The sequence below is a fragment of the Psychrobacter sp. NG25 genome (assembly GCF_015234355.1).
Classification (GTDB): Bacteria; Pseudomonadota; Gammaproteobacteria; order Pseudomonadales; family Moraxellaceae; genus Psychrobacter.
Window position 1 is genome coordinate 1 of sequence record NZ_JADGMV010000011.1, and the last position, 57,671, is coordinate 57,671.

The 57,671-nt window shown below is 42.1% G+C and carries 37 protein-coding genes, 3 tRNA genes and 1 pseudogene (1 of these 41 running past the window's edge); 28 read left to right on the plus strand and 13 right to left on the minus strand.

Annotated elements, in window-relative coordinates:
• The first annotated feature begins 401 nt into the window (after nucleotides 1-401).
• From IPZ60_RS13660 to IPZ60_RS13675, 4 genes are all read left to right on the plus strand, one after another.
• Nucleotides 402-2,336, plus strand: a complete 1,935-nt coding sequence (locus IPZ60_RS13660; protein ID WP_194198279.1) for an AAA family ATPase — start codon at nucleotides 402-404, stop codon at nucleotides 2,334-2,336.
• A gap of 182 nt (nucleotides 2,337-2,518) precedes the next feature.
• Nucleotides 2,519-3,685 carry a type I glyceraldehyde-3-phosphate dehydrogenase gene (locus IPZ60_RS13665; RefSeq protein ID WP_227669378.1) on the plus strand — a complete coding sequence of 389 codons (1,167 nt, stop codon included), beginning with the start codon at nucleotides 2,519-2,521 and terminating at the stop codon, nucleotides 3,683-3,685.
• A 182-nt stretch (nucleotides 3,686-3,867) separates the two neighbouring features.
• A tRNA-Ser gene (locus tag IPZ60_RS13670) sits at nucleotides 3,868-3,958 on the plus strand.
• Nucleotides 3,959-4,041: 83 nt separating this feature from the next.
• A tRNA-Ser gene (locus IPZ60_RS13675) sits at nucleotides 4,042-4,132 on the plus strand.
• Nucleotides 4,133-4,420: 288 nt separating this feature from the next.
• On the opposite strand, the gene IPZ60_RS13680 is transcribed toward IPZ60_RS13675, so the two are convergent.
• The 3 genes from IPZ60_RS13680 to IPZ60_RS13690 all read right to left on the minus strand — a co-directional run bounded on the left by IPZ60_RS13680 (nucleotide 4,421) and on the right by IPZ60_RS13690 (nucleotide 6,210).
• On the minus strand, nucleotides 4,421-5,155 hold the full coding sequence (locus IPZ60_RS13680; protein ID WP_227669379.1) for a hypothetical protein: 735 nt from the start codon (nucleotides 5,153-5,155) through the stop codon (nucleotides 4,421-4,423).
• A 435-nt stretch (nucleotides 5,156-5,590) separates the two neighbouring features.
• The gene (locus IPZ60_RS13685; RefSeq protein WP_110924297.1) at nucleotides 5,591-5,944 is read right to left on the minus strand and encodes a CopG family transcriptional regulator; all 354 of its coding nucleotides are present in this window, start codon (nucleotides 5,942-5,944) and stop codon (nucleotides 5,591-5,593) included.
• Nucleotides 5,945-6,134: 190 nt separating this feature from the next.
• Nucleotides 6,135-6,210, minus strand: a tRNA-Asn gene (locus IPZ60_RS13690).
• Nucleotides 6,211-6,750: 540 nt separating this feature from the next.
• On the opposite strand from IPZ60_RS13690, the gene IPZ60_RS13695 reads away from it, so the two are divergent.
• The 13 genes from IPZ60_RS13695 (at nucleotide 6,751) to IPZ60_RS13755 (ending at nucleotide 21,151) form a co-directional block, all read left to right on the plus strand.
• Entirely contained in the window at nucleotides 6,751-7,095 is a 345-nt protein-coding gene (locus IPZ60_RS13695; RefSeq protein WP_194198280.1) for a multidrug efflux SMR transporter, read from the plus strand.
• Between the two features lies 1 nt (nucleotide 7,096).
• Complete coding sequence (locus IPZ60_RS13700) at nucleotides 7,097-7,672, plus strand: TetR/AcrR family transcriptional regulator (protein WP_194198281.1); 576 nt, start codon at nucleotides 7,097-7,099, stop codon at nucleotides 7,670-7,672.
• A gap of 202 nt (nucleotides 7,673-7,874) precedes the next feature.
• The gene (betB, locus tag IPZ60_RS13705; RefSeq protein WP_227669380.1) at nucleotides 7,875-9,389 is read left to right on the plus strand and encodes a betaine-aldehyde dehydrogenase; all 1,515 of its coding nucleotides are present in this window, start codon (nucleotides 7,875-7,877) and stop codon (nucleotides 9,387-9,389) included.
• Between the two features lie 116 nt (nucleotides 9,390-9,505).
• Nucleotides 9,506-11,203 (plus strand): choline dehydrogenase, encoded by a 1,698-nt coding sequence (gene betA / locus IPZ60_RS13710; protein ID WP_194198282.1) that lies wholly within the window; start codon nucleotides 9,506-9,508, stop codon nucleotides 11,201-11,203.
• 349 nt (nucleotides 11,204-11,552) lie between these two features.
• Entirely contained in the window at nucleotides 11,553-13,598 is a 2,046-nt protein-coding gene (gene betT, locus IPZ60_RS13715; protein WP_194198283.1) for a choline BCCT transporter BetT, read from the plus strand.
• 196 nt (nucleotides 13,599-13,794) lie between these two features.
• Nucleotides 13,795-14,283 (plus strand): M48 family metallopeptidase, encoded by a 489-nt coding sequence (locus tag IPZ60_RS13720; RefSeq protein WP_194198284.1) that lies wholly within the window; start codon nucleotides 13,795-13,797, stop codon nucleotides 14,281-14,283.
• A gap of 417 nt (nucleotides 14,284-14,700) precedes the next feature.
• Nucleotides 14,701-15,123: a tetratricopeptide repeat protein gene (locus tag IPZ60_RS13725; protein ID WP_194198285.1), complete on the plus strand. Its 423-nt coding sequence runs from the start codon at nucleotides 14,701-14,703 to the stop codon at nucleotides 15,121-15,123.
• A 68-nt stretch (nucleotides 15,124-15,191) separates the two neighbouring features.
• Nucleotides 15,192-16,325, plus strand: a complete 1,134-nt coding sequence (locus tag IPZ60_RS13730) for an FAD-dependent oxidoreductase (protein ID WP_194198286.1) — start codon at nucleotides 15,192-15,194, stop codon at nucleotides 16,323-16,325.
• An 8-nt stretch (nucleotides 16,326-16,333) separates the two neighbouring features.
• The gene (locus IPZ60_RS13735; RefSeq protein ID WP_194198287.1) at nucleotides 16,334-17,281 is read left to right on the plus strand and encodes a DMT family transporter; all 948 of its coding nucleotides are present in this window, start codon (nucleotides 16,334-16,336) and stop codon (nucleotides 17,279-17,281) included.
• A gap of 182 nt (nucleotides 17,282-17,463) precedes the next feature.
• Nucleotides 17,464-19,224 carry a potassium transporter TrkG gene (locus IPZ60_RS13740; RefSeq protein ID WP_194198288.1) on the plus strand — a complete coding sequence of 587 codons (1,761 nt, stop codon included), beginning with the start codon at nucleotides 17,464-17,466 and terminating at the stop codon, nucleotides 19,222-19,224.
• Between the two features lie 69 nt (nucleotides 19,225-19,293).
• The gene (locus IPZ60_RS13745) at nucleotides 19,294-19,998 is read left to right on the plus strand and encodes a TrkA family potassium uptake protein (protein WP_194198289.1); all 705 of its coding nucleotides are present in this window, start codon (nucleotides 19,294-19,296) and stop codon (nucleotides 19,996-19,998) included.
• A gap of 54 nt (nucleotides 19,999-20,052) precedes the next feature.
• Nucleotides 20,053-20,595, plus strand: coding sequence for a DUF3124 domain-containing protein (locus IPZ60_RS13750; protein WP_194198290.1), 543 nt, complete (start codon nucleotides 20,053-20,055; stop codon nucleotides 20,593-20,595).
• A 142-nt stretch (nucleotides 20,596-20,737) separates the two neighbouring features.
• A complete protein-coding gene (locus IPZ60_RS13755; RefSeq protein WP_194198291.1) occupies nucleotides 20,738-21,151 on the plus strand; it encodes a PaaI family thioesterase in 414 nt (137 codons plus the stop codon).
• Nucleotides 21,152-21,227: 76 nt separating this feature from the next.
• Here IPZ60_RS13755 and IPZ60_RS13760 read toward each other — a convergent pair whose 3' ends face one another.
• Together IPZ60_RS13760 and IPZ60_RS13765 are read right to left on the minus strand one after the other, a co-directional pair.
• Complete coding sequence (locus IPZ60_RS13760; RefSeq protein ID WP_194198292.1) at nucleotides 21,228-21,545, minus strand: hypothetical protein; 318 nt, start codon at nucleotides 21,543-21,545, stop codon at nucleotides 21,228-21,230.
• A gap of 129 nt (nucleotides 21,546-21,674) precedes the next feature.
• The gene (locus tag IPZ60_RS13765; protein WP_194198293.1) at nucleotides 21,675-22,031 is read right to left on the minus strand and encodes a hypothetical protein; all 357 of its coding nucleotides are present in this window, start codon (nucleotides 22,029-22,031) and stop codon (nucleotides 21,675-21,677) included.
• Nucleotides 22,032-22,361: 330 nt separating this feature from the next.
• Here IPZ60_RS13765 and IPZ60_RS13770 point away from each other — a divergent pair, with 330 nt between their 5' ends.
• From IPZ60_RS13770 to IPZ60_RS13790, 5 genes are all read left to right on the plus strand, one after another.
• Nucleotides 22,362-23,579 (plus strand): acetamidase/formamidase family protein, encoded by a 1,218-nt coding sequence (locus tag IPZ60_RS13770; protein WP_194198294.1) that lies wholly within the window; start codon nucleotides 22,362-22,364, stop codon nucleotides 23,577-23,579.
• 430 nt (nucleotides 23,580-24,009) lie between these two features.
• The gene (locus tag IPZ60_RS13775; RefSeq protein ID WP_265087470.1) at nucleotides 24,010-25,185 is read left to right on the plus strand and encodes a M20 aminoacylase family protein; all 1,176 of its coding nucleotides are present in this window, start codon (nucleotides 24,010-24,012) and stop codon (nucleotides 25,183-25,185) included.
• Between the two features lie 133 nt (nucleotides 25,186-25,318).
• Complete coding sequence (locus IPZ60_RS13780) at nucleotides 25,319-26,632, plus strand: DUF3100 domain-containing protein (protein ID WP_194198295.1); 1,314 nt, start codon at nucleotides 25,319-25,321, stop codon at nucleotides 26,630-26,632.
• 1,401 nt (nucleotides 26,633-28,033) lie between these two features.
• Complete coding sequence (locus IPZ60_RS13785; RefSeq protein ID WP_194198296.1) at nucleotides 28,034-29,005, plus strand: OmpA family protein; 972 nt, start codon at nucleotides 28,034-28,036, stop codon at nucleotides 29,003-29,005.
• A gap of 93 nt (nucleotides 29,006-29,098) precedes the next feature.
• The gene (locus tag IPZ60_RS13790; protein WP_194198297.1) at nucleotides 29,099-39,442 is read left to right on the plus strand and encodes a VCBS domain-containing protein; all 10,344 of its coding nucleotides are present in this window, start codon (nucleotides 29,099-29,101) and stop codon (nucleotides 39,440-39,442) included.
• A 300-nt stretch (nucleotides 39,443-39,742) separates the two neighbouring features.
• Here the strand turns inward: IPZ60_RS13790 and IPZ60_RS13795 are convergent, their stop codons facing one another.
• Nucleotides 39,743-40,453 carry a hypothetical protein gene (locus tag IPZ60_RS13795; RefSeq protein ID WP_194198298.1) on the minus strand — a complete coding sequence of 237 codons (711 nt, stop codon included), beginning with the start codon at nucleotides 40,451-40,453 and terminating at the stop codon, nucleotides 39,743-39,745.
• Between the two features lie 265 nt (nucleotides 40,454-40,718).
• Here IPZ60_RS13795 and IPZ60_RS13800 point away from each other — a divergent pair, with 265 nt between their 5' ends.
• The 3 genes from IPZ60_RS13800 to IPZ60_RS13810 all read left to right on the plus strand — a co-directional run bounded on the left by IPZ60_RS13800 (nucleotide 40,719) and on the right by IPZ60_RS13810 (nucleotide 45,802).
• Complete coding sequence (locus IPZ60_RS13800) at nucleotides 40,719-42,257, plus strand: TolC family protein (RefSeq protein WP_227669381.1); 1,539 nt, start codon at nucleotides 40,719-40,721, stop codon at nucleotides 42,255-42,257.
• 67 nt (nucleotides 42,258-42,324) lie between these two features.
• Entirely contained in the window at nucleotides 42,325-44,640 is a 2,316-nt protein-coding gene (locus IPZ60_RS13805) for a type I secretion system permease/ATPase (protein WP_194198299.1), read from the plus strand.
• The gene (locus IPZ60_RS13810; RefSeq protein WP_194198300.1) at nucleotides 44,633-45,802 is read left to right on the plus strand and encodes an HlyD family efflux transporter periplasmic adaptor subunit; all 1,170 of its coding nucleotides are present in this window, start codon (nucleotides 44,633-44,635) and stop codon (nucleotides 45,800-45,802) included. The genes IPZ60_RS13805 and IPZ60_RS13810 overlap by 8 nt, the downstream gene beginning before the upstream one ends.
• A 193-nt stretch (nucleotides 45,803-45,995) precedes the next feature.
• On the opposite strand, the pseudogene IPZ60_RS13815 reads toward IPZ60_RS13810, so the two are convergent.
• The 6 genes and pseudogenes from IPZ60_RS13815 to IPZ60_RS13840 form a co-directional block, all read right to left on the minus strand.
• Nucleotides 45,996-46,178 (minus strand): annotated as a pseudogene (locus IPZ60_RS13815) (histidinol dehydrogenase); the annotation flags it as partial.
• 299 nt (nucleotides 46,179-46,477) lie between these two features.
• Complete coding sequence (locus IPZ60_RS13820; RefSeq protein WP_194198301.1) at nucleotides 46,478-47,251, minus strand: sulfite exporter TauE/SafE family protein; 774 nt, start codon at nucleotides 47,249-47,251, stop codon at nucleotides 46,478-46,480.
• Between the two features lie 284 nt (nucleotides 47,252-47,535).
• Complete coding sequence (locus IPZ60_RS13825; RefSeq protein ID WP_194198302.1) at nucleotides 47,536-49,041, minus strand: tripartite tricarboxylate transporter permease; 1,506 nt, start codon at nucleotides 49,039-49,041, stop codon at nucleotides 47,536-47,538.
• Nucleotides 49,042-49,046: 5 nt separating this feature from the next.
• Complete coding sequence (locus IPZ60_RS13830; RefSeq protein WP_194198303.1) at nucleotides 49,047-49,502, minus strand: tripartite tricarboxylate transporter TctB family protein; 456 nt, start codon at nucleotides 49,500-49,502, stop codon at nucleotides 49,047-49,049.
• A 116-nt stretch (nucleotides 49,503-49,618) separates the two neighbouring features.
• Nucleotides 49,619-50,632 (minus strand): tripartite tricarboxylate transporter substrate binding protein, encoded by a 1,014-nt coding sequence (locus IPZ60_RS13835; RefSeq protein ID WP_194198304.1) that lies wholly within the window; start codon nucleotides 50,630-50,632, stop codon nucleotides 49,619-49,621.
• A 575-nt stretch (nucleotides 50,633-51,207) separates the two neighbouring features.
• On the minus strand, nucleotides 51,208-52,515 hold the full coding sequence (locus tag IPZ60_RS13840; RefSeq protein WP_369074418.1) for an SLC13 family permease: 1,308 nt from the start codon (nucleotides 52,513-52,515) through the stop codon (nucleotides 51,208-51,210).
• Nucleotides 52,516-52,834: 319 nt separating this feature from the next.
• Between IPZ60_RS13840 and IPZ60_RS13845 the strand changes: the two genes are divergently transcribed.
• Complete coding sequence (locus IPZ60_RS13845; RefSeq protein WP_194198306.1) at nucleotides 52,835-53,560, plus strand: GntR family transcriptional regulator; 726 nt, start codon at nucleotides 52,835-52,837, stop codon at nucleotides 53,558-53,560.
• 190 nt (nucleotides 53,561-53,750) lie between these two features.
• On the opposite strand, the gene IPZ60_RS13850 is transcribed toward IPZ60_RS13845, so the two are convergent.
• Nucleotides 53,751-54,701 (minus strand): EamA family transporter, encoded by a 951-nt coding sequence (locus tag IPZ60_RS13850; RefSeq protein WP_194198307.1) that lies wholly within the window; start codon nucleotides 54,699-54,701, stop codon nucleotides 53,751-53,753.
• A gap of 556 nt (nucleotides 54,702-55,257) precedes the next feature.
• On the opposite strand from IPZ60_RS13850, the gene IPZ60_RS13855 reads away from it, so the two are divergent.
• Nucleotides 55,258-56,340, plus strand: a complete 1,083-nt coding sequence (locus IPZ60_RS13855) for a helix-turn-helix transcriptional regulator (RefSeq protein WP_194198308.1) — start codon at nucleotides 55,258-55,260, stop codon at nucleotides 56,338-56,340.
• Between the two features lie 507 nt (nucleotides 56,341-56,847).
• Nucleotides 56,848-57,671 carry the 5' portion of an Ig-like domain-containing protein gene (locus IPZ60_RS13860; RefSeq protein ID WP_194198309.1) on the plus strand. The gene runs 253 nt beyond the window's last position, so 824 of the gene's 1,077 nt are visible here — the first part of the coding sequence; it begins with the start codon at nucleotides 56,848-56,850; the stop codon falls past the right edge of the window.

The following is a 57,671-nucleotide window of genomic DNA, read 5'->3' on the forward strand; positions in this document are numbered from 1 at the left end:
GTCGTATTTTTCGCGGAATTGGACTTGGCTTTTTTCGGTATTTGGATAGGGATATAACATTAACTGCTCCTTGTTGTTTTATGTATGAGGCAAGTCATATATAAGCAATTATTTATTACATCATCGTGTAAAATAACTGCTTATCTCATCGCCACCGAATCTTCCTGATCAAGTTCTCACTTCATACTACTCAACTTTTGAGCAGAGTTATACTCACTTTTAATAATAACTAATGAATAGACTCATAAAATTTAGTTATGGAAAATGTGTCAGTTAAAAGGGTTCGTAAAGTGGATGTAGCTGTTATAATTATTGCCAATATTTTAGGCTACGGCATTTATAAATTTGCTGATGTCTGCTCTCTTTTCTTTTTCTTCTAAGTTATTGGTTGGTTTGAATATATGCGTCAATCTTCTGCTCTTGATATCCTAAAAACAGGTCAAAATGTCTTTTTGACTGGCTCAGCAGGTTCAGGTAAGACCTATACACTCAATCAATACATCGATTATCTACGTGCACGCCGTGTGCCTGTTGCGGTCACGGCCAGTACGGGGATTGCGGCCACGCATATGAATGGCACGACGATTCATAGCTGGTCAGGTATTGGTATCAAAGATGAGCTAAGCGACCGCGACTTGACCACGTTGTCACGCAAACAGTTTTTAGCAGATAGATTAAAGGACACGGCAGTACTCATCATTGATGAGATATCGATGCTGCATGCCAAGCAGATTAATTTGGTGAGTCAGGTACTCAAACATATTCGCAAAAATGATAAAGCATTTGGCGGTATTCAGGTCGTGGTGGCAGGGGACTTTTTTCAGTTACCACCGATAGGTAGCAAAGGCGAGAGCAACCGTGAGAAGTTTGCTTTTATGTCTGAGGCGTGGCTCGATGCCAAGTTTCATATTTGTTACTTGTCTGAGCAGCATCGACAAGTGAGTGAGGCGGCCAACGGTGGTCTTGATTTGGACGATATTTTGAACCAAATTCGTCGTCAAGAAGTCACCTTTGACGCGATTGCTGCGCTAGAAGCTACCTTTGACCAAAACGTCGATATCAAGCGCACCCGTCTGTATACGCATAATCTCAACGTCAATAAAATCAATGATAAAGAATTGGCGGCATTATCTGGTGAGATGATGCGCTTTGAGGCAACGTCTACGGGTGATAGTAAGCTGGTTGAAACACTCAAAAAGACAGTACGCACCCAAGATGATTTAGTGCTCAAAGTTGGCTCAAAGGTGATGTTTATCAAAAACAACACCGAGCTTGGTGTCTCTAACGGTACGATGGGTGAGCTGATAGGTTTTGCTGCGGTGAAAGTCGACGATAGCAAAGATACCAGTGATGCTTTGATTGAAGATGACGATGTCGACAGCACTGCCGACAGTGAGGAAGCGTCTGCCAAAAGTACAAAGAGTAAAACCAAAAAAGACAAAGAAAAACCAAAAGCCAAAAAACCAACGACACAGAGAATGCCTGTCGTTAGGCTCAATTCAGGGCGTGAAGTTATCGCTGAGCCTGAAGAGTGGATCATCGAAGATGAAACAGGTGAAGTACTAGCAAGCTATGAGCAAGTACCGCTTTGTCTGGCATGGGCGATTACTATTCACAAGTCACAAGGTATGACACTGGACGCTGCTGAGATAGATTTGTCGCGTACCTTTGAGTTAGGACAAGGCTATGTAGCCTTATCAAGGCTCAAGTCGCTAGCAGGTTTGCAGTTGCTGGGCATGAACGACATGAGCCTGCAGCTAGATCCATTAGCTCGTGGTGCAGACAAGCGGTTTCTAGTGTTATCTGAGGAAGCTGATGCCAATTATGCGATGCTCGATGAAGAGAGTATGACGCAGGCACATGAGAAGTTCGTTCTAAAATCAGGTGGCACCCTGAGTAAGACAGTGATTGATGGTTATGCCAATCTACAAAAGAAACGCCGCGAGCAACAGCAGGCGCAGCTAGATAAAAAGCAAAAAATGGGCAATCAAGTATCTGATAAGTCAGACAGTACATTGCTAGCGACCAGAATACTATTAGAAGAGAGTCTGTCTATTGCAGAAATCTCTCAAGCCCGTCAGCTGTCACAATCCACCATCATGCGCCATATTGGCGAGTTAAAATCTCAAGACCCAAGCTTGGCTTGTGATCATCTGCGTCCAGAAGATGAGGTGATGACAGCCGTTGGTAATGCCTATGTGGTGATTAAAGTTGCCAATAATCCGAACGATTTTAATGATGATGGTAGTATTAAGCTACGTCCGATATTTGACCATCTTAAACAAAGCATTGACTACAATACCATTCGATTGGCACTTATCTTTATAACACCTTAGCGCTTGTTAAACATTCGACTATGGTAATCATCAGTGACTAATTGCGTGCCTCTTGTGAATGGGCAACATGCCCTAATATTGAACCTATTGTTAAAACCATTAAAGCGCATGGTTTTTGTTCCATTGTAGTGCTGAAATTGCAGTGCTCAATTTTATATCTCTCTTTATAGCGATAACTTGTTATGCCTGATTTTTCTAGCGCCACCTATCAATTGACGTCTGACCCTGTCGTAGCAGCGCTTTATGCCACTGGTGAGCACATACAGCCATTGAGAGTGGCTATTAATGGTTTTGGGCGTATAGGACGCAATGTATTGCGCGCATTGCTAGAGCGCTTTGAAGTGTTAGGTCGGGCGATTCATGTGGTGGCGATTAATGATTTAGCGCCAGCGGATATCTTGCTGCATTTATTAAAGTTTGATAGTACACATGGGCGCTTGAGTCGACTGGGCGTGAGTGCCGAGATTGTAGAGAGTGGTGCCGACGATACTAGCAAGACTCAGCTCTGTCTGACGAAGAGTAATCTAACCTACTGTATCAATATGCTGTCGGAGGCAGATCCGAAAAATCTGCCTTGGGAAGCGTTAGGTGTTGATGTGGTATTAGAGTGTACAGGTCATTTCCGCTCTTATGAGCAATCTCAGCTGCATAGAGCGGCTGGCGCGCAGCAAGTGATTATTGGTGCAGCGCCCTTTGACGATGTGGATGCTTGTATCGTTATGGGTGTCAATACGGACGAGTTAACGCGTGAGCTTCCGATTATTTCAAGTGTTTCTTGTACCACGCAGGCATTGGTGCCCTTGATTGCGACCCTCGATACTGCATTTGGTGTCAAATCAGCCATGATGACCGAGATTCACGCGGTCACGGCCGACCAAACGGTACTCGATCAGGCGCATCGAGATCCGAGACGCGCAAGGGCTTCTGGTTATAATATTATTCCGACCACGTCTAGCAGTATCGCAGCGACAGAGCGGGTGCTGCCGTCGATGATAGGCAAAATAAATGGGCACTCAATACGTGTACCAACCATCGATGTTGCCGCCATTGACGTGACTTTTGTGTTTGATGCGCCTAACGTGAGTGTCGATGATATTCGTGACGTGCTGAAGTTGGCTAGCCAAGGTAATTTGATTGATATTATGGCTTATACCGAGGAACCATTGGTCTCAAGTGATTTTATCCATCAAACAGAGTCGCTTATCATCGATGGGCAGCAGTTGATGCAAGTGGGCGAGCAATATAAGGTTTTTGCTTGGTATGATAATGAATGGGGTTATGCCAACAGACTGCTAGATATGTGCCTACATCTGGCATCTAATAAAAAACCTATAGTTAACCCCCTATAAATATAGTCAATTTTTTATAAAATAGTGACAGCGTTAATCTCGCTTGAATTATGATATATACATCTGCACTCAGTGGCCTTGACTCTCTTTTAAACGGAATCAACGATAGCATCAAAATAATTTAAATTCGTTAAATTAATTGCTTGCATTCTCAGGTTATATCGCTATAATAGTCCACCAATGGAGACGTGGCAGAGTGGTTGAATGCACCGGTCTTGAAAACCGACAAGGGTTCGTAGCCCTTCGAGAGTTCGAATCTCTCCGTCTCCTCCAAATTCGAAAGCCGCAATCATTAATAATGATTGCGGCTTTTTTTGTTGCATTTTTATTTTATATCGTTATAATGATGCACCTATGGAGACGTGGCAGAGTGGTTGAATGCACCGGTCTTGAAAACCGACAAGGGTTTGTAGCCCTTCGAGAGTTCGAATCTCTCCGTCTCCTCCAAATTCGAAAAAGCCCCAATCAGCAATGATCGGGGCTTTTTTTTATGTTCTTTTCCAATGGCTTTTTTCAATAATGTGGCAATGAACTAACTTGTAATTAACTAGGGCGTGTCATCAATTAGATTGTGAGGCTTAAAATGAGAAAAATTGTAGATAAACAAGGAAGGAATTGCCGTTAATATGAACATATTGACAAAATTACTGACGATGTTTAGCAAAATTTAGCCATTTTAAGGCCACTAAATGTATTAATGTGCTAATTGATAACACGCCCTAGCAATGACATCATTTATTTCATTAGCGACTCATCAAACTCCACGGTTTGTCCATCCTCTAACGTTAAAACACCTTCGCTAATCATGATAGTCATATCCTTGGTGTTTTTTATGGCACGCATGACGTTGATGTCTTCTATACTGCTCTCAATGATGATTTTGCCAGACTGCTCTGGTTGAATGGGCGGATCAAACGGTGTCGAGGGCACGTTGAATCTTTTGCCTTTCGTCAGCTGCGCGTCTTGCATGATTAGCGTCCCTCTAAAGCTTTGAATAGCGACCTGACCGTGGTTTGATAGCATGAACTGTAGTTTTACTTGGTTTAAGCTATCGTCGTCGCTGGTCTTGACTGGCAGCAAGGCAATAGGATAGTTCTGTGCGTTAGCGGTTGCTGCTTGCTGACCCTTGATAATAGGGCTTTTCTTACCGGTAGGATTGTTTGGATGTAAGCGCTCGTATTCACGCTGCTGTATGAGGGCTTGTTTGATAGTGGTACGTGGCATCGCGCCTGACTCATAAGCACCGCTTAGCTTCATTCGTAACATATAGCGGCTAAGGACTTGTTGATCAGCCTTGGGTAGTTGCTCAAAGGTAGTACCGAGCTCTTTTTGCCACTGGTCTGAATTGGTCGGTATTGTTTTTTTGTTTGGATCGGTTTGTGGCTGTGAGCACGCAGAAACGACTGGCAGCACTGCCAAAGCAACCGCTAGTAACAATGCTTTGTCTAAACGCTGATATAAACCCATCATCGTACACCTCCTTGTAAATCCCTATGAAAAATAAAGAGCGATAATATAGTCACGTTTATATAAATCTGCTACATCGTCATCTTCGCTTGGTTTTTTGATATCGACATTATATTGAACCGACTATAGTGGTCTTTTTATTAATATACCTCGTTTGAAGATTGCTTGTGTTTAGTTATCGCTAAAGGCTGTATGGAAATAAAATAGGTATGTTATTACGTTCGTGACAGAAGCAAAGGGTAGGAGTAGTGTTGGTCAAAGCGAATGATAGTAAGAAATCGCAAAGGATATGGTTATGATGCCCATAAAAAAGACTGAGTGCGATTAGGCGGACTCAGTCTTTTTTTATTAAAAGCCGTAAAAGCTGACGGTTAATAATGGTTTTGAATGATTGTTGTTATTCAATACCCATTGGCATGTTGCTTTTAATGCAGCTGGCTAATTATTCGTTTGGTCATTAGCTTGGTCGTTTTCTTGTAGCTCAGACAATGAGTGAGTAATATTATTATTATGCGTCACAACAATAGCCTCATCAATAATATGCTGGCTAACACCGCGCTTACGTAGTGTTTCGATAAAAACTTCATCATGGGCTAACGTATAATCCTGATGATCACGATCAAGGCCCTGACGAATATATAGGCGGATAAGACCTTGGATACGTTTAAAACCTAAATCCGACGACGTCGCTTCTAGTAGCGAAATCATTTCTTCAGACAGGCGAATGCTGACTGGGCGCATGATTTTTTGTGGATGATCAGAAAATCTATTTTTTACACGTACAGGTATCATAATAAACCATTACTTTTAGTGAGTAGGAGTAAAGCGCTCAGACAAAAATTAACCCAATCAATACTTCACTTACCATACAACAAAAATGCACAAAAGAACACAGTAGCCATGCGAATATTGTGACCATCACATATATAAATGGCGACCATAAAAAAACCTTCATCAAGTAATGATGAAGGTTTTCAGTATATGGCTCTCCAACCTGGGCTCGAACCAGGGACACACGGATTAACAGTCCGTTGCTCTACCAACTGAGCTATTGGAGAATAGATGGTCATAACAGTAAGTTTAGTAAGCATTATATAAGAACAATTGCTTATCTTGTTTGCGTTATGTGGGGCGTATTTTAGCCAAGTCATCATAGGCTGTCAACCTTATTACGCCATTAATTATCAATATTGTTGTAATTAATTCAAAATAGCTCGTTATCGCCTGTTAAATGGGCAGTTCTGGTAGATAGGTGAGTCTCAAGTTGTTATTTATTGGCTCGGCCGTCGATAATTTTATTAAGTGCATCGACCAAAGAGAAAAGTGGTTCTGATAAGTAGTCGAAGTAACCTTGCATCCGTCTTTGCGCTTAGGTTTCAAGCCTATATTTGATTAGACAAATCGCCTATCTTTTTGAATATTAACGCAATACATACATCACTTGAAACAAAAAACTTATGAGTTAGCCCTTCACATTGCTAGAATATGTCTATAGAATACCGACCGTACGGTATCTTTAATACATGCTCAAACAATTTATTATGACCAATTGATATTGAATCGAGGAATATGCTTGATTCGAAAAAGGTATGTTAAATATGAGTCCTACCACTATTGCTTATGGTTATTTAGCCATTGCCATCATTTGTGAAGTGATCGGCACTACTTTTTTGATGAAGTCAGAGCAGTTCACGCGTTTGGTGCCGACGCTCATTATGGGTTTGCTTTATGTCATCTCATTTTATTTGTTGGCGCAGACCCTTAAGACCATACCGCTTGGTATTGCCTACGCGCTGTGGGGCGGACTCGGAATCGTACTGACATCGCTCGTTGGCTTGATATTTTTTAAGCAAAGCCTTGATACAGCGGCAGTGGTTGGTATTGCTATGATTGTAGGCGGTGTGATGGTGATGAATTTACTCTCTAATTCTGTGGTGCACTGATATGGAAATTGAAAACGCTCATAAACGTAAAAAACAACCAGAAGTTATTCGTCGCGCGCTGCTCGATCAGGCCGCACGAATAACGCTAGAGCAAGGGTTGTCGAAAGTCACTTTCCAAGCCGTGGCAGATGCAGTTGGGGTGACTAAAGGCGGCATCATGCATCATTTCGCTACTAAAAATGCGCTCATTCTTGAAGTGTTTCATGATGCGATGGCGAAGTTTGAGGCAGAGGTAGATAGCGCAATGGCAAAAGATCCAGTGCGTTATGGCTCTTTTACCCGTGCTTATATAGATGCCACCATCAGTCTAGGCGAAAAAGGGCAGGAAGAGTTTGACAGTCAAGCGACGCTATATGTATTGATGCTAGGCGATAGTGAGCTGCGTGAATTGTGGGCCAAGTGGGCAAATGAGCAATTACAAAAGCATGAAGCAACCGATAATACCGAGACATTGTGTATGGTGCGGTTGGTCGCTGATGGGATTTGGCTTTCTGACTTCTCAGGTATCAATATCTCGGATAAGAAATCGCTACGTGAGCGTCTAATAAAAATGACGCAACGTGGCTTTGATTCATAAGCATGATATAGCACGTTAATTAAAGTGCCGCACCCAAAGATTTATTAAAGAACAATTGATAATCGCATAACGACTTTTAACCACATAACGACTTGTCATCATATAACGATGCAACTTTTATTTTTAAAACTGAAACCATGACGAAATTATTCGGTAGGCGTGATTTTATAGCGCTTGTACCAGTCGTCGTAAGGAGCACTCCATGACAGCTACTCATACAAACTCAAATAATTTAACAGACATTATCGACTTAGAACAAATACAAACTGCTTATATCAATGGTCGTTATCTGGCTGTCGATGAGTCTTTGGCTACTTTTGAAGACATCAATCCAGCGACAGGTGAGTTGTTGGCTACCGTTCAACAAACGACCAATGAGCAAATCGACGAGGCTGTGAAAGCCGCACAAAAAGGTCAAAAAGTTTGGGCAGCATTGACAGCAGTTGAGCGTGGTCGAATCTTATCAAAGGCCGTTGAGATATTGCGCGAACGCAACGATGTATTGGCATTGCTCGAAACGAAAGACACAGGTAAAGCGTATTCTGAAACCAAGTATGTCGATATCGTTACAGGTGCTGATGTGGTTGAATATTATGCGGGTCTTGCACCAATGATTGAGGGTCGTCAGATTCCATTGCGTGATACCAGCTTTGTCTATACTCGCCGTGAGCCACTTGGCGTGGTCGCTGGTATTGGTGCATGGAACTATCCGATTCAAATCGCGATGTGGAAAGCAGCACCAGCATTGGCTGCGGGTAACGCGATGATCTTTAAGCCGTCAGAAGTGACACCGTTAACTGCATTGAAACTGGCAGAAATTTTGACAGAAGCAGGTTTACCAGATGGCGTGTTCAACGTCGTGCAAGGCAATTATAAAGTGGGTGAGGCCTTAACTCAGCATCCTGATATTGCCAAAGTCTCATTTACCGGTGGCGTACCGACGGGTAAAAAAGTCATGTCTAGCGCGGCATCATCGTCTCTGAAAGACGTGACGCTAGAGCTGGGTGGTAAGTCACCATTGATTATATTTGATGATGCAGATATCGATACGGCTGCTGACATCGCGATGATGGCGAACTTCTATAGTAGTGGTCAGGTATGTACCAATGGTACGCGCGTGTTCATTCCTAAAGCCATGCAAGCTAAGTTTGAGCAAGCGATTTTGACGCGTGTCGAGCGTATTAAACTGGGTGATCCGATGGATGAAAACATCAACATGGGCCCACTAGTCAGCTTCCCGCATATGGAAAGAGTACTTGGCTATATTGAGCAAGGTAAAGCCAGTGGTGCACGACTGCTAACAGGTGGTGACCGTGTGACAACAGGCGAATTGGCAAATGGCGCATTCGTCGCACCGACGGTATTCACTGATTGCACCGATGAGATGACTATCGTACGTGAAGAAATCTTTGGCCCAGTGATGTCGATATTGACTTATGAGACCGAAGAAGAAGTCATCCGCCGTGCCAATGATACCGAATATGGATTGGCAGCTGGGGTCGTGACTGCTGACTTGACCCGAGCACATCGAGTTATCGCTCAAATTGAAGCGGGTATCTGCTGGTTAAATACATGGGGCGAGTCAGCCGCTCAAATGCCAGTCGGCGGTTATAAGCATTCAGGTGTTGGCCGAGAAAACGGCATTGAAGCCCTTGAACACTATACGCAGACCAAATCTATCCAAGTAGAGTTGGGTAAGTTTGAATCAGTCTTTTAATTACTTTTATTGAGAAAAACGAAGCCAGTAAGGGTTATTCATTAGGTCTTATCTTTCCTTTTTAATTGGCCTTACTGATAGTAAATGATTTATTTTTCAATATTATGGAGCGTTTTATGACATCAACCACACCTGAGTATGATTACATCATCGTCGGCGCAGGCTCAGCAGGCAATGTGCTGGCCACGCGTTTGACCGAAGATGCCAACATTAAGGTGCTGCTACTAGAAGCGGGTCGTCCAGACCATCGCTTAGATTTTCGTACGCAGATGCCAGCAGCGCTCGCCATGCCGTTGCAAGGAACGACCTATAACTGGGGCTACAAGACAGATCCTGAACCGAATATGAATAACCGCGTCATGGACTGCGGTCGCGGTAAAGGACTTGGCGGCTCGTCACTGATTAACGGTATGTGTTATATCCGTGGTAACGCACTAGATTTTGATGATTGGTCTAAGATTAAAGGCCTAGAAGATTGGACGTATCTGGATTGCCTGCCTTATTTTAAAAAGTTAGAAAACCGCGATGCTGGCGAGAATGACTATCATGGTGTAGGTGGTCCTGTTGAGATGACGACCTCAAAACCAGGGGTCAATCCACTGTTTCAAGCGATGATTGAAGCGGGCGTGCAAGCTGGCTATCCAAGTACCGACGATTTAAACGGTTATCAGCAAGAAGGCTTTGGGCCAATGGATCGTTTCGTGACGCCTAATGGTCGCCGCGCTTCAACGGCTCGTGGTTATCTGGACCGTGCTAAGCCGCGCAGCAATATCACGATTTTGACGGGTGCATTGACCGATGTGATTTTGTTTGATGGTAAGCGTGCTATCGGTGTCAAAGTCGAGCATCAAGGTCAAACCAAGAACTTTCATGCCTCTCGTGAAGTGATTGTCTCATCTGGTGCGATTGCCTCACCACAATTATTGCAGCGCTCTGGTATTGGCCCTGGTCAGTGGCTAAAAGATTTAGGTGTCAATGAGATTCTGGATTTGCCAGGTGTGGGTAATAATCTGCAAGATCATTTAGAGCTGTATATGCAGTATGAATGTAAGCTGCCAGTGTCGATTGCGCCTTCCAATAAATGGTGGAATAAGCCCGCCATCGGTGCAGAGTGGTTATTCAATGGTACTGGACTGGGCGCGTCAAATCAGTTCGAAGGTGGCGGTTTTATTCGTACCGATGAAAAATTCACGCATCCTAATATTCAGTACCATTTCTTACCACTCGCGGTACGCTACGATGGCCGCAGTGCGGTTAAATCGCATAGTTTCCAAGCACATGTGGGCTCATTACGCTCGCCCAGTCGTGGCCGTGTCAAGCTGACTTCAAAAGATCCAAGCGCTCATCCAAGTATCTTGTTCAACTATATGTCTCATGATCAAGACTGGCAAGAGTTCCGTGCTGCTATGCGTATTACTCGTGAGATCATGCATCAGCCAGCGCTTGATCCGTATCGTGGTCGCTCGATCGCACCAACCGATGATCTAGTGACCGATGCGCAGTTGGATGAGTATGTCCGTAATCATAGCGAGACGGCTTATCATCCATCTTGTACTTGTGCGATGGGCGAAGGCAATGATTCGGTCGTCAATGGCGAAGGGCTAGTACATGGTATCGATGGCTTGCGTGTCGTTGATGCATCGATTATGCCAAATATCATCAGTGGCAATCTCAACGCAACGACCATTATGTTGGCAGAAAAAATCGTTGATAAGATGCGCGGCGTACGGCTACCACGTTCGACGGTAGATTATTTTACTGCTAATGGTGCGCCATTGAGAGCTGAGCCGATGCGGGCTTATGGTTCTGTTTAAATTCAATGCTAATAAATGGCTGTCTACATAGCGATATAAAACAGCTATATGACATAGCGTTTATGAAGAGTGTTAATAAATGATGTTGATAAGAAGGCCTTTTATATAAAGGTCTTTTTTATCCCCGCTACTGTTTTAGAAAATGAATGCCATTAAGATTGATTTTTAATGACTTGCCTTGTTGCTTAAATAATTACTGAAGTAGCCATTACTTGAGCAACAAATCTTTATTTATTGGTACTGCTTTGTGCGTCATGCGGTGATTTATATCTTGTATGACTATCAGTCATAAGATTATGACGGACAAAGCAATATCAGACCCTGTTTAATTTACCTATTGAGGTCTTTTATGTACAGCTCGCCATCAAATGATGCGGCAAAACCCCTGACTCTAAATAAGACGGTTTTTTTAGGCTCAGCTATTATTTCTATTTTATTGATAATTTGGACGATTGCGTTTCCAACTTATAGTGAGACATTGTTAAGTTCGAGCATGGCATGGATATCAGAGAGCTTTGGCTGGTATTACATGCTAGTGGTTGCCGCTTATAGTATATTTGCCTTGTTTGTTGGTTTTTCAAAGTACGGTGATATCAAGCTTGGGCAAGACCACGAAAAAGCACAATTTCCTTTCCTAGCGTGGGCGGCGATGCTGTTCTCCGCTGGTATCGGTATTGACTTATTATTCTTTGGTGCCTCTGAGCCTTTGATGCATTATTTGACACCGCATACTGGTTTAGAACCTGCCAGTGCGGAGGCTATGCGTGAGGCACTTGCGCAGACCTTTTTACATTGGGGACTACATGGCTGGGGTATTTACGCCCTAATCGGTATGGCATTGGCATACTTCGCTTATCGTAAAAACATGCCATTGGCACTACGTTCGCCATTGACGCCTATTTTTGGTGAGCGCTTAATCAAAGGCTGGTTGGGCGATGGTATTGATACCTTTGGTGTTGTTTGTACCTTGATGGGGATCGCCACCAGTTTGGGTATTGGGGTATTGCAGGCCAATGCTGGACTGACCCATGTGTTTGGTATTGAATCGAGCAAAACGGTTCAAACGATCATTATCATAGGTGTTGTCGCGGCGGCAGCGGTATCTGCGATGACAGGTGTGGAAAAAGGCGTACGTCGCCTCTCTGAATTCAACATGCTATCGTCGATATTGCTATTGATTGCCATATTAGTAATGGGTAATACGGTCTATCTGCTGAATACCTTTACTCAAAATATCGGACAGTATTTCCAAACCATTATTTTTAAAACCTTTGATGTTTATGCTTATGATGGTCAAGCTGGCGCTGACTGGAAATCAGGTTGGACGATATTTTTCTGGGCATGGTGGGTTGCTTGGGCACCGTTTGTAGGCCTGTTTATTGCACGTATTAGCCGTGGTCGCACGCTGCGTGAGTTTGTCTTTGGTGTGATGTTTATCCCGCTTGGCTTTATCTTTGCTTGGTTCTCTATCTTTGGTAATTCAGCGATAGATTTGGTTGCCAATGGTGCCACTGAGCTGGGTGAAATCGCGGTTAATGACGCAGCAATGGGCATGTTTGCCTTATTTGAATACTTTCCTTACAGCGATATTTTGTCATTCGCTGGTGTGATCATTGGACTTATCTTTTTTGTGACCTCAGCAGATTCAGGCGCGTTAGTACTCGCGAACTTGAGCTCACGTGGCATGACCAACGACACAGATGCCCCTGTTTGGTTGCGCTTGTTTTGGGCAGCGGCAACAGGCTTTATCACCTTAGGACTATTATTTGCAGGTGGCTTTGCCTCATTACAGTCAGTATCTGTGATTGCAGGTTTGCCGTTCTCGCTCATTCTCGTGCTCTATATGGTGTCGATGTGGAGGTCATTAAAAGAAGAAGGCAATAAGCGTAAAGCCAGTACAATCGGCACGGCTAATGTGTTGGACAGCGGGAAGAGCTGGAAAGCACGCTTGCAACGTATTGTCAGTTTCCCTAAACATGCACAAGTGGAACAGTTTTTACAAAATGTGGTCAGACCTGCCATGACGGAAGTTGAAAAAGAGTTTGCCGCAGGCGGTCTAAAAACGTCTTTGGATATCCGTAACCCTGCACATATCGGACAAGATATAGATGAAGGTATGGATGAGAGTAGCGGTCAAATAGATGGTCTAAAATTGCGAGTTGGACATGGCGATGAAGATGACTTTATTTATGAAGTTAACTTGATTAAAGCGGAGCGTCCTAACTTTACACTGAGCACCTCAACTAAGAATGCAGAGTACTATTATCGTGCAGAAGTGTTCTTAAGCGAAGGCTCGCAAGAGTATGACTTGGTTGGCTATTCCAAAGAGCAGGTATTGGTCGATATCTTAAATCAGTACGAGCGTCATTTACAGTATCTACATTTAGAGCGTTAATTCACTCATTAATATGCTCCAAATAGTTCAGTAAAAATCTTGTAAGAAACAACCCCATAAGTTGGATTCAACTTATGGGGTTTGTTTATGCCTCACAACCTAAATGATGACACGCTCTAATAAAGCGCACCAATATAAGGTAAAATTCATTTAGACCGCGTCGATACGTGGTAACGCATCAGTAAAGGATAGGTTCGTGACTACATTAAAGTACATCGCTCATTATTCTGAGCAAGTTCAAACCCAAGCCGCGCTACTTATTAGCGATGGTAACTTGGGCGCGTATCTAGAAAAAAAGTATCCTACTCAGCACCAAATAAAAAGTGATAAAGCTCTTTATCAGTATATCAATGATATTAAAAACCAGTATATGCGCAAAGTGGGACAGCTATCGAATGTCAGCTATAGCAGCAAGTTAAAAGTTCTTAAACATGCGCTAGGTATTCATACCACCCAGTCTCGCATACAAGGTAGTAAGCTCAAATCGCACAACAGCATCACGGTAGCCAGCTTGTTTCAAGAAGCGCCGCCTGAGTTTTTACGCATGATTGTCGTGCATGAGTTGGCGCATTTCAAAGAGCATGAGCATAACAAAGCGTTTTATCAATTATGCTGCCATATGGAGCCAGATTACCATCAGTTTGAGCTAGATACGCGGCTTTGGTTGCACTGGCGAGAGTTGTAACCTTAATATAGTCATTCCACTATAAAAGTATTACAGCGTTAACCTCGCTTGAAGTATCACATATACATCTACACTTGGTTGTCTTGTACTACTTTTAAATTGAATCGACTATAGTATGAATAGCAACCTTAATAACAGCCATATAAATATCGTGTCCTTTTCTGTGGCAATCATCTGAGCCGCTAGGGCGTGTCCGCAATTCAATTGATCATATCTAAACGGGCTAAAAATGGCTAAATTTTGCCAAACATCGTTAAATAGCTGGTTAATATCCCGATATTATCTACGCTATTTTCCTTGTTTGACTGCAATTTATCTCATTTTTATCACCATTTTTAAAATGAGGACACGCCCTAGAATTACGTTATAATCCTAACCAAATAATCTATACCCCAAGTCAATAAAAGGTTGTAAGCAATGATTAATACCAAAATATATAAATCTATTTATAAATTGGCAGAAGAGTTACTAGAGGCTGACCGTATTGGTAATCAAGAAGCATTTGATGCGTTTTATGCTGAGCTAAAAGCTATCTGTACGGATAACGAAAACACAGACAAAGATCATCCAGAGCAGTGGGAAACGCTTGCTGACTTTACAGAAGATTTGGACGAAGCACTGGTCATTTATGACAAAGCACTGGTCAAAGCCACGGCGATCAATTCAAAAGATCATCTGTCGTCGATTGCTTTTTCTATGGCGGTGTTACAGTTTGAGACAGGTAATAAAGAAGCGGCTATTCAAAGTCTACAAAACGCCAAAATTACGGCAAATAAGATTGAAGATAAAGAGTTTAAAGTTGAGATAGATGAGATGCTGACTAAGTTGTTGGGTGAGTAGTTTCACTTGAACAATTTTGATCGAGTAGTCCTGATTAAATGTACTTGATGAGATAGGACGTATTTGATATGCAAAACGTACCAGTGGTGATCGTCGGTGGCGGATTAAGCGGATTGTATGCTGCCTTCCTATTAGAACAAAAAGGCATTGACTATATACTGATAGAGGCTCGTGATAGATTGGGCGGGCGTATCACTGTTGCCAAATCATCAGTAGCTCAGAATGCTAGCAGTCAAAGTATTAATCGTGAGAAATCAAACGACAGTTTTGATTTAGGGCCGTCGTGGTTTTGGCCAGAGTATCAGCTGCAGTTGAGCAGTCTTATCGAGGCATTAGGTTTACCACGTTTCGCTCAGTTCGAAGAGGGGGATATGATGGTAGAACGTGGTGCTAGTGAGTTGCCTATTCGTGCACAAGGTTATCAGAGCTCGCCACCATCTATGCGCCTCGTGGGTGGAATGACGGCGCTAACTGATGCTTTATACGCTCGCTTGGATGCCAAGCGTATCGTAACGGGACAGATAGTAAGGCGCTTAACCAAGACTGGTCAGCATATTAAAATAGACAGTGAGTATGGCTCTGAACATATCAATGCTGGTCAAATAATCACTTATCAAGCGCAGCATTTATTACTTGCGCTACCACCAAGGTTGGCGGTTAGTAATATCGTATTTGAACCTGCTTTACCGCAAGATTTATCGATAGAGTGGCAAGAAACAGCCACTTGGATGGCACCACATGCCAAGTATGTGGCAGTTTATGATTCGCCCTTTTGGCGAGATAACGGTCTTTCGGGTGCAGCAAGAAGTGCGATAGGGCCGCTTACTGAGATTCACGATGCTTCATTGGTAGAGGGAGAAGGTGCCGTGTTTGGTTTCTTTGGTATTCCTACGCACGTGCGCCAAAGCGTTTCAGAGATGGAACTGAAATCACAGTGCCGCGCGCAGATGGTACGTCTATTTGGTGTACAAGCAAACAAACCAAAGGCTGAATATATCAAAGACTGGTCTCAAGATGTATTTACCGCGACGGCTGCCGATGTCACTGGTACGGGTCAGCATGCTGTAGCCCCGCCATCAAAACCAAAGACAGGCGAGTGGCAGGACTTTCTAACAGGTTGCGGTAGTGAGTGGTCAGAGGCGTTCCCTGGTTATATCGCTGGTGCTATTGACGCGGCAAGCAAAGCGGTACAAAGCTTATAGGATCGTTGATGAGTGAGCCTACGGAACAGCAAATATCTCGCAACAGAAACACATGGCTGATTCCTTTCGCTTGCTTGTTGACTGGCGGTGCACTCACTGGTATCTCGACCAATTTGGCGAAATATGCAGGCGACATAGGTCTGACGCCATTAGCCTTTCTGTTTTGGTCCATCGCTGGTGCGGCCTTTATTTTATCAATTGTTGCACTAGCAAGGCATGAGTCAATGCCTTTGAGCACGCGTAGCTTTGAGTATTACTTTATCGCTGCACTGGTCAGCGTTGCAGGTTCCAACTTGCTGCTGTTTTCCGCTATTCCTCATGTCGGGGCAGGTTTCGTTGCGCTGACTATCTCGCTACCACCACTTCTTACCTACCTTGGGGCATTAACCTTACGCATAGAAAAATTCAACATCATCCGTGCTACTGGCGTGGCTACCGCACTAATTGGGGCTGGAGTATTGGCTGTGCATAAATTCTCTGCACCAGATGCCAGTACTTTTTGGATATTAATAGCGCTTTGTGGTCCTGTCTTACTCGCCATTGGCAATATATATCGCACACTACGTTGGCCTGATAAGGCATCTCCTAGCGCACTTGCTCCAGGTATGCTGATTGCGGCGGCATTCCTGCTAGGCTTATTCAGTATGATGTCTGATTTTTCTATCGATATACCACGAGAAGGGCTGTTGCCATTAGGTTTAATAGCTATCCAATCTTGTGTGTTTGCTGGTCAGTTTTTGTTGTTATTTCTGCTACAAAAAACAGGCGGACCAGTGTTATTGAGTTTGTTAGGCTCGGTAGGGGCCATTGTCGGTGTACCTGTCGCTATATTTTTGCAAGGAGAGCAGCCACCAGAAGGCCTGTTCTTAGGTGCTTCTTTAATTGCTATTGGTGTAGCATTGGTGACATGGGGCGGTGTGAAAATGGCGACCGTAACAGAAAATAAAATTCAATAAATGCGTATTAAGCGACAGAGCTATTAGCGCCTCTATGTCCTTGCGAGCCTTCCTTCACCTGCTTTGATTATCAGTACCTGCGATGACTCAATAATTGGTTACGATTAACTTAAATCACTTTTTGTAGATACGATAAAAAAGGAGTATAAGTATCGTGGTTATCGTTGTCATGGACTCAGGCTATGAATGCAGCCACGCGTTATCGCTTATTAAACAATTTTACGATTCTCATTAGTGTCATCGGGGTAGCGATTGCCTTGTTAGATAGTGGTTTTACACTACCGACGTGGCTACAACAAGTTTTCCATCTTTTTTATCTAGTGATTATCTTTTTAAGTTTTATAGTGACTGCTGGTCGCTATATCTACACAAAAAAGCCGCTAACTTTTAACAAAGTCGCCGTCTTCGACACACTGACCAGCATCGCAATTATCATTCTATTAACCGCGCATTTCACAGACCTAGTGCGCTCGGGATTGTCCGCTGCGGTTGATGGATTTGTTGCAATCAAAATAGCCGTGTTTGTCACATTTATCCGTGAAATCTCCGATCATAATTTTAATCTCAATCGTACCTTTCTGCACCCCGCACAGTTTTTCATTTTGAGCTTTCTCGTAGTGATATTGGTAGGGGCGCTACTACTGATGATGCCCAATGCGACGACGCAGCCGCTGTCTTTTATTGACGCGTTATTTACCGCGACCAGTGCAGTTTGCGTGACAGGGCTTATCGTCGTGGATACGGCGACCTATTTTACGACTTTCGGTCAAGTTATCATCATGGGGCTGATACAAATCGGTGGCTTGGGTATTTTGACCTTTGTGACCTATTTTAGTTACTTTTTTAAAGGCGGTGTCAGTTATGAGACGCAAGCAAGCATCAGCGAGATGTCTTACATGCGCGGTATGGGTAATGTGGTGTCGACACTCAAGTCTATCTTGTATATCACATTTGCCGTCGAGGCAGTAGCGGCTACTCTGATTTATATCAGTATTTATGACATACCCGATATGGATTGGCCTGAGCAGCTATTCTTTTCTGTCTTTCACGCGATTTCTGCTTTTTGTAATGCTGGGTTTTCGACATTTAGTGCTGGCTTGTATGATGACTCGCTTCGCTTTAATTATCCGCTACAGCTGATCCTTGCGATGACATTTATCTTCGGTGGTATGGGCTTTACCATCGTGGTCAATGTCCTACGGTATTTGCGTCATCGTGCTCAGCGGCTGATATATCCTCATGACCAACGCTACATTTATCAGCCTTGGCTACTCAATATTAATAGCCGCATTACTTTGATTACCACAGGTGCGTTATTACTGGTCGGTCTGATCGGCGTGATGATATTTGAATACAATAACGTGCTCGCTGAGCATACCAGTTTTTTTGGGAAGCTAGTAACAGGGTTCTTTACTGCTGCTACCCCGCGTACCGCAGGATTCAACGTCGTTGATATGGGTGATCTCACGTTTCCGACCGTGATGCTGACGATATTTCTGATGTGGATTGGTGCCTCGCCAAACTCGACAGGTGGTGGTATTAAGACCAGTACCTTTGCGATTGCGCTATTAAATACATTGAGTCTGGCACGTGGGCAGACCAAGATAGAGGTATTCAAACGGGAGATTGCTGAGATTTCTGTACGCCGCGCATTTTCTATTATGTGGCTGTCGCTACTCGTCATCGGTACGGGTGTGACACTCATCAGTTATGATCAGCCAGAGCTTGATTTGATTAAAGTAGTGTTTGAGTGTTTTTCAGCTTATAGCACGGTGGGGCTGAGTTTGAACTTGACGGCAGACTTATCAGATTTTAGTAAAGTGGTGGTTTCGGCCATTATGTTTGTTGGGCGTGTCAGTATGCTAACGATATTTATTGCGCTGCTCAAAAATATGCGCCAACGCAATTATCGCTATCCCACTGAAGAGATTACGATTAACTAATTCATAAAGAACAGACGGGTTCGCTTTTAAAAAATAGCAAAAAAATACTAGAAGAAGGTCATTAAGATTATGAGATATATCATCGTAGGGCTAGGAAATTTTGGCGCATCGCTGGGTTCGGCGTTGACCAGTCAAGGCCATGAAGTGATTGCCATTGATAGTAGCATGCAAAGGGTAGAAGCCTATAAAGAAGTCATCTCACATACCCTCTGTATGGATGCCACCGACGAGTATGCCGTTAGCGGATTACCAATCGTTGATACCGATATCGTCATTGTGGCGATTGGGGAAGACCAAGGCGCAAATGTCATGGCAACAGCGCTATTTAAAACGTTAAAAGCCAAACGTCTGATAAGCCGTAGTATTAATCCGTTGCACGAAAAAGTCCTACAAGCTATTGGTGTTGATGATTTGATTCATCCTGAAAAAGAAGCGGCGAACCGCTGGGCCAAAAGACTGTCGCTACGCTACTTTGTCGATTCGTTTGAGTTGAGCGATAATTTCAGCATGGTAGAGATTAAGATTCCAAACGTTCTAATAGGTAGTACCGTTGATGAGTTACAGTTGGAGCAAAGGTTTAATATCCGATTGCTTAGTACCATGCGCTATGAGTATTATGAAGACAGCTTTGGTCGTACGCAGAGTAAGCCTAGTATTAAAGGGTTGGCGACGCCTGAGCAAGTATTGCAAGACCACGATGTATTGGTCATTTATGGCGCCAACAAACACATCAACCAGTTCTTACGTAGTGTGGGTGTAAAAATAAAGGTATAAAATCAAATAGTGGTTTGCCAATCGCAGTGATACTGAGGCCACAAGGAAATTATTATGAATAAGCGCAGAATATCTGTTCTATTGATCGCCGTAATGGCACTGCTATCAGGTTGTGATCAGTCCGCACAAGACCCGAATGTTCTTCTGTCCGAGCATCAACAAGACCCGATTGAACAGTTAGAAATTACATCAGACGTAGATCGCAGTCAGTTTGGTTATAAACAAACCTTTTATGTGCCGATTTATTCTGATATTTATACCGATAGAGATGCTCGTAAAGTACTACTGTCGGCGACGTTGAGCGTGCGTAATACGACGTTCAAAAAATCACTGTATATCAATAAAATTGATTATTACGATACGGACGGTGCGCTGGTAAAATCATATCTCAACAAACCTATTGAGCTACCAGCGATGGCCACGCTCAATTATATCGTCGAAAAAGAAGAGGATAAAGGCGGCTCAGGTGCCAACTTTATTATCGAAGTCGAAGGAATAGATGAAACGGTTAAACCAGTTATCGAAGCCGTTATGATTGGTAACTTTAGCAATAAAGGATTTGCGTTTAGTACGGAAGGCACGCCAGTGACAAATTGATATATGTATAAGTAGTGCGGGATTTGAATCACTAAAAGAGCGAAGTAGCATATGCTGAAGACTCTTTCACCTTGTCGCCTAGCAACAACTACATAAACATATCAGGCAAAACAAAAAGGACCGTTCAATTCAAGGAAGAATTATGTCTGCAACTAAAGAAGAAATCAGTGCCTTTCTGGCATTAGAGTTTCCACAAACTAAATGTGTCGTCGAGGCAGTTAGTGAAAAAGGCGCGATCTTATCGCATGATATTGGTATAAATGAGCTGCGCCCTGGTGGCACAGTCTCTGGCCCCGTTATGATGGCCGTTGCTGATGTCGCCATCTATGTCGCGATACTCGGAAGAATAGGCATCGTCCCACTTACCGTGACGACGAGTTTGACCATTAACTTTTTGCGTAAACCATCTGCGGATGCCCGTATTATCGCCGAGTGTACTTTAATGAAAGTAGGGCGCACGCTGATAGTAGGCGAGGTGTCTCTTTATTCAGAAGGCTCTGATGATGTCGTAGCCCACGTAGTCGGCACCTATTCGGTACCGCCCAAACGTACTTAGCCATTTTTAACCCATTTAGATTACTATCGATTGAATTGAGGATACGCCCTAATCACTTATGACTTCTAAGAGGTTTTTAGTCATGTAGTATATCGGTGTTGTGTTTTTCAAGATCTCTAAATTGCTTGCTTTCTCTAATCAACGTTGAAAATTTCGATTTATTACTAAAAGCAGTGAGATGTTCGTTCTCTCTCTTCAAACTGCCTTCTTTGGATAACGCTTTTTTAATCAATGCTGTTTCAGTGCTAGACGTGGTTTCAGATAACTCTGTCTGAAAAAACTCTGAGCCCATTGGCATGATAGCAACCGCAGAAGTCACAGGCATTATGGTCGACCCAAATACGGCTAAGCCCAGTAGTAACTGCTGATTGGTACGAGTCAGTTTGTATTTCATGATAAAACTCCTTTTACACAGAAAATAGGCTACTACGATGCTAGCAGGATATAGCGTAACCAGTATTAGAGCGTGATATCGGATGTCTGTTAAAGACATTTGATAGCACAGTCGAGATTTTTTTCTTAATTAAGACTTATGGTTTTTGTCGTATTCACTGTCTTTCGATTTATGGTCAGATGTTACGTTTTTAGACTTGCTAGGTTGTTGTTGTGCTGTAGATTTTTTTGGCGTGACAGCTTTAGTTTTTACCGTCTGCTTTTTATTATTAGCCTGCTTGGTGTTTTTAGTCTCTTTGGTAATTTTTTCTTGTTGTTTAACAGTTTTTGGGTTTGAGGTTTTATTTTTTTGTTCATGCGTGTCATCTTTATGGTTCTGCTTATGAACAGTCTGCTTTGATGAGTCGTTTAAAGCAGCACTGGCTGGCGCTATCATGGCAAAGCAAGTAGAGGCGGCTAACATTAAACTGATTACTGTTTTTTTCATTGTTGTTATTTCCTATTGAGATAAAAAAAGTGGCAACGCGTTACACGTTCGATAGAGGAGATGATAACCGATTGCAATGTTACGTATATTTATGAAACTTGAAGAAAGGTAACGATTTGCTTTAGAAGACCTAATAGTGGTGCAGATATTTATGCACTAAAACCATTCTTTTTATAAAGGAGAGCACCTCACTGGAGCAGTAAATTGTATCAAAACGGTGCTTTTTCTACTCAAATTAAGCGATAAGACTGATTTTTTTATGGCATGGAACTTGCGCTACCTTAGATGCAAAACATTGTTGTTATGTTTCATTTATCAAGGGTAGATTCTATGTTTAAAAATACAGTTCTTTCATTATTCGTTCTCAGTGCACTTGGCGTATCATCCGCTCAGGCAGAAGACTTCACTGTGCTTAAGCAGATATCAGATAAACCCACGCAGCTAACAAATGGCGAATATAAAGGGAATTACTACGTACCTTCGACTCTAGATACGATAACGTGGGGATATTTGCCGAATAAAGATGCCAAACCTATTATGTCCGTGGCCTCTGGTAGCGTGGTAACGTTTGATACAGTCTCGCATGAAGGCTTGCTCGAAGATCAGGGACGTGATGCTGCCAAATACTTTAAGTCCAAAGGGGTCAAAGATGACTTTATCTTGGATGAAGCAAAGAAAATCACCCAGTCCAACTTAGACCATGATTTTGATAAAGATGGTCCGCATATTGTGACAGGACCGATTGAAATTAAAGGTGCACAACCGGGCGATATTCTAAAAGTAGAAGTCATCAAAGTTGAGCCGCGAGTACCTTATGGCGTCATCTCTAATCGTCATGGTAAAGGTGCTTTAGCAGGAGAGTTTCCAAAAATCCCAAAACAAGCCAATGCTTCCGCTGCTCATCCTGAGCGTTATGGCAATGTGTCCGTGTTTACACCGATAGAAAAAAATGCCAAAGGCGACTATGAGGGTGTGCTAAAGACTGACTCTGGCAAATCTATCCGTTTTCCACTTGAGCCGTTTATGGGTCTGATGGGTGTCGCAGCCAATACCTCAGAAAAAGTACACTCTGTACCACCTGCTATGTATGGCGGCAATATCGATATCAACGAATTGGGTGCAGGTTCAACCGTTTACTATCCTGTACAAGTCGCTGGTGCATTGTTTTACACAGGTGACAGTCACTTTGCACAAGGCGATGGTGAGGTTGCGTTAACAGCACTTGAAGCCTCTGCGCGTGCCACGTTCAAATTTACCTTATTAAAAGCTGGCAAGGATAAAATCCCTGGTAAAGAAATTATTCAACCTTTGGCAGAGAATGCGGAGTTTTGGATCACGCCAGGGCTAGATGAAGATCTAGATGAAGCAATGAAAAAATCTACCCGTGAAGCCATTCGCTTTTTAAACCAAGAGTACGATATTGATGAAGCGACCGCTTATGCTTACCTCAGTGCGGCTACAGATTTTGAAGTATCACAGGTCGTGGATAAAACCAAAGGCATCCACGCTAAAATTCGTAAAGCAGATTTTAAAGAGTTCGATAAGTAATTTGATAAATGACAGTAAGGTTATCATCAGCTAGTTAGAACCTTTTTAGTTAGAGCCCTTGAAGACATAACGATCGCTCTCAAGGGTTTCTAAATGAGTGATTAACAGGCAGTACAACGTCCAAGTTACTGGTTATTTGTTGACTATAAATCAGGCTAATACATTCACAGACGGGCATTTCGTCCAAAGTTTTGACAGTTAGGTTTCTCAATACGTGTAGATAGGCTAATATACTGTCTTTAGAAAAATCACAAAGCCACATCTATATCTGGTTATACAAAATAAGCCACTTTAAGTGGCTTATTTGTTTTTCTAAAAACGACTGCTAGGTCGCGTATGTTAGCAGTGGCTACTGCGATGTGAGAACAACAATAGCCTGCATCCGTTTTACATGGTTTTTATCAATAAATAATCTCGAAGGAGAGAGTCAATGTCAGTTTCAATGTCGGTTAATGACGCATTGCTGGACGAAGTCAAACAATGGCGTAAACAGATTCATAGTCAGCCTGAGCTCGGGTTTAAAGAATTCAAAACCTCGTCATTTATCGTTGATAAGTTACAGTCTTTTGGGATTGAGGTTCACCAAGGATTGGGTGGTACTGGCGTTGTCGGTACATTAAAAAATGGCACAGGACCTACCATTGGTATAAGAGCTGATATCGACGCTTTGCCCATCGAAGAGCAAAACGACGTTGAGCATAAGTCTACGCATGCAAACTGTATGCATGCCTGTGGTCATGATGGCCACACTTCAGTTCTACTAGGCACGGCTAAGTATCTGAGTGAGAGTAAGAATTTTAGCGGTACTATTCACTTAATTTTCCAACCTGCCGAAGAAGTCTTGGGCGGTGCCAAAGCCATGATTGATGATGGCTTATTTGATAAGTTCCCAATGGATGCTGTTTATGGGCTACATAACTGGCCGGGTCTGCCTGTGGGTCAAATCGCCGTGAATGACGGACCAATGATGGCGTCTTTTGATACGTTTGAAATTACACTAACCGGTAAAGGCACGCATGCTGCCATGCCGCATTTAGGCGCTGATCCTATTGCAGCGGGTGCCGCGCTCATTACGAATATTCAGTCGATTATATCGCGCCGCATATCACCATTACAGTCAGGCGTTATCAGTGTCACGCAGATGAATAGTGGGGACACCACCAATGTCATTCCTGATGTTGCGATTTTGAAAGGTACGGTACGTAGTTTTGATATGGATGTACGCCAGTCGCTACAGAGTTTGCTCACAGAAATGGTGATGACGTTGCCACCGTTATATGGCGTTACAGGCGAGATGGATTACCATATCCGCTATCCAGTGACTACCAATGACAGTCAGGCTTATCTTGAAATAAAAGAAGCTGCTACTAAAGCATTGGGTGCTGAGAATGTAAACACGGACGTAGAGCCTTCAATGGCTTCTGAAGATTTCTCATTCATGAGTCAAGTCGTAAAAGGCGCTTATTTTTGGTTGGGTGTTGATGGCAGTACGCCGTCCAAACCTCTGCATAATGCAGCCTATGATTTTAATGACGATGCTATTGAAACCGGTATAAAAGTTTGGGTGTCGCTAGTTGAGTCTGAATTACCGAAAACATCTGCATAAGAAAAACTTTATAAAAACTCTTGATGGACAGTTGCTTCATAAAAAGCGTCTTCGTAAAAAGCTTCTTCATAAAAAATCGCTTCAAAATTTGGACGATTAAAATATACAGTAATCATATACAAAGAGAATTGATATGAATAATAATAGCGTGTTGTCACCGACAATGACAAAGCACCTACTCGATTGGAAGCTACATTTATTGGTCATTGCTGTGTCATTACTGGCAGAATGGATCGGTATTATTAAGATTCCTATCGGCATTGGTATTTTGGTATTACTGCCTCTACTTTATGCTTTTATCTTTGCAATTCTACTCAACCCAAACGTCATTCCTTCTATGAAGGCGGTCATAACCAAAAAACGCGCCAAGTTTGCCAGTTATGCCATTCTTTTAAGTATCATGCCTTTTATTGCAAAGTTCGGTGTGGGTGTTGGTCCTAATATCAAAGAAATCATCGCAGCAGGTCCGGCATTACTATTACAGGAGCTGGGTAATGTAGCGACTGTACTGATTGCACTACCGGTTGCGGTATTGGTCTTTGGTATGGGAAGAGAGGCTATCGGTGCAACACACTCGGTCGCTCGTGAGCCTAACGTGGCATTGATTGCTGATAAATATGGTCTTCAAAGCGCCGAAGGTATCGGTGTGATGGGCGTCTATGTGATGGGTACTTTGTTTGGTGCCATTTACTTTTCATTGATGGCGGGCATCATTGCCTCTATGGACATCATGGATGTTCGAGCGCTCGCTATGGCTTGTGGTATTGGTAGTGGCAGTATGATGGGTGCGTGTTCTGCTGCGTTGGCAGAGACAGTGCCAGATCAAGCTGAGACCATTACAGCATTTGCCGCGACATCTAACTTATTGACCTATGCTACCGGACTATTCGTTAGTTTATTTGTCGCGCTACCTTTTACAGAGTTTTTATATAAGGTCGTTAGCAAATTCAAAAAGAACACTGCAGACGCTACTACCGATACAGATTTCGGTGCGGTTATGGAAGAGCCAGCAGTATTGTCGATGGGACAGACATTTATCTTGCTAGCCGTGATATGTGTGGTGCTGCTACTCAGTAACTGGGTAGGGCAAGGCGTTGATCCAATCGATGGGTTGCCTGCCATGCTGATTCTGTTTGCCTGCTGTGTGGTCGGCATATTACTCAAACGAGTCATCCCTTTCAACGTGCCTGCTATCGCATGGATATCGATTGTGGCTATCCTGATATCCTTGCCACAGTTTCCGTTTAACGCCTATGTGTTGGAAGAGACTGCAAAAATGGGTGTATTGCAATTACTGACACCAGTGCTTGCGTATGCTGGTTTTGCTATCTCACAAATGGAAGTGGATCTATTCAAAAAATCTGGATTTAAGATTGCAGTGGTTGCAATATTGACCTTTACAGGTACGTTCATCGGTTCGGCTATGATTGCACAAGTGATGCTGTAGTAAGTGCTCACTTTGAGGTCTGATATTGAGCCGACTATAGAGTAATCGTTTAAACTAAAAAAACCCGAGGATTTAATGAACTTAAATCTTCGGGTTTTTATTGAGTGGATAGTGAGTGTTCTTTAGTAGGCTAAATGAATATTACGATAGTATTCATGTATCTGACAATGTTATTCAGCAGTATTGGAAAGTTTGATTTATTATAATGACATAGGGTACTCACACTTATCGCATCATTGCTTTTTCACCACCTGAGTTTTTTCAGTAATTATGTGGTATTTCGAGTCAATATGATATGGCTTTATTCGCTTACGAGTTAATCTTGATTTAAGAGATTATCAATTAGTTACGTGCCTTATATAATAGGCCCTTTGCAACAGTACTACTTTATGCCTTCCGCTAACAAAATCATAAAAGTTAGTGATAATTTGATGCAAAAAACCAATACTAGATAGAATTTGAATGTAGTCGCTAGTAATCTAGGAGCTAAACTCCCATGAGTTTTCAGCGTTAAAATCGTAGCGTCTCTGTGAAGCGTTTGGTAAAATTTTAGGCTGAGATCTCAGTTCGTATAGTTATCAATATTAGTATGTATGTCAACCAAACTGTAGAGAAATAAGCATTCATTGTGCCTTAAAAAATTAAATATTAGCCCAAAAAACCTTTAATGCATATAACATCCTGTCCTATAAAAAGAACCGTATATCAGAGTAGCCTTACTTTTTATAAGTAGAAAGGGTATCTTATTAAGTATATAAACGAAAAAAATGGGCTTTAAAAATCGAACTATTCGATCTTATGACTATATTTTTATTCATGGACTTTGTCTCAATAAAGATTACTGGTAAAGAGGATGCTCTACATAAAAAAGGGCTATTTTCGCTTGATTACTTTGAGAAGGTTATTAATGATCACATGTTCTATGGTGGGTACAAGTACAAACTAAGCCTACACCTTAATAACAAATGTACACTCGTAATGAGTAACACAAGCTTCCACGAATGGATACAAAAGCTATCTCATAGACACGGATACAGTCTATTATTTCTACAATATTATCATCCTAAGCAAAACGCTTTTTCCTTGAGCAACACAAGAAGTTTATGCCTGAGCAAGAAAGAATATGCGCTATCGAAGCTTTTAAGCTAAAAATAATCTACCTAAGTAGTATTTTTGCTTATATTATTTTTACCTTAAGTTAACTATATTGTCCACAGGTGTGGATGCATAGAACAATAGTTTATTTAATCTATACTAGATGAAGTGTCTTTAGTCCCAGTCTATATTTTATTACTGTTACTGATATTTTTAATGTAGTATTTAAATAACTTTCACTTTAGGTTTTACTAAAAAATCTTTAATTATCAGATATTAAACAATATTACACGTTAGGAGTTTACCGTGAAAAAGGTACTGAGAAAAAACATTATTGCTATTGTCTTACCTATAACTTTATTTGGGGTATCTTCTTGCGCGATGATGGGCGGTATCGATAACGAAGGAGATACACGTCGTGTCGATGGTGTTATGTGGAGCAATCAAATAGATACAGATATTGATGACGTATTAGAAAAAGAAGTGGCTAACGATAAAACTCGTTTGGTATTCATCCGAAAAAATGATAATTACTCTGAACAAACCAGCGCCAATGTTTCAGTGAATAATAGATTTCAAGTCAGTTTACATGCAGACAACTATACGGTGGTTAATTCATGTGTTGGTATGAATCAGCTAAGTGCTCATGCAACGGGTTTCAAAAATAATAATTTATTAGCAGATAAGCAAGACTATGAGTTAACAGGTGGTCAAACTTACTTTTTTCATATTAGTATGAATGAGCAAGGGCAAAGTACGTTAGAGCAGATAACGCCTGAAAGTGCATTGCCACTCCTAGCGAACAAGCGTTATCAAAGTCATCAGATCAGTCGTGTTGTACCCAACTGCCCACTACCTGTAGCAGTGATACAACCTATCACTCCGCCGCCAGTTGTAGAGGTGCAAACGCCCGCTTTGATGGAGAAAATGACGATTGATCTTGAGGTGCTGTTCGAAACTGACAAGGCTGTTGTACGACCAGATTATTATTCAAAAATAACTGAAGTAGCCGAGTTCATGAAGCAGTATCCAAATACAGTGGTAACCATCGAAGGCCATACCGATAGTCGCGGTAAAGATGCTTATAACCAAGCCCTGTCTCAACGCCGAGTAAATGCAGTAAAAGAGGTGTTAATGACTGAATTTGGTGTGGCAGCTGATCGCCTCAGTGCGATCGGTTATGGAGAGTCACAACCACGAGCAAGCAATGATACCGTAGACGGTCGTCAACTTAATCGCCGGGTTGTTGCTGTGGTTGAAGAGCGCGTACGTAACTAATAATGGTATTACCCTTTGGCAACCAAACCTGCCTAATATGAATATATATCAATCTGTATTATTTGAATTAAAAAATCGAAGGTAAAAAAGCATATGAATACTATTATTGTTAAAACTAACGATGCGACTCAGACCATAGATCAAGTGCAAGTAGTGACTCAAGATGGTAAACCCACCATCATTACCGCTATGGATAAAGTAAATTACGAGTTTCATGATACTGCTATAGGCCGTGCGCCAAACCATATTATTACTAAGCGTCTAAAAAATGATTTACACGTCTCCTTTGAAGAAGATGGCGAAGAAAGCGATCTTATCATAGAAGGTTTCTATGATAACGAAGACAGCGCATTGCTTGGAATCGCTGAAGATGGAGAGTATTACTACTATATACCAGATACTGGTGAAACCTATGACTACGTGACGCAGTTAGAGGACGGTGCAGTCGAAGGACAGGCTTTGGGTGGCCAAGAGTATGCCGCTATCATACCGTGGTGGATACCTGCTGTTGCGGGTCTTGGGCTGGTAGGTTTAATCGCTGGTGGCAGTAGCAGTAGTAACGCTTCTGAGGACAATCCTCCAGTTGCTGAAGATGATACTGCCCAAGGTGAAACAGGTCAATCCGTTACCATTGATGTCGTAGCAAATGACAGCGATTCTGAAAATGATTTAGATCCAACCACTGTCAAGCTGATCGACCCTGTCACAGGCGACGAAGTTACCAATTTGGTGATTGATGGCGAAGGTGAGTGGAGCGTTGATGCTACTACTGGTGAAGTTACCTTCACACCAGAAACAGGTTTTACTGCTGATCCTACTCCTGTGAACTACATAGTCTCTGACCAAAGCGGTGAAAAATCAAACGAAGCAAGCATCACTGTTGACTACCCACAAAATCCTCCAGTTGCTGAAGATGATACTGCCCAAGGTGAAACAGGTCAACCCGTTACCATTGACGTTGTAGCAAATGACAGCGACTCTGAAAATGATTTAGATCCAACCAGCGTCAAACTGATTGACCCTGTCACAGGCGACGAAGTCACCAACTTAGTGATTGATGGCGAAGGTGAGTGGAGCGTTGATGCTACTACTGGTAAAGTTACGTTTACGCCGGAAAGTGGTTTCATAAATGATCCTACTCCTGTGAACTACGTGGTCTCTGACAAAAATGGTGAACAATCAGACGAAGCAAGTATCACTGTTGACTACCCGTTGATAGTAAGTATTACGGGCACAGAAAATTTGAACGAAACTGCTATTAATGGTAGTCCGAATGAAGCGATATATACGATCAACCTTAGTAAACCAAGCAGTGAAGACACTGTAGTTACAGTTACTATTGGCGGCGGTAGCACCGAAGGTAGCGAAGACTATACTGCTCCAGTGACTAAGACAGTAACTATTCCAGCTGGTCAGACCTCAGTAGATTTCACAGTTCCAATTGTTGATGATAGTATTTTTGAAGGACCTGAAGACTTCGATGTAACTGTAAGTGCTGTGACCTCAGGTACAGCGACCATCGGTCCAACAAATAATGTGAATACTACCATTTATGATGATGGTACTACTGACGGCACGACGCCTGTTGATCCTAATAACCCGATAGTGGGTGGTGATAAGCCTGTGGTCGGTATTGTAGCAACGAAACCGGAAGCTGTTGAAGGCGAGACTGATAACGACACCTTGGAATTCACCGTCTCTCAAAATAACCTGAGTGACTTTGATACTACTGTCGACGTCACCTTGAACACAGGTAACAGTAAAATAGATGCCGCTGACATCGACAGCATTGTTTATATTGATACAGATGGTACTGAAATCACTTTGAGCAGCCAAGCTGACATTCAAGATTTCTTAGACAATGGCGTTAGCGTCAAGATACCAGCAGGTAGTACTGCAGCCCCAGTCATCACTATTAACGTGGCTGATGATGCTATTTACGAGCAGTCAGAAGACCTTACACTTAATATCAGTAATCCAACCAACGCCACTGTCGGACCTGTCAATAGTGCCACTGGTACGATTTCGGATGAAGACAATGGTGATACAACTGACGGCAGCATCACCGATGGTGACAAGCCAGTGGTCAGCATTGTCGCCACCACACCTGAAGCCACCGAAGGCGCAGCCGACAACACTTTAGCGTTCACCATCTCTCAAGACAACGTCAGCAACTTTGACACCGAGGTTAGTGTCTCTCTTGGCACGAACAATGCCATAGTAGCCGCCGACATTGATCAAATCTCTTACACCGTTGATGGTGGTGTTGATGTGGTCATCACANACCCTGCAGAGATTGCCGACTTCTTAGCCAGTGGCACCGTGACCATACCAGCGGGCAGCACCTTTACTCCTGTGATCACTGTCACCGCGAAAGATGATGACATCTTCGAGAACAGCGAAGACCTAGTATTAGACATCAGTACCGATGCCAACGTTGCCAGCGTCAGCCCGACAGAGGGTAGTGCCACTGGTACGATTTCGGATGAAGACAATGGTGATACAACTGACGGCAGCATCACCGATGGTGATAAGCCGACGGTTACGGTATATAGTGCCTCCGTTACAGAAGGCGATGATTTGGTTCATACCGTCACCGTGAATGGCGTGACCGAGACTCCTGTTACCTATCCCTTTAGCTTAACAAACGGCAGCACCAATCCTGCTGAAGCGGGAACTGACTACAGCACCAATCCTGCTGACATCGTCTTTAGTAAGGGCGTCACTTATGACTCATCAACTGGCACCATCACTGTACCAGCAGGGGTCACCGACTTTACCGTCACTTATCCAACGTCAGATGACAATATCCTTGAGAATGATGAAACCACTACCTTGACCATTGGTAATGACAGTGGCACTGGCACCATCTTAAATGATGACGTTGCGCCAACTATTGAAATCGTAAACGAAGATGCAGCAGTGACACCAGCCGATAACAGCGTAACCGAAGGTACAGTCACTCCAATCACTGGCACCATTAACATCACCAACCCACAAAGCGTCACAACACTGACAGTGGATGGTTTTGATGTAACAAATGCGACGTCAACTACGCCCGTTATTATACCTAATGGTATCTATGGCGCATTAGTCATCACTAATTACGATGCCACAACAGGTGAACTGACTTATTCTTATACAGAAAATAATGATCCAAAAAATCATAACTCTGCTGGCGATAATATAGTAGATACGTTCACAGTAGCGCTAACGGATACCATTGGCGGCACAAAAAACGAGACACTCGATATTCAAATTATCGATACCGCACCGACTGCCAAGGCAGACACCAACGCCATCACTGAAGATGTAGGTGTAGACCCTATATCGGGCAAAATCACGGCAACAGGTAACGTACTGACTGCTAATAATGCAGCTGCCACAGATGTTGCCGACACACTAGGCGCAGATGCAACCACCGTAACCGCAGTAACAGGCACAGCTGCGGGTATAATAGGCGGCGATACAACAGGCGATTATGGCACACTAAAGCTAAATGAAGATGGCACCTATACTTACGAGGTTGATAATACTGCGCCGGATGTACAGTCTCTCGCTAAAGGTCAGCCCGTTAATGATGTCTTTACTTACACCATTACCGATGCTGATGGCGATATCAGTAGCACCACGCTCACCATCACTATTACGGGCACCAATGACCAACCAACTATCACCAACGTTGCTGGCGTCATCGAAACAGTGGCCATAACAGAGCAGACTGATAAAACTGATATTACGCAAACGGGTAATATCAGTTTTGCTGATACGGATAGTACTGATGTTTTAACATTGAGCTATGTTGAAGATTCAAATACATATGACTTCACAGGTAATAGCGCTTTAACCTCTTTAACAGATCCTCAGCAAACAGCATTAGAGGATCTATTCTCAATCAACCAAACTGATAATACTGGCACTTGGAAAATCACAGCCGCGTCCAATGCGATTGATTTTATCCCTGCTGGCGAAACCATCACTATTCGTTATGCCGTACAAGTTGACGATAATGAAGGAGTAACTGCAGCTGCTGATGGTAACGAGCTTAGTGCTAGTGAAATCCGTTATGTTGAAGTGACCATCACCGGTACTGATGATGGTATCGCGCTTGTAGATGATATTAATAGTACCGATGAAGACAACACATTATCAGTGTCGATCGCCGATGGGGTTTTTGCAAACGATGCAGACCCTGATGTCGGAGAAACCTTAACCGTAGAGAGTTATATTATTGATGGTATGACAGGTACCTTTAACGCAGGTGATGTTACTAACGTTACTATAGACGGCGTGATTATTGGTAAGCTGACCATAAATACGAAAGGCAGCTATACCTTTGAGCCTGCGGCAAACTTTAGTGGCACAGTGCCAGAGATTACCATTACGGTAAATAATGGCAATAATCCGACAACGCCACAGAAAGGTACTGAAAAGTTAACCATCACCGTCAATCCCGTATCTGACGCTCCTGGCTTAATCGCTGCCAATACTATCAGTACAAATGAAGACACCACAGTAGCATTAGGTTCACAAGCGCGTATAAACGCGGGCCTAACAGGCGGTCTATCAGCGCCCACCATAACTGATAAGACGGACCTTGATACTTCTAATACGAGTAATGATACTCCTGAGCGTATCGGATTGGTCAGCCTGACTGGTTTCCGTACTGGTACAGTCCTAGATTATGGTGGTGCAAGTCCTATTACTATCACTAGTAATAACCAAACAGTTCTAATCGAACTTAGCAATGTACCTACCATTAATAGTATAGGCTCTGCTACCGCCACCATGACCAAAGAGCAGTTTGAGTCGATGACGCTTACCCCGCGTGCAGATGATGCCACTAACATGAGTATCAAGATGTCGGTGACAGAATATGAGGTGGATAGTACAGGTACTATTGTGTCAGGAGTGGCTGGGGCAGAAAGTACCGTCACTGTTGATATTGACGTGCAAGCCGTGACAGATACCAGTGATAACAACCAAAGTGGCGATAATTTCAGTGAGTTTGGCTATCAGTCGGGTGCAGCAAACGTAGCTGGAGATACCTTAACTGTCACCGTCAATGAAGGTGAGTTTATAGATTTACCAATCACTACCACCTTTGGTGATTTAGCAGGGAGTGCTGCTAATGGCAGTAGAGAAACCTATGGTTTTGTGATTAACGGCCTTATTAAGGGTACCGTGATTGAATTTACCGCGGCAGATGGCACGGTATCAGAACATACCGCTGATGATTCTGGTAACGTACTCATCGGTATTGATGCTGGATTGACAGACGCTGATTTATTGGTTAATGGTGGCTCAGAACCCAAGATTCGTATTCAAACCAACGAGTTCAACTCACAAGATATGAATGGCATTACCGTATCGTTATATACCCAAGACAATGATGCTGACTCTACTGGTACTATTTTGCCAGTAGAGATCGATACCGTTAATGTTAATCTGACCGTTGATGCAGTTGCGGGTCAAGTGACTGCTAATAATGTTAGCACTACTGAAGATAATGCCATTACACTTGATGAGTTTGGCTTTACCGTATTGGATACTCAAGATGGTGCTGGTGCAGAAACTATCACTCAAATTCAGTTTGAACTGCCAGCAGGTTGGACATTTACAGATAATACTGGTGCAGCAACAGAAGCTGGTGGTATCGTAACTATTGATATGACTGGTTCACCTAACTTAAGTCAGATTACGCTCACGCCGCCTGCTCAGTCTTCAACCGACGCTAACTTTACCTTTACTGTGACCACATCAGATCCTGATGATAATACTGGTACAGCAGTTACAGGTACAGCGGAATTAACCCAAAAAGTAACCGTTACACCAGTTGCTGAAACGACTGATACTGGTGTTACTATCAATCCAGACTATACGTACACAACAGATGCGGCAGAAGACACCGCCTTTAATTTGGGTACTGATGGTACGTTGTTTAATCTAATAGATGGCTGGATTAACCCAGATGACACATCTGATTTCGGCGAAGAAAGCCATACCGATGCCTTTAATGATTCTGAAGAAACCTATGCGCATTTAACCTTTGGTAGCAGAGACAGTAATGATGTGTTTACCGCGACTGAAGGTGCAGTCTTTACCTATAACGATGGTACACAGGATATTAGTCTGACTGATAGTGGTAGCGGTGTGGATATTCCAGCAGCTTATCTTGATACAGTCACTGTCACTCCGCCAGCAGACTATAGTGACTTTAATCTTGATGCTGGCTCAAGCACGGTCGTCAAGGTAGAAGCCAAAACCATCGATTATGATGAAGATGGTGGTGCTAGTGTGACGGCAACCAGTGGTGAGAGTTATCTAACCTTTGCGGTTAAAGGGGTTGCTGACCCAGTCACATTGGGTGTTGACCCAGCATATGGTAATGAAGATCAAGCATTAGCTGACAACGGTAATGGTGGTAATGGTAATAACCGTGATGGATCGTCAGATGCAGTAATTAATCCTGCTCTTGGCATTGAGCTAAACATCCGTCCAAGTTCACGTGATAATGAGGGTTCTGAGAAATACGAGGTTAAAATATCTGATATTCCAGTAGGAGCAAAGCTTTATATATATGATGAGCTTAGTGATACTTACGCTTTACATTATGAAAATACAGGTTCAACTCTCGGCAGTACAACCATACCTGACTATAAGGACGTAGATGGCTTGTACTTTGTTCCTACTGAAAACTTTAGCGGTACGATACCGCTTATAGTTCAGGCAAAAAGCATTGAAAACGATGGTAGTGAAACCGCATTTACTCCGGATCCAGGACTAACATTACCCGTTAAAATTGCTGGCAAAGCCGATCTTATCTTAAATGATGATCTGGAAACTGAAGAGGCAACGATAGTTGATAGCGATGGGGATTCTATTACTAAGGACTACACTTATGTGGGCGTCGAGGATGCTAATGATAACAATATAGCGTTAGTAGAGTTTTTCGCTAACCCTACCAGTATTGCTGCTTATGATGGCGATGCTCCGGCTGCTGAGCAGGTCACTTATAAAGTAACAGGGCTACCTGCAGGGTTCGATATTACAGGAGCCGTGTTCTTAGGTGGTAGTGGTGAGACGCGTAGCTGGTCTGTGTCTTTAGAGTCACTTCAAAATGGTGCTGCAAAATTGGTAACGCCTGATAATTTCTCTGGTGAAGTTGGTTTTACTATTACAGGAACGACTACTGAAACAGTATCAGGTAATAGTGTTACCCATACTCCTAAAGACGTATCTATTCTAATCACGCCTGATGCTGCTGATGGAGTCGTCAATAATCCGCAAGTGGTAGCGGTCGAAGATGAGTGGACGACGATAGACTTTAACGCTGCTTTTAAAACTACGGATGCATCTACAGGCGATGAAGTACTTGATACAATTACTTTAAACCCTGCTGACTTAGGGAACGTGTTATTACTTGTTAATGGTACTGCCTATACATCTGGCGACTACACCTTTAATGCCAGCGATATAATCGAAGTAAAATACAATAGCGCTAACGAACATAGTGATGTTCCTTTTGATATTGGGTTTAATTATACGTATCTCGACACCGTGTCATTAGCCGATAATGCCACGATTAGCGAGTCTAAGACCGGCAATGCAACCGTAAATGTGACTTTCAAAGCAGTGACTGATCAACCGACCATAGAATTAATAGATGAAGCCACTGCGGACAATACTATTAATAACAATGGCTTAGACGATACAGCTTCTGTCACTGTTTCTATATCCTCACCAGATAAAGACGGCTCAGAGAGCTTTACGCGTCTAGAAGTTAGTAATGTTCCTAATGGTATCATCGTACAAGGTGGCATCTTATCAGGTGGCGTCTGGTATATCGATGTGCCACCTGAAGCCATTACTACAGGTGATAACCCTACCTATGAGCTGGTCTTAGAGCGTGATGGGTCAACGATTAATATTCCAACAGGTCCTTTTGGTATTAAGGTGACAGTCGTAACCCAAGATATCAATAACCCTCAAAGTATCAACGGCGCCGAAGCAACAGCCAGTGATATTTTTGAAGTTGTCTTAACGCGTAGTAATACTGAAGGTGAAGACCCTGAACTAGTAAAGCTTGTCAATACGTTGACGGTCAATACATTGATAGCAGACGAAGGAATACCATTTAACTTGGGAGCACTGTTAGATGCCACACTTGATGATACCAATGCAGCCAGCGTCGTTTCTTATAGTTTCTCGCTGACTGATGTACCAGAGGGTACTACTATCACTAGTGATAATAGTAATGTGAGCGTGCAACAAATTGCTGGGCAATATATTATCAGTGTCAGCGACGCTAGTAACCTCACACCTGAAGCAGCACTTAATGCGATAACGGTGACACCGCCAGTAGACTTCAGTACCAATGTGTCTGGTGGCAGTCAAGACTTTGGCTTTGATGTGACCTTTACTGCTTTGGACAATGCAAACCGTGAAGACGCTTTGCCAGCAACTAGCGTCAGTATAGTAGTGGCACCAGAGACTGACGCGTTTGATAATAATGGTCAGACTTCAGTCGTTTCAACCGATGAAGATATAGCAGTGGATATTGTCATTGATCTTACCAACAGTGCGGATGGTGACTATGTGTCTCTGGTCAATGGCAAGCTCTACATTGAAGTAGTTGAGTCTAACCTATTCACAGGTACTGGGCCTGCTGGAATGTTGACTGATGCCAATGGTAACTCTCTAAATGAGGTCACATTAGGTGATAATGAGGTTGGTACTATTCCTGCTGGAACTTATTATGAGCTAGAGGTTGGTACTAATCCTCCCGATAGCATCACTGTCAAATACACTCCCGCTAAAAACGCCGATGGTAGCGCGAGCATTATTGTAAATGCTGCTCATAAAGAAGTGACTAATGTTTCTGGAGTTAATGATGGTGACATCTTAACTTATCAGCACAGCTATGATATTACTGTCATTGCGCAGTCAGATGCACTAGCTATTGTGGATAGAGATGATGGTGATTTAACTGTAACAGCAACTGGTGAGGAAGATACCTTAATTGCCATACCTTATCAGATAGATTATATAGATAATATAGGTGAAGGGGACTATCCAGCTGCTATCAGCCTAGATAATGTACCTGATGGTTATTTAGTTTCGTATATTAGTGGCAAAGATGGAGATGACAACCCTATATATACATTGGCTAGCAACAATGGTGGTGGCTTAAACGGTAATTTATGGACAATCGATGCAACTAACATTGACACATCTTTTGAAGACAATATCTTTATCCAAGCGCCTGAGAACGTCAGTGGTACTGTTGCAGGTATTGAGGTGAAAGTCGTTAGTGATAGCGGCTTAGTTAGTGCCCCACTTAAAGTGACGCTTGATGTGACACCTATCGCGGATGAAGTTGTATTTAATCCATCGACTTTATTAGGCTCACAAGGTAAATGGGCCTCACTGAATCTGAATGCTGCCATGGTAGATGTGGATGGTAGTGAAACGGTCAGTATTATCGTATCTGGTGATGAATTGTATGGTGATGTACTAGAACTCACGACCAGCGATGGCACTGCGCTTGATGTAAAATGGACGGCGCCTAGTGGAACAGAGCCAGGATTTTATGTCATATCAGGTGTTCCAGTTGAAAGTTTAAATAGCTTGCGTGTGAAATCAGCGACCTCTTATATTGGGGATTTGGATATCAAATTGCAAACAGTCGAAACTGCGAATGAAAATAGTACCTTTACTACAGAAGTAGGCAAGATCAGTATTGATGTAAAACCGACCTTGGTGTTCAATGGTACTGATGCTGATGATGAACTGATTTCAGTGAACCAAACCTCTGCGCTTAAATACTCTGGTGGTGCTGGTAATGATACCTTTATAGGTGGTAGTGGTAATGACACCTTTAATGGCGATGCTGGAAATGATACTTTGATCGGTAATGCAGGTAAGGATATTATCAACGGTGGAGCAGGCAACGATACGATTAGTGGTGGAGCGGGTAACGACACGATCAATGGTGGCGCCGATGACGATACGATAGATGGCGGTACTGGTGCCGATACGATAAATGGTGGAACTGGTAACGACACGATAGTGTTTGATGCTGCTGACTTAGTTATTAATGGTGGCGACGGCAATGATACACTCTTGATTACTGATACCAGTATAGATTTTGGTAGCTTTAACTCATCAGTGCTTGATAACTTTGAAGTTTTTGATATGACAGACGGTAGTGCTCAGTCGTTAACCAATTTGAGCACTAGTGATGTCATTAACGTAACCGATAGCAATAATAAATTGTTTATTAATGGTGATGATAATGGTGATCAAGTATCACTAACATCGGAATTTGCGAAGCAGCAAACATCGGATCAAACGGGATATGATCTCTATCAAAGTACGACAGATTCAAGTGTGGTGCTATATATTGATACAGATATCACTACGACGGTAATCTAGTTGCGCTGATTAATGGGCAATTGTTTTAATACCTATCCGTTAAATAGTTGTAAAAAAGCCATAATTTATTATGGCTTTTTTATTAGGAGGTATTGAACTTTTGCTTATGGTGTTAGGACATGTCTCCGGTTTTAACATGATGATAAGATTTTGGTCATTTTTAGCCCATTTAGATGACTAACTATTGAACTGAAGAAATAGCCTAATAGAGTCTGTTTTTTAGGCGATCCACAATGTAAGTAGGAAGTTCAGTTATCTAAGCGGCTGCCTTTGAAATAGACACTGGCTCATTAGATCTTATTATTCATTATTGAGTGATTTGATAGGCGTAATAGGGTAGTCGTTATTAGTTGATAAAGGTGCTTCTTCTTTTGGTACAGATGAGATGGGTGCCGTTTTTTCGACAGATCTAAGTGTAGATTGCGTATCTGATAGAGTTGTTTGCTGCTGTTCAATCTGCTGCTGATTGCGCTTTTTAACCTCATCAATGAGTTTTGAAAGTTGTTCACTATCCTTGTCGATATCCTCGTCTAACTGTTCGTATTCTTTGGTTTTTTTGAGCCTATATTCAGGTAGTGATGAGTTATCATTGATGGACAAATCTGTGTGTATTGCTTTATCGTCGTTGGAAGGCTTTGCTGTAGTGCTGTCTAGCGCTGCTGTATTTTTCGACGGTGACTTTTGATTTATAATAGGTGTCTGACTGACCGTTTTTAATTGGTTAGTCTGTGTACTATCATTAGTTGGTACTTCTGCTTTGGTCGTTAGTCCTGTTACATCGCTAGGTGTTTTTGGCTTGGTTTCTGTTATGATAACAGCAGGTAATGGTTGCTCGTCATTTCTAGACAATTGCTCTGACTGTGGACTTTCTTCGTTACGAAAGACCGAAAAATAAATAATGGCTACTACCAAAACATGTAGCAATATCGCTAAGAAAATAGCAATTATTGACTGGTTGTTGGTTCTTGTCGGCTTTTTTATAGGCGGACTGGGTGGTAGAGGTTGAGCCATGTGATTGATCCCTCAGTTCGTTTTGATTTTGTAATGACAACCAGCCATTACGAAAAGCCAGCATCTGTTAATGTAGCCATGACTTTACCTATCACTATATCTATTATAAGCAGGCTTGCCTATATAAGAATATCTATAAAACAGTGTTAAGATAATGGTACCAACGCATCTGTCGCATCTGTATTTGTTGTGCGCTTAGAGTATGATTTAGTATAACCGAATGATTGTTTGTCAACATGATTTACCAATGAGATGGCTCCCTGCTATGATGAAAGTGATAAAGTTTACAGAAAAGTCAAAGCCTAAGTTGCAGCGTATAGTGGTTAGTATGCTATCTGTATTGCTCTCAGGAGCTGCGTTTGCGAGCGCCGATACGCATATGAATCAGCTAATCAATCAAGCGATACAAACCCACCCTTTAGTTGGGTCAGCGCGCGCAGAGCAACAAGCCACTACAGAAAGTATTCGTGCCGCCAAGCTCAATATGTTGCCAAACCCAACAGTCTCGTCAGGTTATGACCGTACCGATGGTATGGTCTCACAGCTACAGATTAGACAATCTCTATGGACAGGGGGTAAGCTGACAGCCAATGTCAATCAAGCCATATTTGATGATAAAGCGGCTGTCGAATATGTGTATGAGCAGCAGAATCAAATTGCAAAAACAACGATTGAAGCATGGCAAAGTTATATGACAGCGCTGACAAAGCAGCAGGTGTATTATGACAGTTTGCAATTGCTTTCTGAGTTTGAGGAAATGATGCAGCGCCGTGTGTCCCAAGGCGTATCAGCCCGTATCGAGCTTGATTTGGTGACCAATCGCATTCTACAGGAACAAAATTCTTATCAGTCGGCGGTTGAGCAGCAACGTATTGCGATTGCACGTTTAGAACAAATAACAGGCCGCCGGTTATCGGCTGCGGATTTGCCAACACCCAATATGGCGGAGTTGGTCAATCACGCAAAAGGCTATTCACAAACTTTTGAGAAAATGGCATTTGATGATGCCAGTTTTTATAATCCTACGGTGGTGAAAGAGCACTACCAAGTAGAAGCTGCCAAACAGAATTTTAAATCGTTACAATCGGCACGCTATCCCACCGTCTATGCGCAATACGAATATGACTATTATCATGATAACGATAATGATGACAACGATAATGGTGGTGAGTTTTCCGTAGGGCTAAGTTATGACCCTGGAGCAGGATTATCAAGTTTATCCTTAGCAAAAGCATCAGAGTCTCGAGTACAAAGCTTGGTGCAGTCTAAAGAGGCCTCAAGACGACAGGTACTTGAAACCATTCAAACGCAATATCAGCAATTTGCTAGTGCAAAAGACCAAGAGCGATCATTGGTTGCTGCCGTTGCTGGTGCACAAATCGTTGTGAGCTCGTACCGCCGTCAATTTATTGCCGGTCGCAAGTCTTGGCTCGAAGTATTGAATGCAGTGCGTGAACACTCTCAGTATCAAATACAATTGGTCGAAATTCGTTCTTCTATTATTGCGACTTATTATAAGCTACAAGTCGATTTTGGTATGATGTCATGGCAAAACTTTAACCAGAGCCGTCAACCAGAACCGTTGTTTCACCCGCTAGATCCTGTCAAAAAATGGCTTAATAGTCAGAATGATACGCAGCAGACATCTGATAGAGTAGCGGTTCAGCCTGTGGGGATGAGAACTCAAGAAACAATAATCTATCCTAATAATCAGACGTTTAATTCGCTGTCCAGTAATATTACAAATACAGGCTTGTCGGCAGATAGTGAGCCCTTAAGCCCGTCACAAAGCGTCTATGAATAAACAAGCTGCCTTTTGTTTTCTCGACTTGTTTGTCTAACTACCCGTTAATCAGTAGGATGTACTTATCATGAATAACCCTGTTCCAGCTTCGAGTGACCACACACCTGACAATGAGCTGGTAGCAACCTCATCTTCGCCGTTGTTGGCACCTGAAACTGATGAGCAACTGCATGAGCAAATCAGTCATGATGCCGAGCAGCTAGCAGTAGCACTGCATACTGTGCTTACTCAGCAAGGCTATCCTATTGATAAAATGCGTCTGTATGGAGTGCTTCATCAGCAGCCAGAGTTAATGACGCTGGCTAGTATTGTCAAGGTATTAGAGCAGTTAGGAGTGGATCAGTTACCAGAATCATTACCGATACCAGATGCTGCCTTTTTGCCTTTATTGGCATTGCACCCGACAGAAGGTTGGGGGATTATAGAGCAGCAGAACCCACAGGGGTTATGGCAATTTAAGCAAACAGCACAAAGTGACGCGTACCCAAGTACGATATTTACCCAATTGCTACGTATCCGTTTAGACAGAGAGCCGAGTAAACGTAAGCAGCTGTCTTTTGATCAAATACTAAAAAAAGACCTAAAAAATTATCGTGGTATTGTCATTGAAGCTGTGGTCGCTTCATTTTTGATTAATATGCTAGCGTTAGCTGTATCACTATTTTCGATGCAAGTCTATGACCGTGTGATTCCGACTCGTAGTGAATACACCTTAATTATTCTAGCAAGTGGTGTCGGTCTAGTTATTCTGTTTGAAACTTTTATGAAGTTTGCCCGTTCTAAGATTATGGACAAAGTGGTGGTCAATCTTGATCAACACCTTTCACGAGAAGTATTCCAGCGGTTGTTGAGCGTTCGTATTGACCAAATGCCAGGATCTGTAGGCTCAATGGCAGCACAGTTACGTGGTTATGAGCAAGTCCGTGGGTTTTATACTGCCAGTACTTTGTTTGGTTTGGTTGATATTCCGATGGCCATTATCTTTGTGTCGCTGATCGTCGTGATCGGTAATCCATTGGTGGCGCTAGTACCTATTATAGCGGCGATTGTTGCTATTGTATTAGGATGGAGCGCGCGCAAAAAGATTGACAGTATCGCCGCCGTTGGTGCCTCAGCTTCTTATCGTAAAACTGGTATCTTGGTTGAAACGGTAGAGGGTATTGAGACCATCAAGGCGGGTGCTGGTAACTGGAAGTTTTTGTCACGTTGGCTTGATGTGATGAACATTACGACCAAAAACGATCTCGACATGAAACATGCTAACGACAATTTGAGTTATCTGTCGCAAATGATACAGCAGACCAGCTATGTCGGCATTGTGATTGTCGGCTCGTTCGTGGTGATGTCTGGTGACATGACTATGGGTGGTTTGATTGCCTGTTCTATTTTAGGGGGGCGTATCTTAGCACCAGTAATGAGTATTCCCAGTTTGTTGGTGCAGCATTCACATGCAAAAGCCGCTAAGCTCAATATTGAGCAACTGTTTTCATTACAGCAAGACAATCATGGCGTCGCGCATCCTTTATCGCCTAGTCGTATTATTGGTAACTTTGATTTGGAAAAAGTGACTTTCAATTATCAAAACAATGACCAGCCAGCATTGGCTATCAATAAATTAGAGATTAAAGCGGGCGAGCGTATTGCTGTTTTGGGTGCTATTGGTTCAGGGAAGTCCACTTTATTAAAGGTATTGTCGGGGTTATATGCTCCAACGCAAGGTCGAATATTACTAGATGGCTTGGATATTCAACAGATTAGTCGCGAGTCGCTCAGTGAGCAGATTGGCTATTTACAACAGGATCATCGCTTATTTGAAGGCACGCTCCGAGAGAACTTATTGATTGGACTACCTGCGCCAAGTGATGATGTGATGCGTGATGCACTGGTAAAAACAGGACTCATTAAGCTAGTGGCTAGTCATTCTAGTGGCTTGGATCTACCCATTAGTGAAGGTGGCAAAGGGTTGTCTGGTGGTCAAAAACAACTGGTTGCCTTTACGCGCTTACTACTGACTAAGCCATCAATTTTATTAATGGATGAGCCGACCGCCTCGATGGATAATCGTCAAGAATTACAATGTATTAATGTCCTTAGTAAAGCATTTGGGTCAGGCTCGACTATCATTGTGGCCACCCATAAGATGCCGTTATTACAACTGGTGGATCGCATTATTATCATGGACAATCAGCAAGTCGTGATGGATGGTCCAAAAGCGCAAGTACTTGAGCAGCTAAAAGGCAATGAGAATAAAGCAAATGCGAACAAGACTTCAATTAAGGTAAGCAAGCCTAAAGTGAAAGTCATTAGTAATGAGGCTTCTAGCGCCTCATCAGCCACCGATAACCGTAATAACCCAGACAATTTAGGGCAGGAAAATGGATAACTATCAGCACAAATCTCATGACCCTAAAGTTGGACGTACCCGTATTATTATTTGGGGCGCGCTGATAGGCATAATCGTTTTAATAGTTTGGGCTTATTTTGCCCAAATTGACCAAGTAACGCGTGCTACCGCAACAGTTATCGCTAGTGCTCGAACGCAGGATATCCAAGCAGTAGAAGGTGGTGTACTGACCGAAGTATTAGTGCGAGAAGGAGAAGAGGTTGTCAAAGGCCAGTTGATTGTGACTTTAGAAGAAGAACGTGCCCAGGCAGCAGTCGCTAATTCAAGTTCGAAAATCGCTGCATTAAAGGCTAAGTTATCTCGCCTTGAAGCAGAGATATTTGAAAAGCCACTCAAGTTTCCAGATGGTATCAAAAACTATAGTGAGTATGTAGAAAACCAAACACAACTATATAATCGCCGTCGGCAAGCAATTGATCAAGATGTCAGCTCACTACAGAAAATGATGGTACTGGCTCAGCAAGAGCTTAGTATGAATGAACCGTTGCTCGCTTATGGTGATGTGAGCCAAGCCGATGTGATTAAGTTACAACGTCAAGTAGCTGAAATACAGGCACAAATTACCAATAAGCGAAATAAGTACTTTGAAGAAGCACAGTCAGAAATGACCAAAGCGCAAGAGGAACTGGATACCGAGCTCGAACAGTTACGAGACCATTCACAGGTGCTAGAAGAAACCAGCTTATTTGCGCCAACTGATGGTAAAGTCAATAATATCTTAATCACTACTATTGGCGGCGTTGTGAAACCTGGCGAAGTCATTATGGAGATACTACCAACCAGTAGCGATTTGATTGTCGAAGCTAAGGTAAGTCCAGTAGATATTGCTTATGTCAAAGAAAATCAAGCAGCGACTGTCAAGCTCGATGCTTATGACTACTCTATCTTTGGTGCCATGACGGGTAGGGTAACCTATATCAGTCCAGATACCTTGATGGAGCAGACACCCAAAGGGGAAGAGCCATACTATCGCGTGCAAATAAAGATAACGGGTGCTGAGTTTTCTGCCCGCCGCGATGAGATTGTGATTAGGCCTGGTATGACGGCTTCAGTCGATATCAAAGCACAACAGCGTTCAGTATTATCCTATCTGACTAAGCCGTTGACTAAAACTTTCTCTGAAGGCTTAGGTGAGCGTTAGGTTTATAAACAGAAAAACCCTGCTCTACTAAAATACCCATGCCGTCCAAAAGCTACGATATAAGTATCGTAGCTTTTTTTAGTATTTTAATTCATCTATATACTGCTATATGTTACCTATATATAAATATAAAGTGGGAGTATATAGTTTTCTTTATTAAAGTAAGTCAATCAAACATCAGAAGATGGTGGGGTTACGGATACCGATAGCGTGCAGAACGCGCATGCGCGTCTAAATTCTCACGTTGAGCTAATATATCAGCAGTTTTGGCTAAGGGCTTACTAGCACTTTCACTATAGTAGATGATAGATGACTTCTTTTGAAAGTCATAAATGCCTAACGGAGATGAAAATCTTGCCGTTCCTGATATTGGCAACTGAGATTGGTAAATTAGCCTAGTAGCCAAATGACTGTTACTTCACAGAACTAGTAGAATATTTGAATGACATCCTATTTAGGATGAAAATAGCGGTTCAGAATAATAGAACTTAAGTGAGCAGGATGCTATCGGCAACAGTGTTGACTATATGGTGCTTGAGAGTAAGTAAAATAGACTAGGGATCAGACTACAAAATCCTCAGGCAGGTTTAGTATTAAGATTATTATTTATAAAAATCTAACCGACCTAAGACTACTAAATGCACTAATTTACGGTATGCCCTGAATATAAGCTTGTTAAAACAATACGTTTAAGTTTCTTATTATCATTATTAGGCCACTGATGACCATTAGTATCAGCAGCATAATTCTAAACTGGCTAATACTAATACCTGCCAAAAAGTGTTTGCCAATGACGTTGCCAATCACAGCACCCAGCCCTAATACCAGAGCATACACCCATATCTTGACGGTGAGTATTCCAAAAAAGGTGTAGCTGACGATTTGTACAATACCTACAAAGAAAGAATTGGCCGTTTTGGTCGCAATAAGGCTTTCTTTTTCTAGTCCAGCATTCATATAGAAAGGGTTAAGAATAGGGCCGAGACCACCCACTAACGTGCTCATAAAAGCAATGGCAAAGCCTACAGGTACAAAACCTACTTTTGGCATATCAAATGTTTTACTTACTTTACCAAACTTGTATTGGAAAATAGTCGAGACTAAAAATGCACCAACCAATAACTGAATCCAGCCTGCGTCCAAACGACTAAACACCAATGCGGCGAGCCATGCACCTACGATAGCGCTTGGGACATAGTATTTAGTCAATGACCAATCAATATCATGCCAGAATAGATAGAGCCGCGAGGCATTACTCATAAAGGTAGCCACGTTGATCACAGGTGGTGCAACCGCTGTCCCTATCATCGAAGAGGTGACTGGTATCAGTAGCATCGCACCGCCACCACCGGATATAGTGGAGATAATAAAAGCGACCATGCCAGCGACAAACAAACCTGCTAAGTGCCAAGTTGGAATGGTTTGCAGTAAATCTAAAACAAAGAGCACTATAAAATCCTATTTCATAAGTGACATCAAGTAGGGAGGCATAACGCATTTTGGACGATTGATAAAGGCTTGACTGTAATGGCTGAAAATAGAAGATCTCACTATAGTTGATTCAATTTAAGAGAGAGTCAAGGCAACTGAGTGCAGATGTAACTGTGATACTTCAAGCGAGGTTAACGCTGTCGCTCTTTTATAGAGAATTGACTATATTCTAAAAAAACGGTGGTCACACATAGAGTATGACCACCGTAGAAACAGCATTTAGAGAACATAATCGCTAAAACCTAAACAATCATTTTCTTAAAGCGCTTACGATACATTTTACGAATAATTGGCATGAATATCATAACAACTACCAGACCCCATAGTGACACGGTGATTGGGCTACTCCATAGAATAGACATCTCACCTTGAGAAATAGACAAGGCACGTCTGAGGTTAGACTCCATGAGCTCTCCTAGTACATAACCTAGGATAAGGGCTGATAGAGGGAACTGTAATTTACGTAAGAAATAACCAAATATACCAAGTGCGACCATGAACACCATATCAAAAGTTGTACTATTGATAGAGTAGACACCAACGAAACTGATAGCAGCAATTGATGGTATCAAGATATAGTTTGGTACATTAAGTAGCTTTGAAAACACACCAACTAGCGGAATGTTCATCACTAAAAGAATGACGTTACAGATAAATAACGAGGCAATAAGACCCCAAACAATATCTGGCTGCTCGGTAAATAGCTGTGGACCTGGCGTGATGTTATACAATGTTAGTGCACCCATCATGACCGCTGTCGTACCAGAACCTGGAACACCTAAAGTCAACATTGGTACGAATGAACCACATGCTGATGCGTTGTTAGCCGCCTCTGGAGATGCTAAACCACGAAGATCGCCTTCACCAAATTTGCCACTGTCTCCAGCAATTTTACGTTCACTAGCATAGGTCATCGCACTCGCGATAGTTGCACCTGCACCAGGCAAAATACCAACGAAGAAGCCCATTATGCCACTACGCACCATGGCGCCAATGGTAAAGAGGAATTCTTTTAGGTTGAATAGGCTACGCTTACCTTGCGCGATTACTTTCCCACCAGTACTGGTTCTTTCGAGCAAAATCAAAATTTCACTGACGCTGAAAAAGCCAATAACGATCGTTGTGAACTGAATACCATCAGATAAGTTGACTGAATCAAAGGTATAGCGATAGATACCTGTGACCGCATCGACACCAACAGTAGCCAGACCCAGGCCGATTAACGCTGACACTGCTGTCTTGATAGGTTGATCACCGACCAAACCACTCAAACAGCAAATTGCGAATACCATCAATACGAAGTATTCAGCAGGTCCAAACGACACTGCCCATTTAGCCAATAGAGGGGCGAACAAGACCACACCAATGGTCGCAATCGTAGAACCAATAAATGAGGCAACCGCAGAGATGGATAAGGCGATGCCGGCTTTTCCTTGAACCGCTAGCGGGTTACCATCTAAAGAGGTCATAACCGCCGCGGCAGATCCCGGCACGTTAAGTAGAATGGCAGAAATACGACCGCCATATTCGCAACCAAGATAAACAGCTGCTAGTAAGATAAGTGCACTCTCAGGTGGCAGACCAAGGGCAAAGGCAAAAGGTAATAGAATTGCCACACCATTAATAGGGCCAAGGCCAGGCAACATACCGACAACCGTACCAATAAAAGCGCCAATGAGTGCAATCAGCAAGTTTTTGGGCAACATTGCTACGCCAAAACCCTGCATTAAAAAGTCAAAAGTTTCCATAATAGCTATCCCATTATTCCTGATAATATTCCAAGTGGCAGAATCACATCCAAAGCCATGTCAAATAAGACATACAGGGCGATACTGATCACAACTGAAAAGATAAGGCTTTTAATAGGATTTCCGGCAAATAATAAACCAACCGCAAAACACATCAGTGTGGTAGCAACCACAAAACCTAAAGGCTCAAAAACTAAGCTATAAATCAATAATGCGCTGACACACAGCACAAGATTTCTAAGCACTACGTTGTTATAGCCTAAATCGATGACTTTCGTAAATCGTGCTGGACGAAAGGCAATAACCAAGGTCAAAAGCGCCGTAAGTGAGAAAATCAAAATAGGATAGGGTCTAGGGCCGATAGGATCATAGGCAATAGGAGCAACGTAACCAATAGCTAAATAGACCAAAAATAAGCTAAACAGCCCCATTAATCCAGAAAATGCACGTTCCATTGTCATAGAAGTATTCCTTAAATTCCAAAATAAGAAGGTTGATAGATGTCTCATCTGTCAACCTTCGATAAATACTATAAAAATCAGTATTCAATCATTAAGGGGATATGATCTGAGTGATGCTACTTAGCTGTAGCATCAACAAGACCGTACTCAGCAGACAACTCACGTAGCTCACCTGTACGTTTATAAACGTATGCTTCTAGCTCATCACCAGTCATAGAGAATGGTAGTAGCTCTTGCTGCTCGCGTAACTCAGCGAATTTTGGATCCGCAAGCATGTTATCAAAGCTTGCTTTCCACCAGTCATAAGCGGCAGGGCTGACATCTGGACCCATGTAATAACCACGCATGACTGGCCAAGTAACGTCATAGCCTTGCTCTACAGCAGTAGGAATATCGGCCATCGTGCCACCCAATCTCTCATCTGCAAATACGGCTAATACACGTAATTTGCCAGCATTGGCTTGTGGCATGATCTCAGCAATACCAGCGCTCACGACAGTCACATGGTTACCCATTACCGCTGTGATCGCCTCGCCGCCACCTTCCATCGCAACATAAGTCATGTCACTAGGATTAACACCAACCGCTTTGGCTAAAATAGCTGTTTGCATCCAGTCCTGACCACCAACACTACCACCAGCGGCGAAACTAACTGCTTTTGGGTTTGACTTAAGCTCAGCAACCAATCCTGCCAAATCTTTGATAGGTGAGTCTGCATTGACAGCGATAGCACCATAATCAGTACCAACGGCTGCTAGCCATTTCACATCTTTTTCAGTGAATTTACCAAATTTACCTTGCGATAAATTGAGGATAGAGCCAGTAGAGAAGGCAATGATTGCATCGTTGTTAGCACGATCATTAGCAACGATTTTGTTATAAGCAACAGCACCGACGCCGCCTGGCATATAAGTGACTCGCATCGGATCTTCTAATAGACCAGTATCTCTGAGGCCAGCTTGAGCAAGTTTACAAGTCAAGTCAAAGCCACCGCCTGGTTTTGCTGGTGCAATACATTCTGGACGTGAAGGGGCATCAAAACTGGCATCAGATGCAGTCGTATCAGATTTATTACATGCGGTAAGGGTGAGTACAGAAAGGCCAAGAGCCAAATAGGATAGTTTGTTCACACGACACTCCTTGTGTGTATTTTTAATGGAAAACTCAATAGAGTTTTGAGCAAAATAATAAAGTTATTACAGATGAAGTTCAGATTATCCTGACAATAACGACTAAACTTCATAAAAGTAGATTTTTTAGCGTTTTGCAAAAGTAACAGAATATATTAAAAATAACAAGAAACATATGTATGTATACATGAATTTTATTTTAATATACTATCACAATGACTTATGATTATTTGTTTATTGCCTGCACATTAAGAAAAAAGAGGACTGTGTAATTCTTCAATAATAGTGTGGTTGTAGAAATAAAAACGAATAAATACAATGGCTTATAAATGTAGTTGGCCATGAGAACATGTCAGAAATATGCTGGGGTATGTTACTGTAGATGAGGACAATAGCTGATTTAGTAGATGACGTTAGTAATATATAAATAAGTGCTATAAATGATAATGAAGTGGATGTTTGATAATTTTAGGCGCATATGTCAGTCAATAGGCAGACGTATCAAAGCTATCTTTACGAATGCGAATTTTTCTATATAGGGTATGTCTCTCTTTTCAAATGAGGACAGGATCTAGTTAAAATATCAGCTGGATAATTAAAATTGCTAGTATGCCAATACCAATATCTAAAGGCACCGCTTTGAATAGTAGCGCATTGAACAGTTTGTTTTTTTCTATGACCACTTGAGAAGCGCCTAACATAAGGCTACCTCCTGATGAGAAGGGGGAAAGGGATGAGCTTTGCGCCCCCACAACAATACAAGTAAATAGCAATAAGGGGTTAAGTCCAGAGGCCACGGCTAGGGGCAGTACCATAGGAAATAGAGTAGGGGCGACCACGCCAAGTGTACTAGCAAAGAGGGACATAATTACACTGATAACGAAGATTAAAATTGGTATCAGCCAGATAGGAACGTTGGTACTGAGCCATTCTGTTAGCTCGTAGATAACACCGATCTCAACACCAAGGCCGATCAACATACCGACCCCACAAATCATAATAAGCGTGTTCCAAGGTATCAATGCTATTACCTTTTTTTCGTCACCCAATTTTAACAATAAGCTAATTAAGGCGAAAAAAATGGCGATAAAACCAATGTCAACTCGAGCATTCAAAAACTGAATCGCTTCTACATTAGGCATGAGTAAGTTTGAAATAGGTATAATAAGCACGATGGCCATCATGATAAAAATCAGCATAATAGATTGTTTTTGCTTACTATCGAAAGGCTCTGGTACTATCGTTTGAATCGCAATTTTGCTATTTTTGGCATTGAAAAAGCAATAGATACCTAAGACGATCACTGGTATTAAAAAGGTCGCAGCGAAGACGCTCAAAACATAAGTAAAGGTGTTATCATTTGCGACGCCTGCCCCGCGCATCAGCTCTCTAAAAATAACACCGCTCTGTGAGGTGATAAAGTTAGCACCAGCTAATGCACCATAGTTCACCGATAAGGTAGCAACGACAAGATTTAAGTTAGTGCGTTTGGATAACAGCAGGATCATAGGTGCCATTGTGGCTAAGACAGTGTAATAGCCAGCCCCTAAGCCAGCAACGATGGTAGCGGCGAAGAAAATAACCAACGGCAATAATTCGGGAAAGTGACGACATCTATAGATTAAATGATTCGATAGTTTTTCTAAAGCACCGTTCGCTAGAGGAAAATTATAGAAGAGAGTCACGGCAAAGATAACAAAGAAAATTTTGAGAGGCCATAGCTCAATAATCTCATGAGTTTTTAGCCCCATACCAAAACAACCGATAAGGTATGAGAAGGCAATGGCAAACAGACCAATATTGATTTTGGTGGTATAGCCCAATATGATACATATGACTATAGCGGCTAGAATATAAAGAGTCATGACTGCCCCTGATCTCAACTGTATGAATTCTATAAAAAACCATAGCAGTTTTTACAGAGTAAAGAGCATTATGCTGATAGTACGAGTAATTTTGTAAACGAGGGGCTTATAGTTTGTTCTACAAGCCCGTCTAGCTCAGTAGAATGATAGCAAAAAAGACTAGGTCAATTAGACAAGATTGTTCATAAATATCTAATGATTTAATATTAACTTGATATACATTGAAGGTACTTAAAAAGTCAGACAGATTGATTAGGGATAATGTGGTTTTTAGGTCAATAGCAATATTTGACAAGATGGATGCAATTAACAAAAACCTTTCTGTAGTGGTGAAAAAATGCTGAAAAATTTAGACAAATTTAAAATGCCGCGCTATGAGCAGGTACGATGGCATATTCTGACGTTACTGACGGAAAGTAAGTGGGATGAAAATACACCTTTACCAACTGAGCAGGAATTTGCAGATAAGTATCAAGTATCGGTAGGAACCGTTCGTAAAGCAGTAGAAAAGCTGGTCGATGATGGTGTGTTAACTAAGTATCAAGGTAGAGGGACTTTTTTGAAGCGTCCAAATTTTGAGAGTTCATTGTTAAGGTTCTTCAAGTTCCGTGATAAAGACGCTTGCTATGCGACACCCATAGGGATGGTCAAAAAAGTAATGGTAATAGAAGGCGTTGAAAATATTAATGAAAAACTAAATATAAGTAAAAATAAAGCGCTCATTTATATAGAGCGTGTGCGCATTATTGAAGGAAAAGTTTCGCTCAGTGAAAAGATTTGGTTACCTAAGAGCCGTTACCAAGCCTTTGTAAATCTAGAGCCTGAAGATTTTGAAAATCTGCTTTATCCGTTTTATTATACCAAGTGTGGTCAGTTTGTCTCGTCTGCCATAGAGACACTGTTTTTTGTAGCCAATCACGTAGATCCTTATCTGGATAGTACTAAGCGAGAGAACTTAGTCAAGGTATGCCGCGTCGCTAAAAACCTAGAAGGCGATCCTATCGAATACAGAGAGTCATATGGGTTGGCAGAGAAGTTCAGTTATGAGGCGCATATTATTTAGTGGTTAAGGAGTATTCTCAACTTATCTGATTTTTATCACCATTTCTGAAATGAGCACACAACCTCGTAACGCTAGTGAGCAAGTCATCTAAGCGAGTTTGATAAAAATACTTTATCAAACTCGCTTTTGTGTTTTTTGCTGATGATAAATAGCAATCTATGCTGTTTGATAGGAATATAAGCTAATAATATTATGCTGATTTAGGCTTTTTTGTCAGCTTCATATTTGCCAATAACAAACCTGACAAGATTAATATCATCGCCAGCATCTTCCACCAAGTCACTACTTCCCCTGTGAGTAACACGGACGTTGTCATACCGAATACAGGCACTAATAGAGCAAACGGCATCACCTTAGAGGCCGTGTTTTGGCTAAGTAGATGTGCCCACAGTCCAAAACCAATCAAGGTTGAGATATATACGATAAATCCAAGCGATAACCATGACTTGAGCGATGCCTCTGTAAACGTCGCCAACTGCCATGCCTCGGTCTCAAATATGAGAGAAGATAAGGTTAAAATCACACAAGCAATTAAACCGCCCCATACCACTAGTGCTAACGCAGACAAAGCAGAGGCTTTGTTTTTGCCAGTGGCAGGCGACACAATAGAAGCACTTGATTCCTGCTGTGCGGCTTTTAAGGTCGCTTGTGCTGATGCTTGCTTTGATGCGATATTACCAAAACTCCAACCTATTGCCGCAATCAAAATACAGACAAATCCAGCCAAAGGCATATCACCGCCAAGGTTTAGCGCAATCACGCCCAAGCCTAGTACGCCAACTATCATACCGATGATTTGCATGCGATTCACTGCCTCACCCAATATAAAGTATGCAAGCAATACGGTGATAAAAATCTGAATCTGTAGCAATAGTGCCGTCAATCCTGCCGATGCACCCAAATGCATGGCAGTAAATACAAAGGCATATTGCATGACAAACGTACCGATGGCATAAATAAATAATGTACGGTTGAACTTAGGCGGCTTAAGAAAAAAAACCAGTGGTATAGCGGTAAAGAAAAAACGTAGGGCCGTGAGCATTAATGGAGGAAAGCTGTCGAGCCCCCACGCAATAAAGGTAAAGTTCACACCCCAAATAAAGGTAACCAGTACAGCTAATGCAGTATATAAAGGGGTCATATAATTGGCCTAAAAAATGATGACTGGTTATTAGTGTTATCAATCGGTTGAGATGTCGTGACTCTCTTATAAAACAAATATGGTACTAGCTCCCTTATGTCAATATTGTCGCGGCTTGACTATATGGGATTAATTAAGATGGTGTAGAGTGCAATTTCTAATAGGCTTTAATGAATTCGATATTATCAATATTACGTAGAATACGTGATAACAATCAGAGATATAAGTTTTTTTAAAGGTAACTTATGACTATTGTGTAGTAATATGAGTCAGCGTTAGATGTTACTGTGTTCTTTCAGGTAAAATTCTAAATAATTCGCTCGTCAAAAAAGGCCATCACATAAAGAAAGAGCTTCATTTATTAGCTGATTTTATAGTCTGTTGAGGAACAAAAACGGCGATATGTTAGATAACTAAAGTTGTTTGAGGTAGAGGTCTGTAGTAGTAAAGAAAATTAATACAATTATGTGTTTCATGAAACTATGGTCCAAATAGCCTAGCCCTTAGTCTTGTTGAAACAAAGATTGAATACAGTCAAACGTAACTGAGTCAGAAAATGATAAAAGCAGAATACAGTACTCATAAGAGTGTAATGTTTGCAATAAGAGAAGCAATGACATTGTACTTATTTGATAAAAACCGTGAAAAAGACATTCCTAAAATTGCAGAGATGTTTTTATTAATGGACAGTTATGATGGCGATAGAGTACCTATTTCAGCTGTTATGAAAGAAATGGATGCTTTATGTAATACCTTGCAAGATAATTATTTAGGATTGAACTTAAATTTTTTGGTGAATATTGAGTCATTACCTTCTTACAAATCTATCAGCGAATGTATAAGACCTTTTGCTAATGTAAATAATGAGCTACCTTTTCTGTTGGTTAGTCGGCTTATATGCTGTTCTTTTCCCATGATTGCACGGTCTGTTGATCTCAAGCTTTCTGCAGAGAAAGGAATGCTTCGATTTGACTTTATCTCCAATGCGCCAGATGTGATGAATAAGCATCAACTTGATAGTGTTATGGTATTGGTCTATCGAATCGTAGAAGCTTTTTATCCTGGTATGTTAAAGAAGTTATATGTTGCACAGCGTCATACTGCTTATGAGTTAGAATACTATCAATCAGTCTTTGGAGCACCTGCTGAATCTGCTAATAAGACAAGTTTGGTCTATGCCTTAAAGTGTAAAGATCATTATAAAAACGCTGCCAGCTTATTGATAAAAGCTGAAGAGGAGCTTGGCAGAAAGTTTTATATCAATCCTTTGTTTAATATGTTGTTTACTCAATTTTCTGAAATTAGTTATAAACAGCGCTGTGAGATAATTATCGATACCATGATGGGTGTGAGCTCGCCAACTCGTATTCAGGTCGCAGACTCAATGAATATAAGCGTCAGTACGCTACGAAGAAGGCTACATGACGAGGGAGCTACGTTCCAAGAGATCTTAGAAGAGACTAGGAAGCGATTGGCCAAGCTGTATCTAACTGAAAGGAAGATTTCAACAACGGACGTTGCGTATCTATTGGGCTACAAGTCCCACAGCCAATTTTTCAAAGTCTTCAAAACTTGGTTTGGGATAACACCGAAAACGTATCAAAGTAACCAGCTAAGTCATATAGAAGATAATATCTAAGCATGTTTGGCATTAGATCAAGATATTAATAACAATGATTCGATAGTAGATTGAATCAGTATTCACGCAAATACACTTTGATTGATCAAACTCGCGTAAGAAAGCCCATTAAAAAGCCACTTGAAGATAAGTGGCTTTTTAATGGGCTTTCTAGTAATAAGTCTTATTTTACTGACAATAAAAATACGACAAACACTACTCGTATCAATTGTAGTGTTGCTCCTTTACTACTGGGACTGCTTCATTATTTGTCGCATTTCGAGTCAATATGATATGAGGTTGTCCGCTTGCGAGTTAACCTGTAGTAAAGAGGTTACTAGATAGTAATACGTCTCTTATAATCTAAACCTTAACAAAACATCTGTTCACTGGCTATCGCTAATAGAACGATTAGCGCTGACGATAACTTATGCAACAAACTTAATAAGATATCGCAACTGATTGTCTAATATAAATATGTCTCAATCTGTATTAGTTGCCTTAAAAAATAAAAGGGAGAATCAGTATATGAGCACTATAGTCAAAACTAATGACATGATTCTAGACCAAGTACAGCTAGTAACTGAAATTGGCGAGTATTATATAACAGATATTGGCGATGCCTTTGATTTTATAACATATCTAGCAATAACTAATGCAGAAGAGCAAGGACTAGGGGGTATGGAACATACTGCGGTAGCGATACCTTGGTGGATGCCTACAGTAGCTGAGGCTAGGGAAGTAGGTTTAGTCGCTGATAGCCGTCATAGCAATAGAAATAATTTTGAGGATGGTGCTCCATTTGTTCGCCATAACAGCGTGACGACCGTAGGCCATAGGTCAGACATGGCTCGCAATGAGACTGATATAGACAGAGATTTATTGAATGTAGAAGACTTTATGATTGAAGGTCATACTACGGTTTATCAAACAGATAACACGGCGACGGTTCCAAATGATGGCCCGCTCACAATTACCGCTGATGGCATGCTAGCCTTCGTGCCAAATAAGGGTTACGCAGGCGCTGTACCAGACGTGGCCTACACTATGACAAGTGGCCACGGAGACTGCGATAAAGGCATTATAATCTTTGATGATGTACCTGTGGCTTCGAAACAATTAGCAGTTGCCAATGCTCACAGTGTGACGACTGTATATAATAGGGCAGTTGAGATGAAAGTTCTTGGCAATCACACCGATTCAGAAAATGACTCATTAAGCGTAGAAGCGTTTACTATTGAAGGCTATACCACAGTTTATCAATCAGGTGATATGGCGACTATTCCAAATGTCGGCATCATCACTATTACCAATGATGGCACGTTAAACTTCACGCCAAACGATGGTTACGC

Coding starts and splice junctions, on each gene's coding strand:
- IPZ60_RS13660 (WP_194198279.1), top strand. CDS start 402: ATGCGTCAATCTTCTGCTCTTGATATCCTAAAAACAGGTCAAAATGTC.
- IPZ60_RS13730 (WP_194198286.1), top strand. CDS start 15,192: ATGCAAAACGTACCAGTGGTGATCGTCGGTGGCGGATTAAGCGGATTG.
- IPZ60_RS13825 (WP_194198302.1), bottom strand. CDS start 49,041: ATGGAAACTTTTGACTTTTTAATGCAGGGTTTTGGCGTAGCAATGTTG.
- IPZ60_RS13695 (WP_194198280.1), top strand. CDS start 6,751: ATGAGTCCTACCACTATTGCTTATGGTTATTTAGCCATTGCCATCATT.
- betB (WP_227669380.1), top strand. CDS start 7,875: ATGACAGCTACTCATACAAACTCAAATAATTTAACAGACATTATCGAC.
- IPZ60_RS13745 (WP_194198289.1), top strand. CDS start 19,294: ATGAGATATATCATCGTAGGGCTAGGAAATTTTGGCGCATCGCTGGGT.
- IPZ60_RS13800 (WP_227669381.1), top strand. CDS start 40,719: ATGATGAAAGTGATAAAGTTTACAGAAAAGTCAAAGCCTAAGTTGCAG.
- IPZ60_RS13855 (WP_194198308.1), top strand. CDS start 55,258: ATGATAAAAGCAGAATACAGTACTCATAAGAGTGTAATGTTTGCAATA.
- IPZ60_RS13795 (WP_194198298.1), bottom strand. CDS start 40,453: ATGGCTCAACCTCTACCACCCAGTCCGCCTATAAAAAAGCCGACAAGA.
- IPZ60_RS13700 (WP_194198281.1), top strand. CDS start 7,097: ATGGAAATTGAAAACGCTCATAAACGTAAAAAACAACCAGAAGTTATT.
- IPZ60_RS13665 (WP_227669378.1), top strand. CDS start 2,519: ATGCCTGATTTTTCTAGCGCCACCTATCAATTGACGTCTGACCCTGTC.
- IPZ60_RS13755 (WP_194198291.1), top strand. CDS start 20,738: ATGTCTGCAACTAAAGAAGAAATCAGTGCCTTTCTGGCATTAGAGTTT.
- IPZ60_RS13830 (WP_194198303.1), bottom strand. CDS start 49,502: ATGACAATGGAACGTGCATTTTCTGGATTAATGGGGCTGTTTAGCTTA.
- IPZ60_RS13850 (WP_194198307.1), bottom strand. CDS start 54,701: ATGACCCCTTTATATACTGCATTAGCTGTACTGGTTACCTTTATTTGG.
- IPZ60_RS13770 (WP_194198294.1), top strand. CDS start 22,362: ATGTTTAAAAATACAGTTCTTTCATTATTCGTTCTCAGTGCACTTGGC.
- IPZ60_RS13805 (WP_194198299.1), top strand. CDS start 42,325: ATGAATAACCCTGTTCCAGCTTCGAGTGACCACACACCTGACAATGAG.
- IPZ60_RS13780 (WP_194198295.1), top strand. CDS start 25,319: ATGAATAATAATAGCGTGTTGTCACCGACAATGACAAAGCACCTACTC.
- IPZ60_RS13735 (WP_194198287.1), top strand. CDS start 16,334: ATGAGTGAGCCTACGGAACAGCAAATATCTCGCAACAGAAACACATGG.
- IPZ60_RS13845 (WP_194198306.1), top strand. CDS start 52,835: ATGCTGAAAAATTTAGACAAATTTAAAATGCCGCGCTATGAGCAGGTA.
- IPZ60_RS13680 (WP_227669379.1), bottom strand. CDS start 5,155: ATGATGGGTTTATATCAGCGTTTAGACAAAGCATTGTTACTAGCGGTT.
- IPZ60_RS13750 (WP_194198290.1), top strand. CDS start 20,053: ATGAATAAGCGCAGAATATCTGTTCTATTGATCGCCGTAATGGCACTG.
- IPZ60_RS13685 (WP_110924297.1), bottom strand. CDS start 5,944: ATGATACCTGTACGTGTAAAAAATAGATTTTCTGATCATCCACAAAAA.
- IPZ60_RS13760 (WP_194198292.1), bottom strand. CDS start 21,545: ATGAAATACAAACTGACTCGTACCAATCAGCAGTTACTACTGGGCTTA.
- betT (WP_194198283.1), top strand. CDS start 11,553: ATGTACAGCTCGCCATCAAATGATGCGGCAAAACCCCTGACTCTAAAT.
- IPZ60_RS13725 (WP_194198285.1), top strand. CDS start 14,701: ATGATTAATACCAAAATATATAAATCTATTTATAAATTGGCAGAAGAG.
- IPZ60_RS13775 (WP_265087470.1), top strand. CDS start 24,010: ATGTCAGTTTCAATGTCGGTTAATGACGCATTGCTGGACGAAGTCAAA.
- IPZ60_RS13810 (WP_194198300.1), top strand. CDS start 44,633: ATGGATAACTATCAGCACAAATCTCATGACCCTAAAGTTGGACGTACC.
- betA (WP_194198282.1), top strand. CDS start 9,506: ATGACATCAACCACACCTGAGTATGATTACATCATCGTCGGCGCAGGC.
- IPZ60_RS13765 (WP_194198293.1), bottom strand. CDS start 22,031: ATGAAAAAAACAGTAATCAGTTTAATGTTAGCCGCCTCTACTTGCTTT.
- IPZ60_RS13740 (WP_194198288.1), top strand. CDS start 17,464: ATGAATGCAGCCACGCGTTATCGCTTATTAAACAATTTTACGATTCTC.